Below are 56,632 nucleotides of genomic sequence, written 5' to 3'. Positions count from 1 at the left end.
CGCCGACGTCGAGCTGCCGGAGGCGGTGGAGCGGGGCCGGGTCGACGTGCCCGACGACACGAAGCTGCTGAGCATCTTCACCGACGTGGTGGACTGCTTCCTGCGGCACCTCAGCGCGGTGCTGGTCGAGGCCGGCGCACTCGCCGAGGACGACTTCTGGCGGACGGTGGCGGCCTGCGCGGCCGACTACTTCGAGCGGGTCCCGCACCTGGCCGAGAGGGTCCGGCACTACGACCTGTTCGCGCCGGAGTTCACGCTGTCCTGCCTGAACCGGCTCCAGCTGCGCGACAACCAGCAGATGGTCGACCTGGCGGACCCGTCGGCCGCGCTCCAGTTCGTCGGCACCCTGACCAATCCGCTGGCCGCCCACGCCCCGACCGCCCGGTGACAGGGCCGGCGGCAGCGGGTGCAATGGGGGTATGGGTTTCCTCCGTACCGCGAGTCTGTTCGCCGCCACCCTGACCACCGGCCTGACCGCCGGACTGTTCGCCGCGTTCGCCTACGCGGTGATGCCCGGTCTCGGTCGCACGGACGACCGGACACTGGTGCTCGCCATGCGGCGGATCAACGAGTCCATCCTCAACGGATGGTTCGCGCTCTGCTTCGGCGGCGCGCTGGCGTTCACCCTGCTGGCGGCGGCGCTGCACCTGGGTGCCGGGCGTCGGGCGGTGCTGCCGTGGATCGTGGCCGGGCTGGTGTCGTACCTGGTGGTCCTCGGTGTCACCGCGATCGTCAACGTGCCGCTGAACAACGCGCTGGCCCGGGCCGGCGACGCCGACCCGGCGGCGATGCGGGCGCGTTTCGAACGGCCGTGGGTGCGCGGCAACGTCGTGCGCGCCGTCGCCTCGACGGGGGCGTTCGGGCTGCTCGCGTGGGCTCTGGTCGAGGTCGGCCGACTGCCCCGCTGAGTCCGGGGTGTTATCGATAACATCACCTACAGAAAATCACTACCTTGAATGCCTCGGGTCTCTCGCCGTAACATGCCGGACACGATGTGAACGCTAACGTCCGCATCGCACCGTCCCGCCGAGCCCGCCTCGCCCGGCTGTGCTGCCCGTGGAGGTCCCATGTCCCCCCTGCCCATCAGTCGGCGTCGCGTGCTGCAGGCCGCCGGTGCCACCGCAGTCGTGTCCGCCACCGGCGCGACAGTCATCGGCGCGTCCGCCGCGTCCGCCGCCGTGGTCCCGCCCGCCCGTACGGACATCGGCGTCTCGGCGTACCCCTTCGACCCGGGTCAGGTGCGGCTCACCGCCGGCCGTTGGCTGGACAACCAGAGCCGCACCCTCACCTACCTGCGTTTCGTCGACGTCGACCGTCTGCTCTACAACTTCCGGGCCAACCACCGGCTGTCCACCAACGGCGCCGCCACCAACGGAGGCTGGGACGCGCCGAACTTCCCGTTCCGGACCCACATCCAGGGGCACTTCCTGAGCGCCTGGGCGTACGGATACGCGGTGCTGGGCGACACCACCTGCCGGGACAAGGCGAACTACATGGTGGCCGAGCTGGCCAAGTGCCAGGCCAACAACTCGGCCGCCGGGTTCGGCACCGGCTACCTCTCCGGCTTCCCTGAGTCCGACTTCACCGCCCTCGAGGCGCGGACGCTGTCCAACGGCAACGTGCCCTACTACTGCGTCCACAAGACCCTCGCCGGACTGCTCGACGTCTGGCGTTACACCGGCAGCACGCAGGCCCGCGACGTGCTCCTGCGGCTCGCCGGCTGGGTGGACACCCGTACGGCCCGCCTCAGCTCCAGCCAGATGCAGTCCATGCTCGGCACCGAGTTCGGTGGCATGAACGACGTGCTGACCGACATCTACCAGCAGACCGGAGACGCCCGGTGGCTCGCCACCGCGCAGCGGTTCGACCACGCCGCCGTGTTCAACCCCCTGGCGGCCAACCAGGACCAGCTCTCCGGCCTGCACGCCAACACCCAGGTGCCCAAGTGGATCGGCGCCGCCCGGGAGTTCAAGGCCACCGGGACCACCCGCTACCGGGACATCGCCAGCAATGCGTGGAACATCACCGTCGGCGCGCACACCTACGTCATCGGCGGCAACAGCCAGGCCGAGCACTTCCGCGCGCCGAACGCCATCGCCGGATACCTCAGCAACGACACCTGCGAGCAGTGCAACACCTACAACATGCTCAAGCTGACCCGGGAGCTGTGGCTGCTCGACCCGAACCGGACCGACTACTTCGACTTCTACGAGCGCGCGCTGATCAACCACCTGATCGGCGGCCAGAACCCGGCCGACAGCCACGGTCACATCACCTACTTCACCCCGCTGCGCCCGGGTGGCCGCCGGGGCGTGGGTCCGGCCTGGGGCGGGGGCACCTGGAGCACCGACTACAACTCGTTCTGGTGCTGCCAGGGCACCGGCCTGGAGATCAACACGAGGTTGATGGACTCCATCTACTTCCGCAACGGCACGACGCTGACCGTGAACCTGTTCGCGCCGTCGGTGCTGACCTGGTCGGAGCGCGGCATCACGGTCACGCAGAGCACCAGCTACCCGGTCGGCGACACCAGCACCCTCACCCTGTCCGGCACGATGAGCGGCTCCTGGAGCATCCGGGTCCGCATCCCGGCGTGGACGAGCGGCGCGACGGTGAGCGTCAACGGTGTCGCGCAGGCCGTCGCCACCACCCCGGGCAGCTACGCCACGATCACCCGGACCTGGGCGTCCGGCGACACCATCACGGTGCGCCTGCCGATGCGGGTCGTCACGCAGCCCGCCAACGACAACCCCGGCGTCGCCGCCGTCACGTACGGCCCGACGGTGCTGTGCGGCAACTACGGCAACACGTCGCTGAGCGCGCTGCCGTCGCTGAACGTCTCGTCGATCGCCCGCGCCAGCACCAGCGCGCTGGCGTTCACCGCGACGGCGAACGGCGCCACGGTCAACCTCGCGCCGTTCTACGACGCCCACGGCTACAACTACACCGTCTACTGGAGTGTCAGCGGCAGCAGCGGCGGCGCCAGTCACCGACTGGTGAACGTGGGCACCGGCCTGGTGCTCGGTGTCCAGAACATGTCCACCGCCGACGGCGGGCTGGCCGTGCAGTGGGGTGACAGTGGCACCGCCGACCACAACTGGGTGGTGGTGACCGACGGCGCGGCGGTCAGGTTCCGCAACGTCAACAGCGGGAAGGTCCTCGGGGTGGAGAACATGTCGACAGCCGACAACGCCCGCGTCCTGCAGTGGGCCGACAACGGCACCGCCGACCACCGGTGGACACTCGTGGACAACGGCGACGGCACCTACCGGATCCGCAACGTCAACAGCGGCAAGCTGCTCGGCATCCTGAACGGCTCGACCGCGTGGGGCGCGCAGGCAGTGCAGGATTCGGACAACGGCAGCGCGGACAACCGGTGGCGGCTCGTGGCCAACGTTTAGGCCGGGCGCGACCTGGCTCAGTCGGCCGTTCCGGCGTTCCGGAACGCGCGGGCCAGCTGAGCCAGGTCGAAGCCCTCGAAGTGGTCGAGGAACCGCCGGCGAATGGCGGCCAGGTGGCTGGGCCAGGACTCCTCGAGGCGGGCGAAGCCGGCGTCGGTGAGGACGGCGTTCCAGCCGCGGGCGTCCTGCTCGCACCGTTCCCGCTTCACCAGGCCCTGCGTCTCCAGCCGGATGATCGTGCGGGTCATGCCGCTGAGTGAGAGGTGGCAGAGCGCGGCGAGTTCGTTCATGCGCATCCGCCGGTCCGTCGCCTCGGAGAGGTGCATCAGGGCGATGTACTCGGTCAGCGGCAGTTGCCGGTCGCCGACCATGTCGCCGTCGATCGTGCGGGGCAGCACGTACATCACCTGACCCAGGGCGCGCACCAGCGCCTCTTCGTCCGTGGTGAGCGGTTTCGGACGCTCTGGGGGTGTGCCGGCCATGCGCCCCAGCCTAGTTGCTTGATCCGTCAAGTGCCCACCCTCGGTGTGGGGACAGCCACACGAGGGTTATTTGCTTGACCAAGCAATGAAGGCTAGCGTCGGCGCGTCCACCGGAACCACCCTCGAAAGGCGCCACCCATGACCAGGATCGGCATCATCCTCGGCAGCACCCGCCCCGGGCGGAACGGCGAGGCTGTCGCCCGCTGGGTCCTCGAGGTCGCCAAGCAGCGCTCCGACGCGGAGTACGAGCTGATCGACCTGCTGGACTACCAGCTGCCGCACCTCGACGAGGCGTACCCGCCGTCGATGGGTCAGTACACCAAGCCGCACACGCTCAAGTGGGCCGAGACGATCGCCTCGTACGACGGGTTCGTCATGGTGACCCCCGAGTACAACCACTCCACCTCGGGTGCCCTGAAGAACGCCATCGACTTCCTCTACGGCGAGTGGAACAACAAGGCCGTCGGGTTCGTCAGCTACGGCTCGGTCGGTGGGGCGCGTGCCGTCGAGCACCTGCGCCTGATCGCCGGGGAACTCCAGATGGCCGACGTGCGATCCCAGGTCGCGCTGTCGCTCTTCACCGACTTCGAGAACTTCAGCGTCTTCAAGCCCAACACGTTCCACGAGGACGCGCTGAACACCACACTCGACCAGGTGGTCGCCTGGAGCGCCGCGCTCGCGCCGCTGCGCCAGCGCTGACCCCGGACAGATCCGGAGCCGGCCACGGGACATCGTCCCGGGGCCGGCTCGGCTCGTTCCGGGCCGTGCCGTCGCCGGCGGCGTACTAACCTCGGCGGGATGAGCCGAGCAGCCAGCCCGGGCCGGGCACCACTGTGGCGCGACCGCGCCTTCGGCACGTACTGGATCGCGCAGTCGCTCTCCGCGGCCGGCGACTCGTTCGCGTACCTGGCGGTGCCGCTGCTGGTGCTCCAGGCGACCGGGTCGGTGGCGCGGATGGGTCTGCTCACCGCCGTCGCGGGCGCCGCGTCCGTCGTGGCCGGCATCTTCGGTGGGGTGCTCGTCGACCGGTACGACCGCCGCACCCTGATGATCGCCGCGGACCTGGCCCGGCTGGTGCTGTACGCCCTGGTGCCCCTGGCCTGGCTCGCCGGCCCGCAGGTCTGGCTGCTCTTCGTCGTCCTGCCGATCTGCGAGGCGGCCGGCATGGTGTTCCAGGTCGCCGCCGTGACGGCGGTGCGCAACCTCGTCGACTCCGACCGGATCACCGAGGCCAACGGCCGGTTGCAGGCGACGTACGCGGCGATGGCCGTGCTGGGGCCCCTGCTCGCCGGTGTGGTGTCGGCCCGCTTCGGTCCGGCGACCGCCATCGCCGTCAACGCGGGAAGCTTCGCGCTCTCCGCGGTCGGCCTGTGGCTGATCCGACTGCGACCCGTCGAGGCCGGTGCCGAGGCCGCGGCCCCCCGGCAGCGCCCGCTGGCCGAGTTCCTGGCGGGGGCGCGGTTCCTGTGGCGACAGCCCGTGCTCCGGGCGCTGACCGTGCTGCTGTCGGTGTTCATCTTCCTCACCTACGGCTTCACCGACGTGTTGATCTACCACGTCAGGCACGACCTCGGCGGCTCCGAGGGCACCGTCGGCACGGTGCTCGGGGTGGCGGCGCTGGGAACGGTGGCCGGCGCGCTGCTGGTGGCACCGCTGCGTCGCCGGCGCGGCTTCGGTGTCACCTGGATCAGCGCGCACACGCTCTGCGGGTTCGCGGTGGCGGGCGTGGGCGTCGCGACGAGCGTGCCGGCCGTCACCGCCCTGACCGCGGTGTACCTGTGCTGCCTCAGCATCGGCGGGATCTGCTCGATGTCGCTGCGTCAGGAGATCACTCCCGATCACCTGCTCGGTCGGGTCACCTCGGCGTTCTGGAGCACGCACTACGCCCTGGGGCCGGCCGGCGCGGCGGTGCTGACCTGGTCCGCCGGCAGGTACGGCGTCCAGGCCGTCCTGCTCGTGGCGGGCGCGGGATGCCTGCTGGTCGCCGTCGGCGGGTTGTTCACCCCGATCCGCCGCGCCGGCGCGGAGCCGGCCGGCCGCCGGCCGGTGCTCCGTCCCGCCCCGGCCGGCGGCACGACCGGTTGAGACGAGCCCGCTCAGAACTCCAGGTACATGACGTGCAGGCCGACCCGGCCGAGGGTGGGGTGGCGGAACGCCCCCGGCACCGTACCGACCACCTCGAAGCCCTCGCGCCGGTAGATGTCGACCGCCGCCCGGTTGCTCTGCGCCACGGCGTTGAACTGCATGCCCGCGTACCCCCGCGCGCGGGCCCACGCCAGCGCGTCGCGGCACAGCGCGGTGCCCACGCCCCGCCCGCGCGCGTCGGCGGCCACCATGAAACTCGCCGTGGACACGTGCGCGCCGGGCCCGGGGCGGTTGGTGCCCATCTTCGCGGTGCCGAGGATCCGCTCGCCGTCGACCGCGACGACGGTCCGACCCGGCGGGGCCTCCACCCACATGCCGTACGACTGCTCGGCGGTCATCGCGGGGTCGTAGGTGAACGTCTCCTGTGCCCGGATCACCTCCTGGATGATCGGCCACACCTGAGACCAGTCCTGGTCGACGAACTCCCGAATGAGCACCGGGCGAGGCTAGGGCCCCGCACGAGGTTCGGACAATCTGTTTACGGCAGGTGCATCCGCGGGGCGTACCCGGTGCGAAGCATGGGTCGTGACGAGACGTCACGGATCCGTCGCTTCGACGAAAGGCCCGCTGATGAAGATCGCACGACTCGCCGCCAGGATGGCGGTGGGCGCCATGGCCACCGCGCTGGCCACCACGGCCGTCGCCGTGCCGGCCGCCTCGGCGACCGGTAAGGCCAAGCCGCTCGGCACGACGTCGCTCGCCCAGGTGCTCACGAAGGACACCAGCGGCTTCGACCGCAACTCGCGTGACTTCGACGTGCTGACCGCGGCCGTGCTGGCCGTGCTGGAGGCCAAGCCGAACTCGCCGGTCAAGGTTCTGACCGACGGCACCGTCGCGCTGACCGCGTTCATCCCCACCGACGCGGCCTTCCAGCAGTTGGTACGCGAGATCACCGATTCCACGAAGCTGCCGAGTGAGAGCGCCGCGTTCGCGGCGGTCGCCGGGCTGGGCATCGACACCGTGGAGAACGTCCTGCTCTACCACGTGGTGCCGGGCGCCACGATCGACCGCAACACGGCGGTCCGCGCCGACGGCACGGACCTGACCACCGCGCTCGGCTCGACCGTCGAGGTCGACGTGCGCACCTACCTGTTCTTCTTCCGGCAGGTGCGGCTGGTCGACGCCGACACCAACGACCGCAACGCCCGCGTCGTCAGCTTCGACGTCAACAAGGGCAACCGGCAGATCGCGCACGCCGTGGACCGGGTGCTGCGCCCGATCGACCTGCCCTGAGCAGGGACGGGCGGCGTCCGGCCTCGCGCCGGGCGCCGCCCGCGTCGATCGTCAGACCGGTCCGAGCGCGGTGATCTCCTCGCCGAGCAGGGTCGCCAGCCGCTCATGCCGCCCGCGATGGCTGTCCGGAGTCATGCCCCGGCTGGGCATCTCCACGGTCATCAGCAGGTACAGGTGCAGCCGGTACAGCGCGAGACGGCGACGCGCCGAGTCGTCCAGGACCAGCGGTTCGGCGCTGGCCGCCCGGTAACCGACAAGCAGGGGATGGTCCGGCTCATCCTCCGCCCGGCGGAACAGCCGCGGCGAGACCAGGTCCAGCAGCGGGTCGCCGTAGAGGTACCGTTCGCCGTCGACCAGGCCACGCAGCCGCAACCGGCCGTCCGCGTCGGGCTCGGCCAGCACGTTGCCGTCCCAGCAGTCGAAGTGCAGCAGAGCCGGGCGGCGTACCTCGTCCAGCACCTCGGCGTGCCGCCGCACCAGCGCGTGCAGGTCGTCCCCGGTGACCGGCAGCGGGACGTCCCAGTCGACCGCGTCGGCGAGCAGCGCGTCGAGCATCCCGGTGAACGCCGCCCGCCAGGTCGCTCCGCCGGCCCGCGCACCGTCGTAGCCGAACCGGTCGCCGGTGATCCGGTGCAGCGCGGCGAGAGCCACCCCGAGGTCGTACCGCGCCGGGCCGTCGTCGACGCCGCGCCCGGACAGCTCGTGCAGGGACCGGCCGGGCAGCATCGCGGTGACCAGCCATTCGCCGTACGCCGGGTCGGTGCCGTGGTGCAGCACCGCGGGCACGGGCACCTGCGGTGCCCGATCGGCGACCAGCCGGAAGTAGCGGGCCTCGGCAGCGCAGAGCCCCCGTTCGTACCGCAGCAGCGGTGTTCCGACCGGCGGGGCCACCTTCAGCACCACCCGACGGTCGTCGTCGAGCGCCGCCCACCACACCGTGGCGTACCCGCCGCCGGTCAGCGGACCCGCCTCGCGGACCCGGGTCCGTGGGCCGAACGACGCGCGGACCAGGTACGCCACGTCGTCGGTCGTCAGGGGACGCTGTGTCGGGCCGAGCATGGTCATGACGCCGTGTCGGCCCGCCGCGCCCGGGGCGCCGGTCGGGTCGTGGACTGGGCGGCGGGGCCGGTGGTGTCCCGGCGGACCAGCTCGGCGGGCAGCATCTCGACCCGGGGCGACAGCGTGTCCGCGCCGAGCACCAGCGACATCGCCCGTACCCCCATGTCGACAAGCGGCAGCCGCACGGTGGTCAACGGCGGGGTGACGTCCCGGGCGATCGGCATGTCGTCGAAGCCGATCACGGAGATCCGCTGCGGTACGGGTAGCGACCGGGCCCGCAGGGTGGCGAGCGCGCCGATGGCCATCGAGTCGTTGAGCGCCACGATCGCGGTCAACTCCGGGTCGGCGTCGAGCAGGCGGGCGGTGGCCCCCGCGCCGCCGTCCCGGTCGAACTCGGCGTACCGGATCCGCCGGTCGGGCAGGTCCCGGCCCTGTTCGCGGAGGGCCTGGCGGAGCCCGTCCAGCCGGTCGGTGGTGGTGGTGAGGATGCGCGGGCCGGCGACCACGCCGATCGCCCGGTGCCCCAGCTCGCACAGCTCCCGGCCGGCCAGGTAGCCGCCGGTCCGGTTGTCGGGCATCACCGCGTCGCCGGAGTGCTCGTGCCGGCCGATCACCGCGACCCGCCCACCGGTCGTCTCGTACGCGGCCAGCTTCTCGTTGAGCTGCCGGGTGAACGCCTCGTCGTGGTAGCCGGAGCCGGCGAGGATCAGCGCCGCCACCTGGTGCCCGCGCAGCAGCTCCACGTACTCCAGCTCACGGTCGGGGTCGCGGTAGCTGTTGCAGATCATCAGCAGCCGGCCCCGGTCGCTGGCGACGCGTTGCAGGCCGCGGGTGATCTCGGCGAAGTACGGGTCGGAGACGTCGTGCACGATGACGCCGACCGCGCTGCGGTGCGAGCGGGCCAGCAGTTGGGCGTGCGCGTTCGGCACGTACTGCAACTCGGCGACGGCGGCCAGCACCCGTTCGCGCAGCTCGTCGGTGACCGGTTTGCTGCTGCCGTTGATCACACGGGAGGCGGTGGCGGGTGAGACACCCGCGCGTCGCGCCACGTCGGACAGGGTCGCCATGGCCGCCCCCTCGATCAGTGGACGGCGTTCCGCCGTGCCGGCCAGCGTCACGGTACCGCAGTGAAAGCCCTTTCCCGCAGGGAGGCTCCGGGGGAGCGCCGGGCGGCGGCCGGGCCGCCGCCCGGCGCGGGGGAGGGCGCAGCTCGACGCGGCGATCCCGGTCACCTGGGGGAATGCCCAGGTACGCGGTCGACGAGCCGGTCGAGCGGGACCGGTTGGCCTGCTGGACACCTGCCCGGCGGTCGGCTGACCGTCCGGTGGGGACGGTCGCGAGGGCGGCGCAAAGACATCGAGGAAAGGCCTTGCCTGGTATTCGGGCGCCGCCTACGCTCCAGGAAAGCGTTTGCCTGATTCGCCGATCGGCCGACCCCCGGGGGGTGTGCCGACCTCCGAGGAGGTTCCGTGTGAGCGGGAACGCGCCGCACACGGCGGGGTCGCCGGCCACCCCCGACACGGCGGCCACCGGCGACGCCGAGACGTCGCTCCTCCACCCGGCGGCGTAGGCCGTCACCACCGCCGGCAGCCACCCAGGACGCGGGATCGGCACGACCAGCACGACGGAAGGAACACCATGACCCGCAGGTCGATCGGCATCATCGTCAACGGCGTGACCGGAAGGATGGGTTACCGGCAGCATCTCGTCCGCTCGCTGCTGGCCATCCGCGAGTCCGGCGGCGTGACGCTGACCGACGGCACGACCATCTGGCCGGAACCGGTCCTGGTCGGGCGCAACGAGACAAAGCTCCGTGAGCTGGCCGAGCGGCACGGCCTGACCGACTGGACGACCGACCTGACCTCGGCGCTGGCCCGGGACGACGTCGAGATCTACTTCGACGCCCAGGTCACCCAGCAGCGGGAGAAGGCCATCCGGCAGGCCATCGAGGCCGGCAAGCACATCTACACGGAGAAGCCCCTCGCCGAGGACACCGCCGCCGCGCTCGACCTGGCCCGGGCCGCCGACGCGGCAGGCATCCGCACCGGCGTCGTCCAGGACAAGCTCTTCCTGCCCGGGCTGCGCAAACTCAAGCGGCTCGTCGACGGGGGCTTCTTCGGCCAGATCCTGTCGGTGCGCGGCGAGTTCGGCTACTGGGTCTTCGAGGGCGACTGGCAGCCGGCGCAACGTCCGTCGTGGAACTACCGGGCCGAGGACGGCGGCGGCATCGTGGTGGACATGTTCCCGCACTGGCACTACGTGCTGGAGGAGCTGTTCGGCCGGGTCAACGCCGTCTCCTGCGTGACCGCCACGCACGTGCCCGAGCGGGTGGACGAGACCGGCGGCACGTACGCGGCCACCGCCGACGACGCCGCGTACGCCGTCTTCGAACTCGACGGCGGGGTGATCGCGCAGATCAACTCGTCCTGGGCGGTGCGGGTGTACCGCGACGAGCTGGTGGAGTTCCAGGTCGACGGCACCGAGGGCAGCGCGGTCGCCGGCCTGCGCACCTGCCGGGTACAGCACCGGGCGGTCACCCCGAAACCGGTGTGGAATCCGGACCTGCCGGTCACCGAGAACTTCCGCGCCCAGTGGGCCGAGGTGCCCGACAACGAGGAGTTCGACAACGGCTTCAAGGTGCAGTGGGAGGCGTTCCTGCGGCACATCGTGACCGGCGAGCCGTTCCGGTGGAACTTCCTGGCCGGCGCGCGCGGCGTGCAGCTCGCCGAACTGGGGCTGCGCGCGGCCCGCGACGGCGTCCGCGTCGAGGTGCCGGAGCTGCGCTCATGACCGCCGAGGTGGTGTTGCCGGGTGGACGGCGGCACCGGCTGGCCGGGGGGAGCGGCTTCGCCCGCCCGGCCGCGCCCGCGACCAGCCGCATCGCGTACGCCGCCGCGCACGTGGTCGCCGACCCGGTCGCGGAGAACGTGCCGGGCGCCCCGGCCGCTGTGGACTGGGACACCACCCTCGCCTTCCGGCGGCACCTGTGGTCGTACGGGCTGGGGGTCGCCGAGGCGATGGACACCGCCCAGCGGGGGATGGGGCTGGACTATCCGACGACCCGTGAGCTGATCCGGCGCAGCACCGCCGAGGCCCGCGCGGTGGATGGGCGGATCGTCGCCGGAGTCGGCACCGACCAGCTGCCGGCCGGCCCGGCCACCCTCGCCGCGGTGACCGCCGCGTACACCGAACAGCTCGCCGACGTCCGCGCGGCCGGCGCCCGGCCGGTGCTGATGTGCAGCCGGCACCTGGCCGCCGCGGCGCGCGGCCCGGAGGACTACCTGCGGGTGTACGACGAGCTGCTCAGCGCCGCCGACGGCCCGGTGGTGCTGCACTGGCTGGGCGCGATGTTCGATCCGGCGCTGACCGGCTACTGGGGTGCGGCGGACCTGGACCTGGCCGCCGACACGGTCCTCGAGCTGGTCAAGGCGCACCAGTCCAAGGTGGACGGCATCAAGGTGTCGCTGCTGGACGCCGGCCGGGAGGTTGCGCTGCGCCGCAGGCTGCCCGCCGGGGTACGCCTCTACACCGGTGACGACTTCCACTACCCGGAGCTGATCCGGGGCGACGAGGTGGGCCACTCCGACGCGCTGCTCGGGGTTTTCGCCGCCATCGCACCGGCCGCCGCCGCCGCGCTCGCCGCCCTGGACCGGGGGGACCTGCCGGTGTACGACGAGATCTTCGCGCCGACGGTGCCGCTGGCCCGGCACCTGTTCGCAGCGCCCACCTGGCACTACAAGACGGGGATCGTGTTCCTGGCCTGGCTGGCCGGGCACCAGGACCACTTCACGATGGTGGGCGGCGCGCAGTCCGGCCGGTCCCCGGCGCACCTGGCCACCCTGCTCACCCTGGCCGACGCGGCCGGGCTGCTGCCCGACGCCGAACTGGCCGCCGCCCGCGCCCGGGCGCTGTTCACCGTCGCGGGAGTGGTCCAGTGAGTGCGAGGAGTGAGCCGGTTCTGCGAGCCCCGCAGTCGCGAACGGACGGTGGCTCAGTGAGTGCGAGGAGTGAGCCGGTTCTGCGAGACCCGCAGTCGGAAGGCCCGTCGGGGCGGCTGGCGCGGTTCTCGTTCAACCAGGCCACCTCCCAGCGCTGGCCTCTGCCGGACGTGGTGGCCGGCTGCGTGGAGGCCGGCGTGCCGGGTATCGGGTTGTGGCGGGAGCCGGTGGCGGCGTACGGCCTGGCCCGCTCGGCGAAGCTGGTCCGCGACGCCGGCCTCACCGTCACCTCGCTGTGCCGGGGTGGTTTCTTCTCCGCCGACGACTGGCGTGCGGAGAACCTGCGGGCCATCGAGGAGGCGGCCACGCTTGGTGCCCCGGAGTTGGTGCTGGTGTCCGGCGGACTGCCGGCCGGCAGCCGGGACGTCGACGGTGCCCGACGTCGGGTCGCCGACGCGATCGGGGAGCTGGCTCCGGACGCGGCGGCGGCCGGCGTACGGCTGGCCATCGAGCCGCTGCACCCGATGTTCGCCGCCGACCGCTGCGTCATCGCCACCCTCGGCCAGGCGTTGGACATCGCCGAGCGGTTCGACCCGGCGGTGGTCGGGGTCGTCGTGGACGCGTACCACGTCTGGTGGGACGACACGGTGTACGCGCAGATAGCCCGTGCCGGCGCGCGCATCGCCGCGTTCCAGGTCTGCGACTGGGTGACTCCGCTGCCGGAGGGTGTGCTGCTCGGTCGGGCGCTGCCCGGCGACGGGTGCATCGAGCTGCGCCGGCTGCGCGAGGCGGTCGACGCGGCTGGTTACGCCGGACCGATCGAGGTGGAGGTGTTCTCCGCCGAGGTGTGGGCGCGTCCGGGCGCGGAGGTGCTGGACGCGGCGATCGCCGGCTACCTGCGCCACGTTGTCTGAGTGACCGCCGCAGGCGGAGCGCGGGAGCGCCGGGCTGCCCGCCGGACCGCGAGGACGTCCGTCCGGTCTGCGGTTTCACCTACGACCATCGCCCGAGCTTGAAAGATTTTCGTCTTAGCTGAGGCGACCGTCCGGTCATACGTGGATGTCGAGGTGGATGGTGCGTGGGCCCGGCCGCGCGGCCCAGGTCCGCCCCCCGACCGTGTCGCTGGACCGTATCCGACGGCCGGCGATCCAGATGCCCGCGTCGATATGTCTGATCGAGAACGGCGAGGTCGGGGCGCTGTGGGCGCGGTCGAACCGACGGATTGCAGCCCGGCGATCAGTCGCGCCGGTGCTTCGCGCCGCCCCGTTCGCCCGATGACCTGCGTCGCAAGGGGTCGGGAACCGGGCCGCGCCGGGTCCGGCGGGCGCCGGAAAGCGGGGTAGCGGGGCCAGAACGATCATGCGATGCTGGCGCCCTTCCAGATCCGGATCAGGCACCGCCACACGTGGCGGCGCCTGATCCGCTGTGCGCCCGCCCGGAAAGGCTCGGACAAATCGCCATGCCAAGTCTGATCATGCAGGTCGTCGCGCACGAGGACGACGACCTGCTGTTCATGAATCCCGACGTGAGCGCGAGCATCGCGGCCGGCGTTCCCAGCGTGACCGTGTACCTGAGCGCCGGCAACCTCACCGGCACCGGCACCACCGACGCGCAGCGGACCCGCAACAGGCAGCGGGGGGTCCAGGACGCGTACGCCCGGATGGCCGGAGTGACGACTATCGCTCCGAGCCAGGCCGACTGGCAGGGTGACCTGCTCACGATCGCGGGGAGGCAGGTCGAGCGCTACCGGTTGACCGTCCGCCCGGACGTGGCGCTGGTGTTTCTCAACCTGCACGACGGCCAGTTGTCGAACATCTACGGCGGGACGACCGACACGTCGATCATTCCGGAGTCCGGGGTGGTGACCACGTCGTTCTCCTACAAGCGCGCCGACGTCGTGGCCGTCCTCACCGGACTGCTCGCCACGTACCAGCCGACGGTGCTGCGGTTCCAGGACCTCGACCCCGATGTGCGGTACGGCCCGCAGGAGCACCCCGACCACCGCGCGACGGTACGTTTCATCACCGACGCGGCCACCTCGTCGTCGAGCAGGGCGATCCAGGTCAGCTACCGCGACTACGAGATCAGCCAGTCCGTGGCCAACCTCTCGGTGGACGCGCTCGCCGACAAGACCGCGACGCTCAGCCTGTACGCGAGCTACGACGTGAAGTACGCGCCGAACAACTGGCCGGCGCGGGCGTACCGTCGGTGGGCTCGGGGGACGACCTGGGTCGGTCGCAACGCGGACGGACGGCTCCAGACGTTCGTCGTCCGCAACGGTGTCGTCCACACCCAGTGGCAGACCGTGAACGGCGTCTGGTCGGCCCCGCTCACCCTGGGTGGGGCTGGCGGTCCGCTCGCACCGACCCTCACCGTCGGCAACAACGCCGACGGCCGCCTCGAGATCTTCGCCCGTCGCCTCTCGGACCACCACATCGTCACCACCTTCCAGACCCAGCCCAACGGCGGCTGGCTCACGTCGTGGGTGGATTTCGGCAGCCCCAACGCGGGGCTGAGCAACGCCGACCAGATCGGCGTCCCGACGGCGTGCCGGAACGCGGACGGCCGGATGCAGATCTTCGTGAAGAACGGCGGCGGAGGGCTCAGCGCCAAGGCACAGACCACCGCCAACGGCAGTTGGGGCGGCTGGACCGATCTGCGCGGGTCGGACGCGCAGGACGCCATCGCCGCGATCCTCAATCCGAGCGGCCGGATCGAGGTGTTCGCCGCCACCCGGACCGGGGTCCTGCACTGGGTACAGACCCAGCCCAACGGCGCTTTCACCCTCAGCACGCTCCCGACCCCCGCTCCCGCGAGCTCACCGCAGGTGGCGATCGGGTCGAACAAGCTCCTGCAACTGGTCTACCGGCAGGAGAACAGCGCCGAGGTGTCGATCTTCCGCCAGGCGTCGTCCGGCGGCTCGTTCGACGCGACGCCGACGATCGTGCCCGGTCAGACCGGAATGGGTGAGGTCGCGGTCGTCAGAAACCCGTCCGACCCGAACGCGCCCGTCACCCTCTTCGCGCTGGGCTCGGACACGGCGGTGGGCGTGAACATGGAGTCGGCGCCCGGGGGACCGTACGACACCTGGACCCCGTTGGACGGTCCGACCATCGACTTCGCCGCCGCGGTGGACGCGGCCGGCCTGATCACCGTCTTCCGGATCGGCGCGGACGGTCTGGTCAACGCCAGCCGGCAGGACAGCGTCGGCGGGCGGACGTTCGATCCCTGGCAGCCACTTCCCGCGTAGGTCCCGCTCGCCGGCCAGCGGTGCCGGCGTCGGGCCCACTGACCGAACGAATCCCGGGGCGCCCGCTCCGGGGGATGACATCGACTGCCCGGGACACGGGCATGATCCGCACGGGGGACCGCACAATGCGTCGTCGCAGCTTCGTCATGACGTCGATGGCGACCGGTATCGGGTGGAAGATCCCGCTCCGGGAACCAACTCCTTCGCAGCCCGCCGGGCCGGCTCCCGCGACTGTCGCACCGGAATCCGCCTCGACGTCCGGCGCGTTCGGTCGGGCCGGTGTCTTCGTCCGGCGCGCCGAGATCCGGCACCCGAACGCGGACACGCAGCGGCAGGCGGCCCAGCCGATGCCACGCCTGCACGGCATCCGGCTGACCGACAACCGCAGTGCCGGCTACGTCCGGTCGGTCCTCGACTTCGCCCTGCCCGGTCCACCGGCGGCCGTCCCGGCCGCGCTGGCGTCGCTGCGTTTCTACACGGTCGTGGCCGACCCGGACCCGCAGCTGCGCCGCTCGATCGTCGACGCACCGCACACCGTGCACCTGGAGATCGGGCGCAGCGACACCATCCTTCCGCAGCGGCCTGTGCCGCAGCGGGACCGGTTGGTGCTGCACACCGCCCTCTGGCACGCCGAAGGCATGTGCTTCGTCCAGTTCGGACTCGCCAGGCCCGCGAACTTCCGCGTGACCGAGAAGGGCGATCAACTGCTGGTCGACTTCCAGGTCTGACCCGCCGTGCGGGCGGCGGCCCGCACGGTACGCACCTGGCTCCGAGGGCGCCGAGAAAAGTGGATCTAGGCGCGGCTGCCACATCGTGATCTTATGTGCACCAGCGATCCGTAACCCCGCGCAAACCGTCGATTAACCGTCGACGGCTTAGCTGGGGAGCGCTCCCACACACGGGTCGCGATCGATGAGGACAGCTCCACGAAGGAGCGGGCGGAAGGAGCCTCGTGGCTACACGCACGAGCGGGAACAGGCTGCGAAGACTGGCGTTACCGACGTTGGTCATCGCCATGGTCGCCGGCACGACCGGTGTCGCGGGACCGGCGGCGGCGGCCCCCGGAGAACGGCCGGCCACCAGCGGCGTCGACTACTTCTCCGGTGGATCGGACCGGAAGGTCACCCTGACCGACGGGGCGGATCGTCGCCCCGACAGCGAGCGCCGGCACGACCCGAAGGCCGCCGTCGACGCGAGCGGGACGGGCATGTACGTCGTCGAGTTGGCCGAGGAACCACTGAGCACGTACGCCGGTGGGGTGTCCGGGCTGGCGCGGACCCGCCCGGCTGCGGGCAACCGGCTGGACGTGACGTCGGCGCCGTCCCGGGCGTACCGGGGACATCTCGACGCCCAGCGGACCGCCGTCGCCAGCGCGGCGGGCGTGCAGGTCAAGGCCGCCTACACCACCGCCTTCAACGGCTTCTCGGCGAAGCTGACCGCCCAGCAGGCGGCCGCGTTGCGGGCGGACAAGCGCGTCCGTGCCGTCACCGCCTCACGCGTGCTGGGCACCCCGACGCCGCCGCCCACCGCGCCGCCGTCCACCCCGGACGCCGCCGCCCCGGGTGCCACCACCGCCGAGCCCGGTCAGCAGACCCCGACCGGAAAGCCGGCCAAGCCCGGCCCCGCCACCGGCGCGGGAATGGTGATCGGCGTCCTGGACACCGGCATCTGGCCGGAGAGCGCGTCCTTCGCCAAGAGGATGCCAACCCCCGCCAACTGGCGCGGCACCTGCCAGACCGGCGTGGCCTTCGTGGCCGAGCACTGCAACGGCAAGATCGTCGGTGCCCGGTACTTCGCCGACTCGTGGCTCGCCGGCGGCGGCTCCGTACCCGAGGGTGAGGTGCTGTCCCCGCGCGACATGGCCGGGCACGGCACGCACACCGCGTCCACGGCGGCCGGCCTGCCGATCCCGGACGTCACGATCGACGGCCGTCGCTTCGGTCCCGTCTCCGGGGTCGCGCCGGACGCGCAGATCGCCGTCTACAAGGTGCTCTGGGGCGGCATGGGCTACGACGCCGACATCATCGCCGGCATCGACGCCGCGGTCGCCGACGGCGTGCAGGTCCTGAACTTCTCGATCGGCTCGGATCTCGGCGACTGGGAGGCGAACACCCCGATCGGCATCGCCTTCCTCAACGCCACCCTGTCCGGGGTCTTCGTGGCGGCGTCGGCGGGCAACACCGGAATCGTGAGCGGGGCGATCAGCAACGCGGCGCCCTGGGTGACCACGGTCGGCGCGGCCGTGACGAAGCTCGACGAGGCGACCGTCAGGCTCGGCGACGGCACCAAGCTGGTCGGCGGGTCGCTGGACGCGCTGCCCGGCGGCAAGCCGTACCCGATGGTCTTCGGCGAGCAGGCCGGATCGGCGCAGCAGGGTGCCGTCTACTGCGAGCCGGGCAGCCTCGACCCCGCCAGGATCAAGGGCAAGGTCGTGGTCTGCGCGCTGTCCGACACGTACGGCGCCGCCGCCGAGGTCAAGGCCAAGGGCGGAGCGGCGATGGTGGTGTTCGACCCGGTCGGCAACTACCGGGTCAACTCGATCTACAGCTTCCCGGTGGTCTACCTGCCGACCGAGAAGCAGGCCGGCACGTTGTTCAACTACCTGATGCGCCACCCCACCGACGCGACGGTGTCGCTGCGCAGCGGCGGTGACGGCTCCAGCGTCCCCGGCGTGCCCAGCGTCGCGGACTTCTCCTCCACCGGTCCGGACAAGGTGACCTTCGGTGTCCTCAAGCCGGACCTGGTCGCACCGGGATCGGACATCATCGCCGCGGTGTCACCGGCGGGCAACTTCGGGCGGGAGTACGACGCCTACTCGGGCACCTCGATGGCGTCGCCGTACGTGGCCGGCGCGGCGGCGGTCCTGCGCGCCACGCACCCGGACTGGTCGCCGGGAGCGGTCGCCTCGGCGCTGCGGACCACGGCCACCGACACCGTCGGCACCAGCAGCCCGCTGGACCAGGGCAGCGGCTTCATCAACCTCGCCGGGGCCAAGGACCCGGGACTGGTCATCGAGCCGACGGCGGCCGAGCTGACCGAGTTCGGCGAGACGGCCGCACCCGACGGCAAGGAACTCAACCTGCCGGCCATCTCGTTGCGCGAGTACGACGGCACCCGCCCGGTGACCCTCACCCGCACCCTGACCAACGTGGGCAGGGCTCCCGAGACCTACCGTTCGACGGTGTCCGGGCTGCCCGGCATGAAGATCACCGTGTCGCCGGCGGCGGTGACACTGGCGCCGGGCCGCTCCGCCACGGTGACGATCACCCTGCGCCGGGGGAGCGCGCCCTGGGACCGGTACGTGACCGGGTCGATCACCTGGCGCGGCAGGGCCCACAGCGCCCGGATCCCGGTCGCCGCCCGCCCGTGGGGAATCACCCCCCGGCCGTACGGAGACGACGGCGAGGAGTTCGGCCGGATGACCAGCGGCTCCTTCGGTATGGTCCAGCCGGGCTTCACCGGCCCGCTCACCGGCCGCAGCACCGGATACACGCCGATGCGGCGCACGACGTACTCGATGCCGGCCGGCGTGTACGGCGGCGTGTTCGACCCGAGCGCCGCCGGAGTGAAGAAGCTCGACTTCACCGTGCCCCCGAACACGGCGGGCATCATCGTGGAGGCCGGCACCGAGGATCCGAACACCAACCTCGACCTGTACCTGTACCGGGGCGACACCCTGGTCTACAGCAGTGACAGGTTCTGGACCAGCGCCGAGCAGGCGTACGCGTTCCTGCCCGAGCCGGGGCGCTACACGGCGTACGTGTTCGCGCAGGTGCCCGGCGGCCCGGTCGTCGACTTCCAGGTGGGCCACGCCATCATCGGCCGCGACGCCAGGTATTCACCTGCCACGCTGACGTTGCCGTCCACGACCCAGCGCGGCCAGAGCCTCAACTTCACCCTGCGGCCCGACCGGCCGCTGGGCGAGGGTGACTTCTGGGCGTACACCGAGTACCGCACCAACGGCGCGATCATCCCGGGCAACCTCGTCAACACCCAACAGAGTTCCTGGCAGTAGGACGTACCGGACCCGGGGGCGGTGCCGTCGCACCGCCCCCGGTGCCGTGTCAGCGCCGCCAGGTGTCGATCGCCCGCACCCCGTCGCGCACGGTCCGGTCCAGGATCTCGGGATTGCCGCTGGAGCCCTCCCAGCCCTGGTCGTCGAACACGGTCACCACCCCGTCGACCCGGGCCACGGCGATCCCGGCCGAGGCGTCGCCGCCGGTGCGCTCGCCGTTCAGGCTGGTCTCGGCCCACTCCCGGGTCACCAGCACCGCCTCGTCACCGACACCCGGCAACGGCCTGCTCCCGACGGTGACCGGGTTGCCGCCCTGGTCGTACGAGGGACACGCCCGGACCGCGTCGCGCAGGCGCTCCAGGTACGCCACGGCACCGTCACCGTCGAACGTGAAGATGGTCTGGTGGATCATGCCCTGCGGCACGTTGGTGTCGGGCTCACCGGCCTTCTTGTAGGTGACCGTCATCGCGGCGCTCGCGGTGACCTGCCGGCCGCCGGTGCCGAACTCGTTGCCGCACAGCTTCGGCAGGGCCTCGGCGACCGGCGTCGGCCGTCGGGGAGACTTCCGCAGCTCGGTCGGCAGCTCCACGAAGGCCGACGTCGGGATGGTCGTCGGCGCGCCGGCGCTAGCGGATGGTTGGCCTGTCGGGCTCGGGGCGGCCGTCGCGGTCGTCGGCGAGGGTGTCGACGACGCCGACCCGGTCCCGTCCCCGTCCGTCGTGCAGGCGGTGCTCAGTGCGACGACGCCCAGCATCGGCAGGATCAGCCCGACCACCCGTGGCACCCGGGTCGGTGGCGGTGCGTACCGGCTCATGTCTCTCCCCCTCGCCTCTGTACGAGCAGTTCCCGGCGACGAGCCGGTGGAAACGACGAGCACCGCCCGGGCGCCGTCGACGAACATGTTCCGGCACCCGTCAGGGAGGTCGTCGTCCCCGCGTGCGGACGGCGGTCGACGACATCGCGACCGGCCGGGGCCGTCGTTCACCGGGCGAGAGTGCGGTAGCGAAGGCGTACGACGCCGTTTCGGAACCGGCGCTCGTCGAGGAGGTCGAGGTCGACGCGCATCCCGGTCGGTAGCCCCGGCTTGCCCCCGCCGACGACCACGGGCCAGACGAACAGGTGGCACTCGTCGACCAGCCCGGCCCCGAAGGCCTGCGTCGCGAGGTTCGCACCTCCGACGATGAGATCTTTGTTGGCCGCGGCCTTCAGCTCGCGTACCGCGGCGGGGTCGAAGCGGCGTTCGAGTCGGGTGTCGGCTGTCGACACCGCGGCGAGGGTCGTGGAGTAGACGACTTTGCCCGCCGCCTGCCACGCCCTCGCGAAGTCGGCCGTGAGGTCGGACTGCGCGGCAAGTGCGGCGTCGGTCTCCCAGACGGCCATCGACTCGTACAGGCGCCGCCCGTAGAGGAACGTGCCCGCCGACCGCAGGAGCTCGGTGGTGGAGGCGAACAGCTCGTCGTCGCCGGGGAGCCAGTCGAAGCCCCCGCTCGGGTCCTCGATGTAGCCGTCGAGAGACACGTTCGTCACGTAGATCAGCTTCGCCATGCCGCCGCCTCTCGATGATCAGCTGGAACAGGTGGAGAACTGGTCAGGTGGGCGTACGCCGAGTGGCACGTGTCGTTGCGCGAGCAACGCCGGCAGGTCGCCTGACACGAGGGCCCGGTCGCCCATCTCGCTGATCGGGACCCACGCGATGTCCTCGTGCTCGTCAGGGGCGTGGTTGGTGGGGGAGCCGACCCAGTCCCGGACCTGCCAGACGCTCACGTGGACGGCGTCCGCACCACTGCCGGCGTGCAGGTCGCCCAACCGTGCGGCGGACTCCGTCACGATCCGAACGCCCAGCTCCTCGTGCATCTCACGCGCGAGGGCCTGGAGGTCGGACTCACCCGGTTCGACGTGCCCGCCGGGCAGATCCCAGAGATCCGGGTACGCCCGACGGGTCGGGCTGCGGTGCACCAGCAGGACCGCGCCGTTCTCCACGAGCGCACCGCAGACGACGATATGCATGACGGGAGTAGAGCACAGGGGGAGGACGAACCCGCTCCAATCCGGGGGCGCGCCTGCACGTCATCGAGGAGACCGCTCGGCACGCCGGTCACCTGGACGTGGTGCGCGGGCTCATCGACGGGCGTACCGGGTGGGGCCACGCTGACCGGGCGGAGCCGCCGGTCTGGCGGTGCCACGTGCTGTCGTGCCACGACGGACGCGCCGGCCGGCCGGTGCCGGGTCTGCCGCGTCAACGACCGTCAGTGTGCCCGGATCTCCCAGGCCGGCTGCTGTGGTTCGTCGTTGTGCACGACGATGTCGGCGTGGTCGGTCGGGCTGACCGTGGCGAGGTAGAGCTGTTGGGAGGGGATGTAACGCTCGCGCCAGCGCCGTTCCACGTCGGCCCGGGACGACACCCGGCGCTCTCGGATCACGGCCCGGTCCACCGTCTTCTCGAGGGCGGTGGACACGAAGATGCGCAGGTCCCACCGGTCGATCAGTTCCGGTCGCAGGAGGAAGACGCCGTCGAAGACCAGCACGGCGTCGGCGGGGGCGGCCGTGACCGGCGGGGACAGCACGGTGTCCGCCGCGTGGTCGTAGACCGCGTGCCGGAAGAGCCGATCTCCGCCCGGTCCGAGTGGATCGAGCAGCACCCGGTTCAGCGCGTCATGGTCGTGGGTGTCCCGGTAGCAGCCCTCGGCCGAGTACTCGCCGCGCGGATAGCGCTGTGCCCGGGGGAAGAGGAAATCGTCGATCGTCGCGCGGATGACGTGGCGGCCCTGGTGGCGCAACACGACCGCCAGTTCGTCGGCGAGTGTGGTCTTGCCCGTCGCGGGTGGTCCGTCGACCGCGACCCGGGTCGGGTGGGCGACGGCGACGGACCGGGTCGCCTCCGCCAGGCGGCCGAGCATCTGGTCGCGGGTGCCTCGTTCCATCTTCTGACCCGCCCTGCCCCGTCCGGTCACGTCGCCGACGCCGGTTCGGCGGATCGGGGCGTGAAGAAGCGGACGATGTCCTGCGCCGCGGTGGGGGACAGCATCATCGCCTGCACCCGTGCGGACATCTCGGCGATCGGGTGGATCCTGGCGAACATCGCGTCCTCGTACGACCGGATCGCCGAGTCCGGGTCGGCGGGGTCGGCGGCGAGTTGGACGGCGAGTTCGGCGGCGTCGAGCATGGCCTGGTTGGCGCCCTCGCCGACGGGGGGCATGAGGTGCGCGGCGTCGCCGACGAGCGTGACGCCCGGCCGGGCGGACCAGCGCGTGCCGACGGGCGTCGCCTCGATCAGGCGCGGCGTCGGCGGGCTGTCGGCTGCCTCGATGAGCGCGGTGAGCCGGGGGTCCCAGCCGGCGAAGATGTCGAGCAGGGCGCGTTTGCCGCGCAGGGAGTCGATGGGGTGGTCGCCCGCGCGCAGCGAGATCCCGACCCGGAGGGCACCGTCGCCGAGGCGCTGCGCGGAGAGGATCTGGTTCACGCCGACAGCCCACAGGTTTCCGGGGCCGACCAGATCGGCGAGACCGGGGTGCCTGCGGTCCACGTCGCTGACGGTCAGCTCCACCACCGTGGACACCGGGGACAGCTCGACGTCGACGAGCAGCGGTCGGACGATCGAGCGCGCGCCGTCCGCGCCGACGAGGATGTCGCAGTCGCCTCGGTGTCCCTCCTGGAATGTCAGCTCCCAACCGCCGCCCGGTCGCGGGGCCGCCGCGACCAGCCGGCGCCGCCAGACGACCGTGTCGCCCGGGAGGGAGTCGAGCAGGAGGTCACGTAGCACGCTCCGGTCGATCTCGGGACGCCCGGCGAACGAGCCGGGTCGCGGTTCGTGGTGCACCAGGATCCGGCCGCTCGGGTCGACGATGCGGTGCTCCTCGCCCTCGGGCCGTGCCTGCGACCGGAACCCGTCGGCGAGGCCCGCCTCGGCCAGGGCCCGCTGCCCGGACTCCGGGTGCAGGTCGAGTGAGCCGCCCTGTGGCCGGGCGGACCGGTTCGCGTCGCGCTCGTACACCACCGCGTCGATGCCGTGGCGGTGCAGGACCCGCGCCAGTGTCAGCCCGCCGAGTCCGCCACCGGCTATCGCGATTCGCATACCTACCCCCTTGCCGTACACTGTATTGGTGGATACACCGTACGGTAGCGAAGCATTGCCCGTTTGGGAACGGCCCGAGCCCCAGCCGCGGGCGGTGCCCGTGCCGTTGAGCCGCGAGAAGATCGCGGCGGCGGCGATCCGGCTCGCCGACAGGCACGGCCTCGACGGGCTGTCGGTGCGCAAGATCGCGAAAGAACTCGGGGTCGGGCCGATGCGGCTGTACGACTACGTGCTCAACAAGGCCGAACTGCTCGATCTGATGGTCGACGTCGTCTACGCCCGGATCGCCGAGGTCGACAGTCACGCGGGGTGGCGGGAGACGGTGCTCGCCATCGCGCACGCGACCCGGCAGGCGGCCCTGGACCACGAGTGGTTCTCCGACCTGCTCGGCGGACGACCCCACCTGGGGCCGCACGCGCTCGCCGTGGGCGAGGCGACCGCTGCGGCGCTGAGTCGGTCACCCGGTGTGCGCGGCATCGACGATCTCCAGCGGGCGCTGGGTGCCCTCAACGCCTTCCTGATCGGCGCGATCCGCAGGGAGGTCACCGAGCGGCGCACCGCCCGGTCCACCGGCACCGAGGAGGCCGCCTGGCAGGCCAGCCTCGGCCCCTACCTCACCCGCATGCTGCGCACCGGCAGGTATCCCACGGTCGCCCGGCTCGTCGTCGACGGCGCCCACCTCGATGCCGAGGAGACCTTCAGCCACAACCTGACCACCGTCCTGGACGGCATCACCGGCGCGTGACCCACGGCGGCGGTGCGACAGTGCTCAGGCGGGCGTCACCGCCCAGGTCGGGCGCCAGGCCGTCGCGGGCAGCGGCGGCAGGGTCCGCAGGTGTGCGATGACCGCCCGCAGACCCGGGTGCGGATTCGCGCGGGGCAGGACGAGCGAGAGCGGGTAGGCCAGGGTCGGTTCCACGATGGGGATGCGGCGCAGGTCGTGGCTCGTCGGCCAGAGGTACCGGTCGCGGGAGCCGACGAGGGTCGCCACGTCGGCGGAGTCCGCGAGGACGTCCAGGAGCACCTCGTCGCCGAAGTGCGGCCCGGCGGCGTCGACGCGCAGGTCGAAGTCCGTGACCAGTTGGTCGTAGAAGTCCGCCCACTCGCTGCGCGGCGCGATGCCCGGCACCCAGATCCGGTGCCGCCGCAGCTGGACGGGCGTCAGCGTCCGTGCCGAGGCGAGCGGGTGTCGCGGGCCGACGAGGAGCTCCAGCGGGGAGTCGAACGCGTGGATCATCCGCACGTCGCGCGGCAGCGTGGCCGGGTCGGTCACCGAGCGGAACGACGCGTCGACCTCGCCGGCCCGGACCGCGGCGACCGCCGCGTGCGGGTCGTCGACGCGCAGGGTCACCACGTCGAGGGCGGTTTCCGGGTGCGCGCGCCAGAAGTCGTGCAGGACCACGGCCTGCGCCGAGCGCAGGCCCAGAACGTCGATCCGCAGGGCCCGCGAGCCCGGACTGATCGCGGCGACGGCACGGTCGACCCCGGCCACGACGACCCGGGCGTGCGCCAGGAAGGCCTGGCCGTCGAGCGTCAGCTCCACCCCTTTGGCGGTACGCGTGAACAGCCGCACGCCGAGGTCGCGTTCGAGAGCCGCGATCCGCTTCGACACGGCCTGCTGCGTCACGCCCAGCTCGTCGGCGGCGTGCCGCAGTTGCCCGAGCTCCGCCGCGCGGACGAACGACCGCACCCCCTCGGTATCCACCGACCCATTGTGCAACCGCACAACCGATGGTTGTGGCTCGCCCGGGTGGTGGTTGTTTGACCTGCGGCGGGTGCGCCCGATCTGCTGCGGGGATCGGTACATCGGTTGTCGCGGGGGAGTCGCGTGCGCGTGCGGTTGGGGCCTGACTTCGGGTGGTTGTGGTCGGCGTACGCGGTGAGCACCTACGGCACGTGGATCGCCTTCGGGGCGTTCCCGCTGATCGCCGTCCACGTCCTGGACTCGTCGGCGTTCGCCGTGTCGCTGCTGGACGCGGCGGGCCTCGCCGTCTCGGCGACTGTCGCCGTCGCGCTCGGGCCGTGGGTCGAGCACCGGGCCAAGCGGCCCGTGATGATCGCCATGGACCTGATCCGGTTCGCCGCGATGGCGAGCGTGCCTGTCGCGTACGCCCTGGGTCTGCTCTCCTACGGCCACCTGCTCGTCGTCGCGGTCGTCTCCGGGACCGCGGGCATCGCCTTCGCCGCGGCGTCCGGCGCGTACCTGAAACATCTCGTCCGCCGCGACCACCTCCTGGTGGCGAACGGACGGTTCGAGGGCACGAGCTGGGTGGCGACGGCCGCCGGTCCGCCCCTCGGTGGTGCGCTCATCGGGCTGCTCGGCCCGGTCGTCACCGTCCTGGCCGACGCCCTGAGCTACCTGCTGTCCGCGTTCGCGGTGCGGCGCGTCGGCGGAGGTGACGTCGCGACGCCGCGCGACCGGGTCACGCGACTGCGCCCGGTGGACCTCCTGGACGGTTGGCGGTTCATCCTCGACGACCGCGTCCTGCGAGGACTGTTCCTCAACTCGATCCTGGTCGGCGGCCTCATCATGGCCACCGCGCCCCTGCTCGCCGTTCTCCTGCTGGGCGAGTACCACCTCCCGCCCTGGCAGTACGGTCTGGCCTTCGGCGTTCCGGCGCTCGGTGGCTTCGTGGGCGCGCGGCTGTCCGCGCGCCTGGTGGCCCGGCACGGCCGGTACCGGGTCATGATCGTCTCCGGTTGGCTGCGGTCGCTCTTCCCGCTCGGTCTGGCGTTCGTCGGTCCCGGCATCCCCGGCCTCGTCACGGTGATCGTCGTCGAGGGCCTGCTGATCACCTGCATGGGCGTCTTCAACCCGGTCTCCGCCACCGAACGCCTGCACCGCGTTCCCGCCCACCACACCGCCCGGATCCTCAGCACGTGGAGCGCCACCGGCCGGCTGCTGCAGGCCGTCCTCATGGTGATCTGGGGCGTTCTGGCCACCGTCACCAGTCCGCTCGCGGCCATCACCATGTCCGGCGTCCTCCTGCTCGCCACCCCGCTCCTGCTGCCCGGAGGCACACAGTGGTCCGTCCCGAGCCGGCCTCGCCCGCCCAGGGCGTCCGGGTCGCCTGACCCACGGCGACGCCCCCGGGTGCCGCAGACTGGGCAGATGCCGGACGTGACAACCCGTCGGGTCGTGGCGGGGGAGGACCTCGCCGACGAACTCCAGCGGTACCCGCGCTGGCTACGGCACGCGTCGCTGCTCACGGCGGCGTCCCCACCCCCGTCGACCGAGGAGCCCACGAGTGCGCGTCAGCCTGGCGACGAGCGCCGGTAGGGCCGGCCGGCCGAACGAGGACTTCGTCGGCGCTGTACCGGGCGCTGTCGTCCTGCTGGACGGCGCCGGCATCCCGGGCGCCGAAGCGCACTGCTCCCACGGCGTCGCCTGGTACACGCGCCGCCTCGGCGGCACCCTGCTCGGCCACCTGTCCCGCGACGACGGGCGGGACCTGTCGGCCATCCTCGCCGCCGCCATCGCCGGGACCGCCGCCGAGCACGTCGACACCTGCGACATCGCTGACCCCGCGAGCCCGCAGGCCACCGTCGCGCTGGTCCGCGTCCACCGGGGACGCCTTGACCATCTCCTGCTCGCGGACTCCTTCCTCGTCCTCGACCGGGCCGGCGCCGGCCCGCTGGTGATCACCGACGAGCGCGAGGTGGCCGCCAGGCGCGACTGCGCGGCACCCCTGGACGGCATCGCGCCCGCAACGCCGGAGTACGACCGAATCCGCGCCTCCTGCGTCACCGCGCTGCGGGCGCGCCGCAACCAACCCGGCGGCTACTGGATCGCGAAGGACGACCCGCGTGCCGCGCGGGAGGCGGTGACCGGCGGATGTTCCCTCACCGACCTGAACGCTGTGGCGTTGGTCAGCAACGGGGCCAGCCGCATCGTCGACCCGTACGGCCTCACCGACTGGCCCGGCCTCCTGGAACTGCTGCGCAGCGACGGACCGGCCGGCGTCATCGCCCGCGTCCGGCAGGCCGAAGCCCAGGACCGCGACGCCCAGGTCCCGGACGACGCCACGGTCGCCTACTGCACGCGCCTGCGTCACGAGGACTGGACGATGGACGGCCCCGGACGACGCTGACGGGTCACTCCAGCGCGGCCACCCTGCGCAGCAGCACCGAGCGCTCGCACTGGTTGGCGCAGAGCCGGGCGGCCAGCTCCAGTTCGGCGCGCGCCTCCGGTCGCCGCCCGAGTCGGGCCAGCAGCTCTCCGCGTACGGTCGGCACCAGATGTGAACCGGGGAGCCGGCCCGCGGTGACCAGGTCGTCCACGATGGCCAGGGCGGGCACCGGACCCGAGGCCATCGCCACGGCGACCGCCCGGTTGAGGTCCACCACCGGCGAGGGCGCGACCCGGACGAGCGCCTCGTAGAGCGCCACGATCCGGTCCCAGTCGGTCGACTCGACCGAGCGCGCCGACGCGTGGGTGGCCGCGATGGCGGCCTGGAGGCCGTACGGGCCGAGGCCGCCGATCGACGCCCGGGCCAGCGCGGCCAGCCCACGGCGGGTCGCCGCGACGTCCCACAGTCGGCGATCCTGGTCCTCCAGCAGGACGGGTGAGCCGTCCGGTGCGGTCCGGGCCGGGAAGCGGGCGGCCGTCAGCTCGCACAACGCGAGCAGGCCGTGCACCTCCGGTTCGTCCGGCTGGAGTGCGGCAAGCGTGCGGGTCAGCCGGATCGCCTCGTACGCGAGGTCGGGGCGCAGCAGACGGTCACCGGACGTGGCAGTCGACCCCTCGGTGAAGATCACGTAGAGGACGCTGAGCACACCGCCCAGCCGTCTCCGGCGCTCGCCGCCAGCCGGCAGCTCGAACGGCACTCCGGCCGCCGCGATGGCCTTCTTGCCCCGGGTGACGCGGGCCTGCACGGTGGGCACCGGCACGAGGAACGCCCGTGCGATCTCCTCGCTGGTCAGGCCGCCGACCACGCGCAGGGTCAGCGCCACCCGGGTCTCGCGGGAGAGCACCGGGTGGCAGCTGACGAACATCAGGGCCAGGACGTCGTCGTCGATCCGGTCCGGGTCGATGTCGTCGTCGACCGTGGGGTCGGCCGCCAGCAGGGCGTACCGGTCCCGCAGGGCGGTCCGGCGGCGGATCGCGTCGATCGCCCGGCGGCGGGCCGTGGCCATCAGCCAGCCGGCCGGGTTGGCCGGAGCGGCCGCCGGCCAGGACACCAGCGCCTCGACCACCGCCTCCTGGGCCGCGTCCTCGGCCAGAGTGAAGTCGCCGGTGAACCGGGTCAGCGCGGCGACGATCCGCGCCGACTCGATCCGCCAGACGGCCTCGACGTCGGCCGCACCCATCAGGGCTGGCCGTTGCTCTCGCCGAGCTGCGGAACCTCGTCGGCCTCGGCCACCCGGCGAACCTCGATCGTCGACCCGGGGATCGCCGGGAACCGCGTGGCCCACCCGACCGCCTCCCGCTGGGAGGCGACGTCGAGCAGGAAGTACCCGCCGAAGAGTTCCCTGGTCTCCCCGTACGGCCCGTCGGTGACCACCGGGGTCTCGCCACCGAAGTCGACCACCGCGCCCCGGCCCGGGTCGTCAAGCCCTTCGGCCGCGAGGAGGACCTCGGCCTTGATCATTTCCTCGATGAACCGGCCGGTGGCGGCCATCGCCTCGTCGATGGACGCCATCATCGCCGCGTTCGTCTCGTCGGTGCCCCGCATGATCAGCATGAATCTCGGCATCGCGTTCTCCTCGTCCGGCGGGGCCGCCTCTCGGCCCTCGCACCGTACGTCGAACGGCCGGCCCGCGGATCGACATGGCGCCCGGGGAATCTCGCGTCGCGAGGCGGAGAAGCCCGGCGACCGACGGCCCGGGGCGGTCCCGTCGTCCACCCGGAGGTACTGTTGAACGTGTTCAAATAGAGCAGTCCGATGGGGAGGCACCGTGAAGATCGTCATTCCCGGCGGGACCGGTCAGGTCGGCACCATCCTGGATCGGGCGCTGACCGCCGCGGGTCACGATGTCGTGCTGGTGACGCGCTCACCCCGGGGGCCGCGTCAGGTTCCCTGGGACGGCGCCACCCTCGGGCCGTGGGTCGAGCAGATCGACGGCAGCGACGTCGTCGTCAACCTGGCCGGGCGCAGTGTCAGCTGCCGGTACACGCCGGAGAACCTCGACGCCATGATGCGCTCGCGGGTCGAGTCGACGCGGGTGGTCGGCGAGGCCATCGCCGGGGCGGCCCGGCCACCCGGAGTGTGGTTGCAGATGAGCACGGCGACGATCTACGCGCACCGCTTCGACGCGGCGAACGACGAGTACGACGGTCTGCTCGGCGGTGGCGAGGACGGTGTGCCCGGCTACTGGGGGTACAGCGTCGAGATCGCCCAGAAGTGGGAGGCCGCGCAGGAGCGGGCGTCGACTCCGCACACGCGCAGGGTCGCGCTGCGCTCGGCAATGGTGATGAGCCCCGACCGGGGTGGCGTGTTCGACGTGCTGAGCTGGCTCGCGCGACTCGGACTCGGCGGACCGGTGGCGGGCGGCCGACAGTACGTCTCGTGGATCCACGACCACGACTTCGTCCGGGCCGTGGAGTTCCTGATCGACCGCGACGACCTGAGCGGCGCGGTGAACCTCGCAGCCCCCGGCGCGTTGCCGCAGGCGGAGTTCATGCGGGAGCTGCGCTCGGCGTGGCGGGTGCCGGTCGGCCTGCCGGCCACCCGGTGGATGGCCGAGCTGGGCGCGTTCGCGCTGCGGTCGGACACCGAACTGCTGCTGAAGAGCCGGCGGATCGCCCCGGGCCGCCTCGCCGACGCCGGATTCGCCTTCGACCATCCGAGGTGGCCGGCCGCGGCGGCGGACCTGACGGCACGGCGTCGTCGAGGCTGACCGCCCGTCGATCGGTCGGACGCCCGTCAGACCAGCGGCGCCTGCGCCGACCGGCCGCCGTCGCCCGCGGGGCGCACACCCTCGGGAGCGGCGATCGGGGCGGCGACGATCCGGCTGGGCAGCACCGGCGCGTCCCGACCCGTGCCACGCCGGCCGTCGCCGCCGGATGACTGCTCGTGGTAGTCCTGCTCCACGTTCACCGACCAGACGTCGTGCGAGGCGCCGGTGGCGATGTTCTCCACGGTGAGCATGGCGGTCAGCATCGAGTGGTCCTGGTTGTTGTAGCGGTGCATGCCGTTGCGGCCCACCGGGTGCACGTTCGGCACCGCCTCGGCCAGCCAGGCGCGGATCACGTCCACGTTGTGCTGGTAGCTCTCGTCGTACACCGGGTAGGCCTTGGGCATGCGCACGACGTGGCCGGCCTCGACCACGCCGGGCCGGACCAGACCCAACCGCTCCAGCTCCGTGGTGGCCAACGCCACGAGGTCGGCATCGGGGGTACGCCACATCTCGTCGTCCTCGAACACGAAGTACTCCAGGCCCAGGCAGGTGCGGCCGTCCTTGACCAGGTACGGCGACCAGGAGCCGAAGTTCTGGATCCGGCCCACCCGTACCCCCGGGTCGTGCACGTAGATCCAGTTGTCCGGGAACGAGAACTCCGCCGGCACCACGAGCGCGACGGTCAGGAAGTCGCGGTAGCGCAGGTCGGCGGCGCAGGCCAGCACCTCCGGCGGCGCGGCCGGGCGCAGCGCGGTCACCAGCTCCGAGATCGGCATGGACGAGATCACGTGGTCGGCCGGTGCGGTGCGCTGCCCGCCGGCCCCGTCGACGGTCACGCTGATCGCCCGCCGCCGCTCCGGGTCGCGGTGCACGGCGGTCACCCAGGTGCCGGTCGACAGGCGCCCGCCACGCTTGCGGACCTGCTCGGCGCAGCGTTCCCACATCATCCCGGGCCCGTACTTCGGGTACTGGAACTCCTCGATCAGGCTCGTCACGTCCGTGCGACGGCCGCCGGGCAGCAGGGCGTTGCGGATCGCCGTGGCCAGCGACAGGTTCTTGATCCGCTGCGCGGCCCAGTCGGCCCGCAGCCGGTCCGCCGGCATGCCCCAGACCTTCTCGGTGTACGTCTTGAAGAAGATCGAGTACAGCCGCCACCCGAACCGGGCCGACACCCAGCCCTCGAAGTGCGACTGGTCCTTCGGCGGGCGCAGCCGGGCCCGCGCGTACGAGCCCAGGCAGCGGACCGCCTCCGGCAGTCCCAGGTTGCGCAGGGCGTTCACCGCGCTGAGCGGGTAGTTGAACAGCGCGCCCCGGTAGAAGATCCGACTCATCCGGGGCCGGGTCAGGAAGTCCTCGTCGGGCAGGATCTCGTGCCAGAACGCCTCAACCCGGGGCACCTTCGTGAAGAACCGGTGCCCGCCGATGTCGAAGCGCCACCCGTCGCGCTCCACGGTCCGGCTGATGCCGCCGACCACCTCGTCCGCCTCGAACACCTGCACCGGCAGACCGTGCCGCAGCAACTCGTACGCCGCCGTGAGCCCCGCCGGTCCCGCACCGATGACCACCGTGCCGTGCTGCTCGCTCATGTCGCCGTACTCCCTGCTCACCTGCGATGGTTGAGGCGCGGCGCGTACCCGTTATGCCCGGGATGTCACCTCGTGGTCGTGGTGTTTCCGCTCCGGCGGGGCGCGCGGCGGCGTACAACGGGAGGGGCGGCACCCCCACGCGGCGGGTGGGCGGGGGAGCGGGGCGGATGCGCGGGTGGCGAAGCGGCACGGCGGCGCTGGCCCCCCGGCTGGCCGGCGCCGGCCGGGCTGGCGCGCGGCTCGCCCGCCGCGTTCCGCAGCCCTGGCCGTACGCGACCGGACTGTTCGTCGGCGCGAAACTGCTGCTCACGCTGCTCGGGCTGCTGGTACTGCACGCCTGGGACGGCATCCCCGGCGCGCCGCCGCCGGACGAGGCGCTGATGTGGGCGCAGCAGCGGGAGATCTCCGGGCACCGGTGGATCTCCTTCTGGTTCGCCTGGGACGCGCTGCTCTACCTGCGGTTGAGCGAGCTGCCGCTGACCGGGCCGTGGCGGGACTTCGGCTTCCCGCTGCTGTATCCGTTCCTGGCCCGGCCGGTCGGCGCGCTGCTCGGCGGCGACAACGCCCTGGCCCTGCTGCTGATCAGCAACATCGCGTTCCTGCTGGCCCTCGTCTACGGCTACCGGCTGGCGGAGCTGCTGCTCGGCGACGCGGGCGCGGCCCGCCGGTTCACCCGCTACCTGGTGCTGCTGCCGACCGCGTTCCTGTTCCAGGCCGCGCTGACCGAGTCGCTGTTCGTCTGCCTCGCGCTGGCCGCCTTCTACCACGCCGAACGCCGGCAGTGGCTGCTGGTCGGCGTCCTGGGCTACTTCCTGGCGATGAGCCGGTCGGTCGGCCTGCTCGTCGCGCTGCCGCTGGCCCTGGTGCTGCTGCGGCAGCACGACTGGCGGCTCGGCCCGCGCGCCCTGCTCGGCTACCTGCGGACCGGCTGGCCGTTGCTGCTGCTGCCCGCCGGATGGCTCACCTTCATGGCGTACTGCCGGTGGCGGGGCGGGGACTGGTTCGCCTACCAGCACGCCCAGCAGACCGGCTGGGGCATCGAGGTGCAGAACCCGGTGCCGGTGCTGCTCGACGGCCTGGCGGGGGAGCCACGCGACGCCGCGCGGGTGTGGTTCGCCGTCGCCGTGCTGGCCGTGCTGGCCGCCGGCTTCCGCCGCCGGGAGCTGGCCTACCTGGTGTACGGCGTCCTCATGGTGCTGGTGCCGCTGTCGATGGGTCCGGCGGTCTACAAGAGCCTGCTGCGGTACCTGCTGGCGGCCTTCCCGGTGGCCCTGGTGCTGGCCCGCTGGTCCCGCCGCGCCGGCGTCGACGTGTGGCTGACCGCGGCGCTCGCCGTGACACAGGGCGCGCTGTTCGTTCTCTGGCTCAGCTACTGGACCCACATGATCATCTGATTGGGGCCGCCGCCGGGCGGGCAGGATGAGCGAATGACCGAGCCACGGGTACGCCTCGACGACCTGGGCGCCTGGCTGATCAAGGGCAACGCCGACCTCGTCGACCTGACCGGCCGGTTCGCCAGCGATCCCCTCGTGACCAGCTGGTGCGTACGCCCCGGCTACCGGGCGCGCCTGATGCGCGCCGGGCAGCCGGTGGTCTTCTGGGCCAGCGGCAGCCGGGGGCGACTGCCGTACGGGGTGTGGGGCGTCGGCCGGGTCACCGGCCAGGCCGAGCCGGGGCCACCCGGGCAGCCCTGGTCGGTGCCCCTGGACCTGCCCATCCTCGCTGAACCGGACCGGGTGCCCCGGCACCTGTTGCGCGCCGACGACCGGCTCGCCGCGCTGGAGGTGTTCCGGCAGCCGCAGGCCGCCAACCCGTCGTACCTCACCGCGGCCCAGTTCGCCGCCCTGCGTACCCACCTGCCGGCCTGAGACCGCCCCCGGCCGGCACCCGACCTCCGCCCCTGTGCGAGCCTGCTACCCGTCGTACACGCACCGTCGGGGGAGGCCCGGTGTTCACCCTGCCGCTGACCGAGGACGTCGAGCTGCGCCCGCTGGACCCGTGGCGCGCCGACGAGTTCCTCGCCAACCTGGACCGGGCCCGCGAGCACATCAGCCCGTGGGTCGCGTCCTCCTTCGTCGCCACCGACCTGCCGTCGGCCCGCGCCGTGTTGCAGCGGTACGCGGACCGTTGGGCCAGCGACAGCGGCGGCATCTGGGGGCTGTGGTGGCGCGGCACCCTCGTCGGCGGCGTCATGTTCGTGTCGTTCGACGTCACCCAGGGAGTCTGCGAGGTCGGCTGTTGGGTGGAGCCGGCGGCGCAGGGCAGGGGCATCGTCGCCCCGGCGGTGCGGCGGATCATCGACTGGGCGGTCCGCGAACGCGGCATCCAGCGCGTGGAGTGGCGTACCAACGCCGAGAACGCCCGCAGCAAGGCCCTCGCCGGCCGGCTCGGCCTGCGCCTGGACGGCACACTGCGCCAGCTGTACCCGGGCCCGCACGGGCGCATCGACCTGGAGGTCTGGTCGGTGCTGGCGGACGAATGGCTGGCCGGCTCCACCGTCCACTGACGACGACGAATTTCTGTCGTACCCGCGCGGCACCATGCATCCATGGCCGTCCCCGCGCTCACCCCCCACTCCGACCCGCCGCGTTCCGTGCCGCTGCGTGAGGCGCGCACCCGGTTCAGTCAGCTCGTCGCGCTGGCCGAGCTGACCGACGCGGTCACCGTCGTCACCCGCGACGGCGATCCCCGCCCGGTCGCCGCGATCGTCCCCGCCGCGGCCGCCCGCAGCGGCGCACAGGCCCGCGCCGACGCCGACCGCCTCGCCGCGGTCACCGCCGGGTGGGCCCGCCGCCTCGACGAGCAGCACCGCCGCAGCAGCCAGCGACACGCCGCCGAGCTGGGCGCGGTCCGCGCCGCGCTCGCCGAGGTGTGGGCCGAGCTGGACCGTCGGGTCGTTCCCGGCAGCGATCCGGCGCTGGCCCGGCTGCGCGCGGCCCACAACGACCTGCTCGCCGACTGACCCGACCTCCTGCCCCGGCGTTCAGCCGGTGGCCGGGTAGGCGTGCGTCTCGGTCGCCTTGAGCGCCACCCAGACCCGCTGACCGGGGATCAGCCGCAACTGGGCGGCGGCGGCCGGTGTCACGTCCGCGGCCACCCCGATCGGGCCGTCCAGCTGCACCCGCACGTTGTCGCCGTGCCGTTGGACGCCGGCGACCGTACCCGCCCAGGTGTTGCGAGGGCTGCCCTGCGGCCGCGCCGGGTGCAGGGCCACCGACGCCGGGCGGAACGCCACGAACGCCTCGCCCTGCAACCGGTCGGCGACGGCGAGCGTCAGGTCCGGCGCGACCCGTACCTCGTGCCCGTCGGCCCGACCCCGGTAGAGGTTCAACCCGACGAGCCGAGCCACGTAGTCGGTACGCGGACGGGCCGTGACGCTCGGGCCGTCACCCTCCTGCACCACCTGTCCCCCCTCCACGATGACCAGCCGGTCGGCCAGCGCGAGCGCGTCGAGCGGGTCGTGGGTGACCAGCACCGCCGCGCCCGCGTGCGCGGCCAGGTGCCGGTGCAGTTCCGCGCGGGTGTCCAACCGGGTGCGGGCGTCCAGGGCGGCGAGCGGCTCGTCCAACAGCAGCAGCGCCGGTGCGACGGCCAGCGCGCGCGCCAGCGCCACCCGCTGCGCCTGACCGCCGGACAGTTGCCGGGGCCGACGCTGCGCGTGCCCGCCCAGCCCCACCCGATCCAGCCAGTCCCGGGCCGTGGCCCGCGCGGCACGTCTGTCGACACCGTGCCGGCGCGGCCCGAACGCCACGTTGTCCAGGGCGCTCAGATGCGGAAACAGCAGGTAGTCCTGGAAGACCACACCGATCGAGCGGCGTTCGGTGGGCACCCACGCGCGGGCCGCCGGCCGGTCCAGGTCGGTGCCGTCGAGCGTGACGTGCCCCGCCGTGAGGGGATGCAGCCCGGCCAGCGCCCGCAGCGCGGTCGTCTTGCCGGCGCCGTTCGGGCCGAGCAGCGCGACCACCTCGCCGGGCGCGACCCGCAGCGGGACGTCGAGCCGGAACGTCCCCCGGTCGACGACGATCCGGGCGTCCAGCAGTGGGCGGCTCATCCGCTCGTCATCCAGCGGTCCCGCAGCGCCACCAGGATGCCCACCGACACGACGAGCAGCACCAGGCTGAGCACGATCGCGGATTCCAGGTCGGTCTCCAACGCCAGGTACACGGCGAGCGGCATGGTCTGCGTCCGCCCCGGATAGTTGCCGGCGAAGGTGATGGTGGCGCCGAACTCGCCGAGTGCCCGCGCCCAGCAGAGCACCGCGCCGGCGGCCAGCCCCGGCGCCACGAGCGGCAGCGTGACGTGGGTGAAGGTGGTCCACCGGCCGGCGCCGAGCGTGGCCGCCGCCTCCTCGTAGCGGTGGTCCGCCGCGCGCAGCGCACCCTCCACGGCGATGACCAGGAACGGCATGGCGACGAACGACTCGGCGAGCACCACACCGGCGGTGGTGAACGGCAGTGTGACGCCGAACGTGGCGTCCAGCCAGCCACCGAGCAGCCCACGCCTGCCGAAGACCAGCAGCAGCGCCACACCACCGACCACCGGCGGCAGCACCAACGGCACGGTGACCAGGGCGCGGACCAGCCGCCGGCCGGGGAACTCGACCCGGGCCAGCAGCCACGCCAGCGGCACCCCGAGCACCAGGCAGAACACGGTGGCCAGCGTCGCGGTCTGCACCGACAAGCGCAGCGCGGTCAGCGCGCCCGGCTCGGTGAGCCGCTGCGGCAGCGTCGTCCACGGCGCCCGGAGCACCAGACCGGCCAGCGGCAGGACGAGGAAGAGCAGCCCCAACGCCGCCGGGACGAGCAACGCCGCCGGAACCCGCCCCCGCCGCCGAGGTACGACGGTGTCGAGCGCTCGACTCACGGCGCCTGGAATCCCGCCTCGGCGAGAACCGCCTGCGCCGGCGCCGAGCGGACGTACGCGACGAACGCCCGCGCACCGGCCCGGTTCGGCGCGCCGGTCAACGCGACGATCGGATAGTCGTTGACCGCCCGCGCCGACTCGGGAAACTCGACGCCTGTCACGTCGGCGCTCGCCGCCCGCGCGTCCGTGCGGTAGACCAGGGCCGCGTCGACCTCACCGAGCTTCACCTTGGCCAGTGCGCCCTTGACGTCCTGCTCCAGGGTCACCGGGGTCACCGCGACCCCGGCCGCGTCGAGAGCCGACCGGGCCGCCGCACCGCAGGGCACCTGGTCGGCGCAGAGGGCCACCTTCACCCCCGGGCGGGTCAGGTCGGCCAGGCCGGTGACCCCCGCCGGGTTGCCCCGCGGCACCGCGATCACCAGCTGGTTGCGCGCGAAGACGCTCGGGGTGCCGTCGGCGTTGCCGGCCTCGGTCACCGTCGTCATGTTCTTCGGCGCGGCCGACGCGAAGACGTCCGCCGGCGCGCCCTGGTTGATCTGGTTGGCCAGGGCGGAACTGCCGGCCAGGTTGAGGGCGACCGTGGTGCCCGGGTTGGCGGCCTCGAAGTCCCTGCCGATGCGGGTGAACGACTCGGTCAGCGACGCGGCGGCGAACACCGTCACCGTGCCGGTGACCCGGCCGTCCGCGGCGGCGCCCCCGGACCCCGCGTCGTCGCCGCCGCAGCCGGTCGTCGCCAGCACGGCGAACGCCGCGACGGCGGCCAGCGTCGTCCGCCCGTCCCGCCGCGTCACGCGCCGGTCCCCACCCTCGCCGGGGCGGCGGGAGCGGCCCGCTCCACCACCACCGTGGTCGACTTGATGACCGCGACGGCCACCGAACCGACCCGCAGGTCCAGCTCGTCGACGGCTTCGCGGCTCATCAACGACACCACCCGGAACGGCCCGGCCTGGATGTCGACCTGGGCCATGACCGTGTCCTTGCGGACGTCCACGACGATGCCGCGCAGCCGGTTGCGCGCCGAGGAGAACTCGGCGCCCGCGTCCGGGTCGGCGGCCTGCGCCCGGGCGAAGCCGGCCAGGTCGACGCCGTCGATGATCCGGTGACCGTGGTCGTCGCGCCCGGCGGGCAGCCGTCCCGCATCCACCCAGCGGCGGATCGTGTCGGCGCTGACGCCGAGCACCTCGGCCGCCGCGCCGATCCGAAAAGTCGTCACCGGCTCACCCTAGACCTCGCATCCGCAAGGGCGAAAGGCCCTACAGGCCAGCATTCACGCAGACAACTGTATGTTCGGCCTCGCACCTGCGTCCCGCCCTCATGATCGCGCTCGATCCAGGATCGAGTGGTGACGGTGTGTCGCCGAGGCCACGGTTTCCTGGTTCGAGCATGATCATGGCTGGGGCGCGTGCGGTTCAGCGGCTGCGCGGTTTCGGAGGGCTGGTCGAGCAGTTGCTCGACACGAAGGGCCCGTCGACAGTCGGCGGGTCAGGGGCGGCGGGGGTGGCCCTTGAGGTGTCGGCCCAGTTCACGGGCGATCTCGCGGTTGGCATCGCGCTCGGCGAGGGTCTGCCGCTTGTCGTAGGAGCGCTTGCCCCTGGCCAGGGCCAGCTCCACCTTGGCGTAGCCGTTCTCGAAGTACATCGACAGCGGCACCAGCGTCACACCACCCTCGCGGACCTTGTCCAGGATCCGGTCGATCTCCGAACGGTGCAGCAGCAGCTTGCGGTTACGCCGGGGGGCGTGGTTCGTCCACGTGCCGTAGGCGTACTCGGCGATGTGCAGGCCGTACAGCACGATCTCGCCGTCGCGTTCGTGCGCGAACGCGTCCACCAGCGAGGCCCGCCCCTCGCGCAGCGACTTCACCTCGGTGCCGACCAGCACGATGCCCGCCTCGTAGGTGCGCAGCACCGTGTACTCGTGCCGGGCCTTCTTGTTCGAGGCGATCAGCCGGCGGTCGGGCTGCTTGGACGGGCTCACCCGGCGACGATATCCGCCCGGGTGTCAGCCGGTCACCGGGCGGTCGTCCGCAGCCGCGCCGTCAACTCCCGCACCGCGTCGGCGAACGCCCCCTGCGACTCGCACGGCCAGTGCCCCATGATCGGCGGTGGCACGCTGTCGCTGGGCGGCGCCACCACACTCTCCGGATCGATCAACCGACGGTCGACGGTCGCCGCCGGCCCGGTCAACCGCTCGACATCGCCCGGCCGGTGCGCCGCGAAGATCCACCCGCCGATCGGGTCGGTGTCACGCCACAGGTTGAGCCACCGCCAGCCGACCCGCTCACCGATCTCCCGCAACGCGGCGTCGTCGGCGTACGCGGGGAACAGGCGCGAGTACAGCCGACCCAGGGGAGAGCCGTAGGTCAGCAACGCGACCCGATCGGTGATCCGGGGCGGCAGTTGCAGCACCGTCGCGGCGAGCAGCACCGAGCCGTGACTGTGCCCGGCCAGCAGGACCCGTTCGCCCTGGTCCACCAGGTACGAGATCCGCTTGGCCAGCTCCGGCACGGCCCGCTCGGCGTAACAGGGCGGCGCGAAGGGGTGCGCGCCCCGGGGCCAGAACGTGCCCAGGTCCCACAGCACTCCCACGTACCTGCGGAACCCCGCCGTCCGGTACGCGAAGAGGCCACCGATCACCAGCCAGAGGAGAATCCCGGCGATCACGTAGCTGCCCGAGCCGATCAGGAAGTTGACCATGTTCTCGGGCACCCCGACGAAGCGTTGCGCCACGTCACCGGGGTAGAGCTGGAGCAGGCCGAGCACGCTCGTGGCCAGACCGAGCGCGGCCAACACGGCGTAGACCACCGAGAGCGGCTCCAGCCGTTCCGTGAACCGGGCGCGGGCCACCGCCTGTTCGACCCGGCGCAGCCGGTCCGCCGCCTCCGGAGGCGCGTGCGGGAAGTCGGCTGCCACGATCGCCCGGGCGGCCCGCCGGCGGCCCGGCGCGGTCAACACGGTGACCACGCCGGCGACCAGCAGGGCGGTCAGCACCGCGAGGAAGAACCCGAAGATCGCCCACTTGTACGGCAGCGGAGGGCTGGTGGCCACCCGGTCCGCGGTCGTCCCCTCCCGGTCGAGCAGGTCCGCGACCCGGTAGACCAGCTCGGCGGCGAAGGCCACGGCGAGTCCGGCGGCGATGGTGACGAAGACCGGCGCTCCCAGCGCGCGGATCGGCGACTTGCGCTGCCCGTCGCCGCGCCACCAGAGCACCACCGCGGCCAGGGCGGCGACCAGCACGGTCTGGCTCACGAACAGCCAGGCGACGATCGCGCCGTAGCCGGGCAGCGCCCCTCCGTCCGGCCACGGGGCCGGACTGATGACCACGTGCACGATCACCAGGATGGTGAGGCCGCAGGAGACCGTACGCAGCCCACGGGTGAGCCCGTCCACGGCGGGCGCCGGCCCTGGTTCGTCGATTCTCGGTACCACGGTCAGCAGGAGCAGGCAGGCCACCAGCACCGCCACGGTGGCCACCACCAGCACCGCCATCACCCCCGAGGTGTGCTGGCTGGCCCGGGCGGCCAGCAGGCTGCCGTTCAGCGTGGCGAACGCCGCCGCCACGTGCACCGACCGCAGCCGACCCACGAGCGGCGCGCCGTCCCACTGACCGACCGCGCTCAGCCGGTGCTTGGAGGTGGTCTGCGCCGGCGCGTTGGTCCGGAACGCGTCGAAGGAGTGGCTGGGTCGGGCGCCCAGCCACCAGACGAGCCCGATGGCGGCGACCGGCACCAGCGCCAGCACACCCAGGCGCAACCCGACCGGCTGCCCGCCGAGCCAGGACAGCGAGCTCCGCCCGGCCAGGCACGACGGCATGCCCATGCAGCGCCAGGCGATCAGGTCCAGCGCCACCCCGACGATGGAGAGCACGTAGAGCACTGTGAGGGTGAGGGCCAGCACGCGGCACAGCACCATGAAGCCGTACTTCGCGGAGGGGTTCGCCGGGCGCATCCAGAGCGCCACGTTGCAGAGCATGAACGGCAGCAGGAACACCAGCGACAGCGTCCGCGCGGCCGTCCCGGACGGCAGGTCGCTCCAGCGGTACGCCTCGAGCGTCACCCCGTCCGTCCCGGTCGAGTCGGGGTAGCCCGGACGCGGCCGGTAGAACCCGCCGCTGCGGTCACCGGCGACCTGGTGGATGTACGGCCGGTTCAGCACCTGGTCCGCCCCGGCCCCGGAGACGCCGTGCACCCGCAGCTCCACGATCCCGCCCGACGGCGTCGCCGGTCCGGTCGGCGCCGAGTCCGCCATGGGCCCCCCGAGGTGTGCGCGGCAACCAGGCGGGTCGTCGGCCGCCGGCGTGGTGCCCCGGCTTACCCCGGTTGACGCCGATCACGCGTGCGTCGCGCGCCACGCGATGGTGCGGTGGACGCGCCGCGGGTGGTTTCATGGGCGCCATGGCGAACCCGGTGATCCTGACCGTCGACGACGACCCCGTGGTGTCGCGGGCCGTGGCCCGGGACATCCGCCGCCGCTACGGCGACCGCTACCGGGTGCTGCGCGCCGCCTCCGGACCGGAGGCGCTGGACGCGCTGCGGGAGGTGAAGCTGCGCGGCGAACAGGTGGCGCTGCTGCTGGCCGACCACCGGATGCCGGAGATGACCGGCGTCGAGTTCCTGGAAGCGGCGATGGACATCTTCCCGGCCGCCCGCCGGGTGCTGCTCACCGCGTACACGGACACCGACGCCGCGATCGAGGCGATCAACGTGGTGGACCTGGACCACTACCTGCTCAAGCCCTGGCACCCGCCGGAGGAGAAGCTGTACCCGGTGGTGGACACGCTGCTGGAGGCGTGGTCGGTCACCCCGGACGCGGCGAGCGCCGAGATCCGGGTCGTCGGGCACCGCTGGTCCGCCCCGTCGTTCACGGTCCGTGACTTCCTGGCCCGCAACCTGGTGCCGTACCGGTGGCTGCTGGCCGACGACCCGGAGGGCGCCCGGCTGCTCGACGCCGCCGGCGCCACCGAGGCGGACGTGCCGCTGGTGGTGACCGCCGAGGGCAAGGCGCTTGTCGCCCCGAACGAGGCGGAGTTGGCCGCCCTGGCCGGGTTGACTGTGGTGCCGGCGTCGGACTTCTACGACCTGGTGGTGATCGGCGGCGGCCCGGCCGGTCTGGGTTCGGCGGTGTACGGGGCCTCGGAGGGGCTGCGTACGGTGCTCGTCGAGCGGCGCGCCACCGGAGGGCAGGCAGGGCAGAGCAGTCGGATCGAGAACTACCTGGGCTTTCCCGACGGCGTCTCCGGCGCGCAGCTGACCGACCGGGCCCGGCGGCAGGCGGTGAAGTTCGGCGCCGAGCTGCTCAGCGCCCGCGAGGTGGTCGGGCTCAGCGAGGCCGGCGGTGCCCGGCTGCTGCGCTTCGGCGACGGCACCGAGATCGCCGCGCACACGGTGGTGCTGGCCACCGGCGTCTCGTACCGGGTGCTCGACGCCCCCGGGCTGGCCGACTTCACCGGCCGGGGCGTGTTCTACGGCGCCGCCGCGACGGAGGCGCCGAGCTGCGTCGACCAGGACGTCTACATCGTGGGCGGGGCCAACTCGGCCGGCCAGGCGGCGGTGCACTTCTCCCGGTACGCCGCGCGCGTGCACCTGTTGATCCGGGGCGCGGACCTGAGGGCCTCGATGTCGCGGTACCTGATCGACCAGCTGGACCGGATCGACCGGATCACCGTGCATCCGCACACGGCGGTGGTCGGCGCGGCGGGGGAGGGGCACCTGCAACGCCTCACCCTCTGCGACACCCGTACCGGCCAGTCCCGCTCGGTGGACACGTCCTGGCTGTTCATCTTCATCGGGGCGGAACCCCGCACCGACTGGCTCGACGGTGTGCTGGTCCGTGACGGGCGCGGGTTCATCGTCACCGGCCCGGACCTGCTGGCCGGCGGGCGCCGACCGCCCGGCTGGTCGCTGTCACGCGACCCGTACCACCTGGAGACCAGCGTGCCGGGGGTGTTCGCCGCCGGTGACGTGCGGGCCGAGTCGGTCAAGCGGGTCGCCTCGGCCGTCGGCGAGGGCGCGATGGCGGTCTCCCTCGTGCACCGTTACCTGGAGGCCCAGTGAGCGCGAGGAGTGAGCCGGGTTTGCGAGCCCCGCAGTCGCGAGCCGAGGGCATGCGGTGAGCGCGAGGAGTGAGCCGGGTTTGCGAGCCCCGCAGTCGCGAGCCGAGGGCATGCAGTGAGCGCGAGGAGTGAGCCGGGTTTGCGAGCCCCGCAGTCGCGAACGAAGGTGGCTCAGTGAGCGCGAGGAGTGAGCCGGGTTTGCGAGCCCCGCAGTCGCGAGCGATGGAGGTCCAGTGAGCAGTCCGTCCGATCGGTTGACGCCGGCGCAGCTGCGTACCCTTTTCCTGTTCGAGGCCCTGGACGACGGCCAGCTCGACTGGCTGGCCGAGCGTGGTCGCGTCGAGCAGCGCGACGGCGGCACCCTCGTGTACGGCGAGGGCGAGCCCGCGACGTGCTTCTTCGTGTTGCTGCGCGGTGCGGTGGCGTTGAGCCGGCAGGTGCGGGGCGACGATGTGGAGGTCTCCCGGACCGACCAGCGTGGCGTGTACGGCGGTGCCGTGCAGGCGTACCTGGGGGACCAGGTCGACCAGGTGTACCGCAACAGCCTGCGGGCGGTGACCGACGCGGACTTCTTCGTCCTGCCGGCGGAGGATTTCGCGTACGCCCTGCGGACCTGGTTCCCGATGCCCATGCATCTGTTGGAGGGCCTGTTCTTCGGCATGCGGGACTCGCAGACGATCGTCGGTGAACGGGAGCGGCTGCTGGCTCTGGGTTCGCTGTCGGCGGGGCTGACCCACGAGCTGAACAATCCGGCGGCGGCTGCGGTACGGGCCACGTCGGTGCTGCGTGACCGGGTCGCCGGGATGCGCCACAAACTCGCCATGATCGCCGACGGCCGGCTCGACGGCAGCGCCCTGCACGGTCTCGTCTCGTTGCAGGAGGAGGCCGTCGCCCGGGTGGCCACGGCGCCGAAGCTGACTCCGATGGCGACCGCCGACGCCGAGGACACCCTCAGCGACTGGCTGGAGGAGCACGGTGTCGCCGACGCTTGGGACCTGGCGCCGATCCTCGTCGGGGGTGGGCTCGACACGGACTGGCTGACGCAGGTGAAGGCGGCGGTGGGCCCGGCCGATCTGGAGGCGGCGGTGCGGTGGCTCACCTACACGGTCGACACCGAGCTGCTGATGCGTGAGATCGGCGACGCGGTCACCCGGATCTCGGGCCTGGTGGGTGCGGCCAAGCAGTACTCGCAGTTGGACCGCGCGCCGCACCGGGTGGTGGATGTGCACGACCTGCTCGATGCCACCCTGGTGATGTTCAAGGGCAAGATTCCCGCCGAGGTCAAGCTGGTCCGGGAGTACGACAGGGGTCTGCCGCCGGTGCCGGCGTACGCGGCCGAGCTGAACCAGGTGTGGACGAACCTGATCGACAACGCGCTCGGCGCGATGGGGGAGAAGGGCGTGCTGACCGTCCGCACCGGACGTGTCGACGACCTGCTGACGGTGGAGATCACCGACACCGGGCCGGGCATTCCGCCGGAGGTGCGTCCGCGCATCTTCGAGCCGTTCTTCACCACCAAGCCGGTGGGGGCGGGCACCGGGCTGGGGCTGGACATCTCGTACCGGATCGTGGTGCACAAGCACCACGGCGACATCCGGGTGGAGACCGAGCCGGGGCGGACGACCTTCCGGGTGCTGCTGCCGGTCGCCGAGGGCACGCCGGACGCGACGCGCGACGCGCCGACTACCTAAAGACAGCGGTTGGTTGCTGGCAGTAGTCTCGGGGGCGGCGTTCGTGATCCCCGCCCCCGAGGAGGGTCCGTGGAGTCGATGGCCCGCCAGCGCATCCCCGTCGACGACGACAGCCCGGACGATCCGCCGGCCACGATGCTGCCGGAGTTGGAGGATCGCGAGTGGCTGCACCACGCGCAGGAGTTCGCCCACACCAGCTTCTGGGCGGTGGCCCGCCGGCTGCCCCGGCTGGTCCGGGAGGCGGTGGGGCTGGCCTGGTCCACCAACCGTCGGGACACGGTCACCTCGATCGGCCTGAACATCGCGGCCGGGGTGATGACCACGTTCGGCCTGCTCGCCACGACCAGTGTGCTGCGTGAGCTGTTCGCCGCCGGTCCCACCCCGGACCGTGTCCGTTCGGCCCTGCCGGCACTGATCGTGGCCGCGTCGGCGGTGTCGGCGCGGGGCGGCCTCACCATCGCGGCCGGCTGGGCGCAGGCCCGGCTGACCCCGCAGATCAACTACCAGGTGGAGCTGCGGTTGTTCGAGGCCACTACGGCGGTGGACCTCGCCGCCTTCGACGACGCCGGTTTCGCCGAGGAGATGGACCGCGCCCGCGACCGGGGGATGGCCGAGGCCGCGTGGATCGTCGACCACACCGTCAACCTGGTCACCGGCGTGGTCGGGATGCTCGCCACCGCCGTCGCGGTGACCGTCATCCAACCGCTGCTGCTGCCCTGCCTGCTGCTCGCGGCGGTGCCCCAGGCGGCCACCGCGGTGCGGATGGCCCGGCGGGAGTACCTGGCGATGCTGGCCCGGATCACCCGACGCCGCCGGATGTGGATGCTGGCCCACCTGATGGCCAACAGGCGTACCGCCGCCGAGGTGCGCGCCTACCAGATGCGCGACTTCCTGCTCGCCGAGTACCGCGGGGTCATGGCCGTGGAGACCCGGGCCGAGCTGCGGCTGGTCCGTTCGCAGACCGGCACCCGGGTCGTCGGGGCCACGATGGCGGGGCTGGCCACCTTCGGGGTGTACGCCGTCCTCGGCGGGCTGCTGCTGGGCGGGATGGTCGCCCTGGCCGCCGCCGCGACCGCCCTGCTCGCCCTCCAGTCCGCCCGGACCAGCATGGGCGTCGCGGTCGTCGCCACCAACTCGTTGTACGAGGACGCCCTCTACTACCAGGACTACCGGGACTTCCTGGCCCGCGCCCACGCACGGGTGCCGGTCGGCGGCGACCGGACGACCGACGGTGTCGACGTGATCGAGTTGGACGAGGTGAGCCTGCGCTACCCGGACACCGACACCCCGGCGGTGGACCGGGTCAGCCTCACCGTGCGGCGGGGCGAGGTGGTGGCGCTCGTCGGCGAGAACGGTTCCGGCAAGACCACACTGGCCAAACTGATCGCCGGGTTGTACCAGCCGACCGGCGGGGTGATCCGCTGGGACGGAGTGGACGCCGCCGAGCTGGACCCGCGTGCCCTCGGCGCGCAGGTGGCCGTGATGACCCAGGAGTGGTGGAAGTTCCCGTTCACCGCCGGGCAGAACATCCGCGTCGGCCGGCACGACCGTCCGCCGGACCGCCCCGGCCCGACCGTGCAGGAGGCGGCCGGCGCGGCAGCCGCCCACGACATGATCGTCGGTCTGCCGCACGGGTACGACACGCTGCTCGACCGGGAGTTCAAGGACGGCCACGAGCTGTCCGGTGGTCAGTGGCAACGGCTGGTCGCCGCCCGTGGCCTCTACCGCGACGCCGCCCTGCTGATCTGCGACGAGCCGTCGGCCGCCCTGGACGCCCGCGCGGAACACGCCCTGTTTAAGCACCTGCGCCGGCACCCCGACCGGGCGGTCGTACTGATCACCCACCGGCTGGCCAACGTCCGGCACGCCGACCGGATCTTCGTGCTCGACCAGGGCCGGCTCGTCCAGGAGGGCAGCCACGACGAGCTGATGGCCGCCGGTGGCCTCTACCGCGAGCTGTTCGACCTACAGGCCAGCGGCTACCGGGCCGGGACCGGCGAGGCCCTGCCCCGCTGACCCGTGGCAGGGCGCGGTCAGGCCGGGCGGTCGGGGCGCAGGAAGTCGGCCAGGACCCGGGTGTGGGTGGAGAACGCCAGGTCGGTCGGGTCGGTGAGCACCAGCCACTCGGTGGCCTCGTCGGTGGGCGTCGACGGCGGCAGGTCCTCCGCCGCCTGTTCGGGCAGCACCCCGAAGACCATCATGGTGCCGCCGGCCGGTGCGCCGTGCACCGCGAACAGGCGGGCGTCCCCGGCGGCGGCCACCAGGCCGGTCTCCTCGCGCAGTTCCCGCACGAGCGCGTCGGACCACTCCTCGCCGTACTCGATGAAGCCGCCGGGCAGCGCGAGCTGCCCGCGGGCGGGTTCGATGTCCCGGCGGACCACCACCACGCCAAGGCCGGTGGCGGTGCGGACCGGCAGCACCGCCACGGCCACGGGCAGGGGGTTGCGCCAGACCGTCTCGCCGCAGACCGCGCAGACGCGCGGCCACCCGGCCGTCGCCGGGTAGGCCGCGCCGCAGTAGGAGCAGTGCGAGTACGGCATGCCGGTCATGTCCCAGCACGTTACCCGGCCGGCGGCGGCGCCTCAGCTGGCCGGCGCGCCGGTGTAGAAGGCGGTCGTGCGTTCGGCGGCGGCCCGCGCCTCGTCGGGGTCGGTGCCGGCGGCGATGCTCGCCTCGCCCCACAGCCGGCTGCTCAGCTCCATGGCCCGCCGGCCCTCGGCGGAGGCGACCCATTCGGCGCTGTCCTCGGGTCGGACGCCGCTGCCGTCGCCGGACAGGTGGGTGGCCAGGCCGAGCAGTCCCAGGTCCCAGCCGACGCCGACGGCGCCGGGCCCGAACTGCGCCCACCGGTCCTGGTCGACGTGGGCGATGTGGTCCAGCTCGAAGCGGGTCCGCTCGTCGTCGACCGGGGTGAGCCGCACCTCGATCCAGCTCACCTCGCCGCCGAACTCCCAGGTGGCGGTGAAGCGGTGCGGCGGGTCGCAGCTCTCGACGGTGCCTCCGGCGTTGCCCTCCAACTGGTACGTGCCGTGCAGCCGCAGGTCGCCGCTGATCGGCAGGAACCAGCGCGGGATGCGCTCGGCGTTGGTGCAGGCGTCCCACAGGTCGTCGAGCGTCGCCTGGTAGGTCTGGCTGATCGTGCTCACCCGGGCCTCGCCGGCCTCCAGGGTGCGGCTGCCGACCTGCCGCTGGACGGCGTTGATCTGCTCGGTGGCGTCGAACATCAGGTGTTCCTCTCGTCGGGTGGGTCGGCCGGTCCGCGCAGCCGACGTTCGCGTCGGCCCCGGGCCAGCTCGGTGGCGAGTGCCGCAAGTGGTGGGGTCCAGAACCGGCGGAAGTGGTCCAGCCAGCCGTCGACCTCGCGCAGTGGGCGCGGGTCGACCGCGTACAGCCGCCGGGTGCCCTGCGGTCGTACGGTGGCGAACCCGTTGTCCCGCAACACCTTCAGGTGCTGGGACACGGCGGGCTGGGAGATGCCGAACTCGGCACGGATGACCGCGCTGACCGCGCCGGCGGTCTGCTCGCCGTCGGCGAGCAGTTCCAGGATGCGGCGCCGGACCGGATCGCCCAGCACGTCGAAGGCGTGCACGACGACAGTTCTATCACCAGCGAATTATTTAAGCCAACTCTGATACTCCGACGAGCTTGTCGAGTCGGATCGGCAGGTCCCGGATCCGGACGCCGGTGGCGTGGTGGACGGCGTTGGCGACGGCCGCGGCGGCGCCCACGATGCCGATCTCACCGATGCCCTTCACCCCGGCCGGGTTCAGCTCGCCGTCGTGCTCCTCCAGCCAGTACGCCTCGATGGACTCCACGTCCGCGCAGCCGGTGATGTGGTACGTGGCCAGGTCGTGGTTGACCCAGTCGCCGTAGCGCTCGTCGAGGAGGCCCTCCTCGTGCAACGCCATCGACAACCCCATCGTCATGCCGCCGATGAGCTGGCTGCGTGCCGTCGTCGGGTTGACCACCCGGCCGGCGGCGAACACCCCGAGCATCCGGTTGAGCCGTACCTCGCCGGTGGACGCGTCCACCCGCACCTCGGCGAACTGCGCCCCGTACGCGTAGCGGGGCAGGCCGGGTTGCCCACCGACCTCCTCGGAGGTGTCCGCCTCGGCGCTCACCTCGGCATCGGTCGGCATCCCGTCGCGCAGCTTGCCGCGCAGCGCCTCGCAGGCCCGGATCACCGCCCAGCTCCAACTCGCGGTGCCCATCGAACCGCCAGCCACCGGGGCGTCCGGCAGGTCGCTGTCGCCGATGGTGATCTCGACCCGCTCCGGTGGCACCCCGAGAGCGTCGGCGGCGACCTGCCACAGCGCCGTCCGGGCGCCGGTGCCGATGTCGGTGGCGTCGATCCGGACACGGAAACCGCCGTCCGGCCGCGCGGTCGCCGTCGCCGAGGACGGCCTGGCCCGGGCCGGGTAGCTCGACCCGGCGACGCCGGACCCGACCAGCCAGCGCCCGTCGCGTCGCGCCCGGGGAGCGGGGTCACGGTCGGCCCAGCCGAACCGCCGGGCGCCCTCACGCAGGCAGGCCGCCAGGTTGCGGCTGGTGAACGGGCGCCCCTGATCGGGGTCGACCTCGGTGTCGTTGCGGATGCGCAGCTCCACCGGGTCGATGCCGACGGCGACGGCCAGTTCGTCCATCGCCGACTCCAGGGCGTACGCACCGGGGCACTCGCCCGGCGCGCGCATCCAGAACGGTGTCGGCACGTCGAGTCGGACCAGCCGGTGGGTGGTGCGGCGGTGCGGCGCGGCGTACATGCTGCGGGTGTAGACGGCGGTCTGCTCGGCGAACTCCCGGATGGTCGACGTCTGGCTCATCGCGTCGTGGCAGATGGCGGTGAGCCGCCCGTCGGCGTCGGCCGCGAGACGGACACGCTGGATGGTGGGGGTGCGGTAGCCGACCGGGCCGAACAGCTGCTGGCGGGTCAGCGCCAACTTGACCGGCCGGTCCACGTGCCGGGCGGCGAGGGCGGCCAGCACCACCGCCGCCTTGGCGTACCCCTTGCTGCCGAAGCCGCCGCCGACGTGCTCGGTGACCACCCGGACCGACTCGCGGGGCAACTCGAACAACTCGGCCAGGGCGGCCCGCACCGCCGACGCGCCCTGGTTGGAGTCGTGCACCAGCAGCCGTCCGTCGTGCCACCGGGCGGTGGTGGCGTGCGGCTCCATCGGGTTGTTGTGGTACGCCGGCGTCCGGTAGGTGCCGTCCACCCGCACCGGGGCGGCCGCGTACCCGGCGTCGAAGTCGCCCTCCTCGGTGTCGGTCGGATAGCTGGGGTTGACGTGGTCCGGCTTGTAGAGGCCGGGGTGGTCGTCGGTGAGCACCGTGCTGTGCGGCCCGGCGTCGTAGTCGATCCGCACCAGCCGGGCGCCCTCCCGGGCCGCCTCCAGACTGGTGGCCACCACGACGGCGACCAGCTCCCCCCGGTAGTGCACAGTCGGTTCCTGGAGCAGCCACAGGTCCGCCTCCAGGCCGGGCGCGAGGCGGGGCGCGTTGCCGTGGTGCACCACGGCCAGCACGCCCGGCGACGCGAGCGCCTCCGCCGTGTCGATCCGGGTGATCCGGCCCCGCACCACGGCGGACGGGACCGCCCAGCCGTAGGTGACGCCCTCGACGGGGTACTCCACCGCGTACCGTGCCGTGCCGGTGACCTTCTCCCGTCCCTCCAGGCGGGGGTACGCCCGGCCGACCGCGCCGTCGCTCACGACGACGCCAGTTCGGTGAGCGCCCGCACGGTGATGGCCCGGGTCAGCGGCAGCTTGAAGCCGTTGTGCCGCAGGGGACGCGCCTCGGCCAGCTCGGCGTCGGCGGCCGCCGCGGCCAGCTCCGCGCTGAACGGTCGACCGCGCAGCGCCTCCTCGGCCCGGTAGGCCCGCCACGGCCGGTGGGCCACCGCCCCGTACGCCAGCCGTACGTCGCGGACCACCCCGCCGTCCAGGTCCAGCACGGCCGCGACCGAGCCGGCGGCGAAGGCGAACGACGCCCGGTCGCGCACCTTGAGGTACGTCGAACGGCGCGCGGCGGGCAGCGCCGGCAGCCGCACGGCCGTGATCAGCGCACCGCGGGTCAGGGTGGTCTCCCGCTCCGGGTGCGTGCCGGGTGAGCGGTGCAGGGCTGCCAGCGGGACGTCCCGTGGGCCGTCGGTGTCGTGCACCTCCACGACGGCGTCGAGCGCGGCGAGGGCGACCGCCAGGTCGGACGGGTGGGTGGCGACGCACTGCTCGGACCAGTCCAGCACCGCCAGGTCGCGATTCTGGCCGTGCAGGGCGGCGCATCCGCTGCCCGGGTCGCGTTTGTTGCACGCCTTGCCGGTGTCCTGGAAGTACACGCAACGGGTGCGCTGCAACAGGTTGCCGCCCGTGGTGGCGAGGTTGCGCAGCTGCCCGGAGGCGGCGGCGAGCAGGGCGCGGGCCAGCACCGGGTAGTCGCGGCGGACCACCGGGTGGGCCGCGAGGTCGCTGTTGCGCACCGTCGCGCCGATCCACAGTCCGCCGTCGGGCAGCTCCCGTACGGCGTCCAGCGGCAGCCGGGTCACGTCCACCAGCACGTCGGGGCGCTGCACCCCGAGCTTCATGAGGTCGACGAGGTTCGTCCCGCCGGCCAGGTACGCCGCCTGCGGCTCGGCCCCGAGCACGGCGACCGCCTCGGCGACGTCGGCCGGCCGGTGGTAGCGGAACGGTCTCACCGCGCGTCCGCCGTGGCACGGACGGCCGCGACGATGTGCGGGTACGCGGCGCAGCGGCACAGGTTCCCGGCCATCCGCTCGCGGATCTCCGCGTCGGTGAGCTCCGGTGGTGCGCCGAGGTCCTCGGTGACGGCGCTGGGCCAGCCCTGGACGACCTCGTCGAGCATTCCCCGGGCGGAGCAGAGCTGCCCGGGGGTGCAGTAGCCGCACTGGAACGCGTCGTGCGCGATGAAGGCGGCCTGCAACGGCGACAGCTCGTCCGGCCCGGCCAGGCCCTCCACGGTGACCACGGACCGGCTGTCCAGGGTGACGGCGAAGATCAGGCAGCTCTTCACCCGGCGGCCGTCGAGCAGGACGGTGCAGGAGCCGCACTGGCCGTGGTCGCAGCCCTTCTTCGCCCCGGTCAGGCCGAGGTGCTCGCGCAGCGTGTCGAGCAGCGTGGTGCGGTTGTCGAGTGTCACCTCGCGGCGGGTGCCGTTGACGTCGAACGCCACCCGGGACGAGTGCCGCTCGTCGGTGGTCGTCGCGTTCTCCGGTCCGCCCTGCACCGGCCCAGACTAGCTTTGTCGGTATATCTCGGGGCGAATACCGCAGAGCAGTCGTACGGAGGTGAGGCCGGTGACCGCCGGACTGCTGCTCGCCGCCGGCCCCGGACGGCGGTACGGCCGCCCGAAGGCCCTCGTGGAGTTCGACGGCGAGCCCCTGGTGCGCCGCGCCATCCGGCTCCTGGTCGACGGCGGTTGCGCACCCGTGCACGTGGTGCTCGGCGCGGGCGCCGACGAGGTGCCGGACCTGCCCGGCGCGGTCCCGGTGCGGCACGACGGCTGGTCCGAGGGGCTGGGCTCGTCGCTGCGCCGGGGCCTGGCCTCGCTGGCCGCCGACGTCCCGGCCGCGGTCGTGGCACTGGTCGACCAGCCGCTGCTCAGCCCGGTCGCGGTCCACCGGGTCCGGGCGGCGTACGCCGCCGGCGCGGTCGTCGCGGTCGCCACCTACGCCGGCCGGCTGGGGCACCCCGTCCTGCTCGGCCGGAACACGTGGCCGCTGCTGGACCGGTACGCCGTCGGCGACCGGGGCGCCCGCGACCTGCTGCGCCACCATTCGGAGCTGGTGCTCGAGGTGCCGTGCGACGACGTCGGCTCCCCGGTCGACGTGGACACCCCGGCGGACCTGCTGCGGCTACGGCCACTCAGCGGCGGGTGAGCCAGCGGGGCAGCCCCTCGCTGGTCACGGCGTGATACGTGATCATGATGATGACGGCGATCAGACCGAGCAGCGGGTTGACGAACCAGCCGAGCAGGCCGCCCAGCCCGTACAGCACCAGCCCGGTGATCGGTCGTAGGCGCTGCCTGCGTACGTAGTCGGGGGTGATCCGGCGGTGCAGCAGCGCCGGGTGACGGTGCAGGTAGCTGAAGAACACCAGCCAGGGGGCCGACATCAGCGCGGCGCTCAGCGCGTACAGGGCGACGGCCGCCCGCTGGTCGTCGGTGTCGCCGTGGGTGAACGCCGACGCCAGCACCGCCGTCGGGAACGGAATGATCACCGTACCGAAGAGGATGCCGAGATTGATCCAGCTCAGCGTGAGCGTGGTGCCCCGGATCAGCCGCAGCAGCGCGTGGTGGTTGAGCCAGAGCACGCCGATGTAGACGAAGGACACCACGAAGGCCAGGTACGAGGCGCCCTCACCGAGCAGACCGCTCAGCAGTTCGCCCTCGTGGTACTCCGGCACCCGCAGGTCGATGACCAGCAGCGTGATGACGATGGCGAACACGCCGTCGCTGAAGGCCGTCATCCGGCCGGTGCCTGACACGCGCGGTCCGGCGTCGGGCTGCTCGACCTCGTCGGGTGCCGCTGACATGGCCGCAGGCTAGCCACCGCGCGGACCGGTCGAGGGCGTTTTCCTCCGATCGACCCCGGCCGCCCGGGGCTGGACACCCCGGGCGGCCGCCCCCGGATCAGGCCACCGGCGTCGCGGTGCCGGTCGTACGAGCGAGCCGCTGGTGGGCGCGGATCAGCTCGGTGTAGCGCAGGCCGCTGGCCTTCAGCGTCCGGCGCTGGGTGGCGTAGTCGACGTGCACCAACCCGAAACGCTTGTCGTAGCCGTACGCCCACTCGAAGTTGTCGAGCAGCGACCAGACGAAGTACCCGTCCAGGGGTACCCCCCGGGCCACCGCCGAGGCGCACGCCGCCAGGTGCTGCTCGAGGTGGTCGGTGCGCTCCTTGTCCTCGACGGTGCCGTCGGCGGTGACCTCGTCCGGCCACGCCGAACCGCTCTCGGTGACGATGATCCGGCCGGGCCGGTACTCCTCGTGCACGTCGACCAGCAGCCGCTCCAGGCCCGCCGGGTACACCTCCCAGCCCATCGCGGTCTCCACCGAGCCGGGCACCGGCACCTGCTTCGCGTACGGCGCCGCGCCGGTCGGGTCGTCGACCACGAGCTGACGGAAGTAGTAGTTCACCCCGAGGAAGTCCGTCGGCGTGGCGATCACCGCGAGGTCGTCACCGCGTACCGGCGGCTCGACCCCGTACGTCTCGACCATGTCGGCGGGGTAGCCGCGCCCGTGGACCGGGTCCAGCCACCACCGGTTGACGTGCCCGTCGGCCCGGCGGGCCGCCGCGACGTCCTCGGGGCGGTCGGTGGCCGCCTCGATGGGGCTGAGGTTGAGCACCAGGCCCACCGACGCCGGGCGGGCGGCGTTGGCCCGGATCGCCTGGGTGGCCAGGCCGTGCCCGAGCAGTACATGGTGCGAGGTGTGCACCGCGCGGGTGAGGTCCCGCTCGCCGGGGGCCATGTTGCCCTCCAGGTGCCCGATCCAGGACACGCAGAGTGGCTCGTTGACCGTGCACCAGTCGGCCACCCGGTCACCGAGGCGACCGGCGACCACCGCCGCGTAGTCGGCGAACGCCTCGGCGGTGGCGCGCTCCGGCCAGCCGCCGGAGTCCTGGAGGATCTGCGGCAGGTCCCAGTGGTAGAGCGTGACGAACGGCCGGATCCCGTCGGCGAGCAACGTGTCGACGAGCCGGTCGTAGAAGTCCAGCCCGGCGGCGTTGACGCCCCCGACGCCGTCCGGCATCACCCGGGGCCAGGCCACCGAGAACCGGTACGCGTCCACGCCGAGCCGACGCAGCAGCGCCAGGTCCTCCGGCCACCGGTGGTAGTGGTCGCACGCCACCGCGCCGGTGTCGCCGTTGTCGACCTTGCCGGGAGTCGCCGAGAAGGTGTCCCAGATGGACGGCGACCGACCGTCGACGTCGACGGCCCCCTCGATCTGGTACGCCGCGGTGGCCACGCCCCAGAGGAAGTCGGGTGGCAGCTTGGACAGGTCGGGCACGGGACGGTTCTCCTCTGGGGTTGGATGGCTCACTTGACCGCGCCAGCGGTGAGGCCGGCGACGAAGTACCGCTGAAGGGCCAGGAAACCGGCGACGACCGGAATGCTGACCACCAGCGAGGCGGCCATGATCTGGTTCCAGTAGACGTTGAACTGGGTGGAGTAGCCCTGGAGGCCGACGGCCAGGGTGCGGCTGCCCTCGTCGGTCATCACCGAGGCGAAGAGCACCTCACCCCAGGCGGTCATGAACGCGTACACGGTGACCGCGACGACGCCGGGCACGGCGGCCGGCAGGATGACCCGGAACAGGATGCGCAGCGGCCCCGCCCCGTCGACCTGCGCCGCCTCGTCCAGCCCACGAGGGATCGAGTCGAAGTAGCCGACAAGCATCCAGATCGAGAACGGCAGCGAGAACGTCAGGTACGTGATGATCAGGCCGGTACGGCTGGCGTACAGCTCGATGCCTGTCGCGTTGCCCAGGTTGACGTAGATGAGGAACAGCGGCAGCAGGAACAGGATGCCGGGGAACATCTGGGTGGACAGCACCGTCACCGAGAAGACACCCCGGCCACGGAACCGGTACCGGCTGACCGCGAACGCGGCGAAGATGGCCACCGCGACCGAGCAGACCGCCGCGACGCTCGACACCACGAGGCTGTTCACCAGGTACCGGGCCAGTGGCACGGTGCTCCACATGTCGACGAACGGTTGCAGGGTGGGTCGGCTGGGCCACCAGGTGAAGCCGTTCTGCACGTCCTGCAACGGCTTGGCCGCCGAGGTGACCATCACGTACAGCGGGATGACGACGAAGAGGGTGAGCAGGGTCAGCACGATGCGCCGGCCCCAGCGCTCGCCGGCGGTCTCACGCATGGTCGTCCCTCCGACGGTTGGTGATCAGCAGGTACGCGGCCGAGACGACGAGCAGGAACAGCAGCAGCGCCACCGACATCGCCGAGCCGGAGCCGAAGTCCCAGGTCTTGAAGGAACTGCGGTAGATGTGGATGGAGATCAGGTCGGCCTGCTCCGGGGCGGAGCCGCCGAACAGCACGAACGGGGTGTTGAAGTCGTTGAACGTCCACAGGAACAGCACCAGCAGCAGCACCAGGTTCACCGGCCGCAGCATCGGCAGAGTGACCGAGCGCAGCCGGCGCCAGAACCCCGCGCCGTCGATCGCGGCTGCCTCGTACAGCTCACCTGGCACGTTCTGCAGGCCGGCCATCAGGCACAGGAAGGCGAACGGCCAGTTGCGCCACACCGACACCACGAGCAGCGACCAGAAGCTGTTGTCGCCGATCAGCCAGAACGGCCGCTCGTTCAGCAGGCCGAGCTGGTCGACGAGGACGTGGTTGACCAGCCCGGTGTCGCGTTGCAGCAGGAAACTCCAGGTGATCACGGCGGCGTAGACCGGCAGCGCGTACGGGGTGAGGAACAGCGCCCGCAGCAGGGCCCGTCCCCGGAACGGCCGTTGCAGCACCACCGCCGCCGAGACACCGAGCAGCCAGGCGAACCCGACCGAGAGCAGGCTGTACGCCAGGGTGATCCAGAACGAGTGCAGCAGTTCCTTGCCGGCGGCGCTGTTGATGTCGAGCGTCGCCCGGTAGTTCTCCCACCCGACGAAGGGTGCGGTGGACCAGTCGCGGATGTGGAACTGGGTCAGCTCCAGCAGGCTCATCCAGACCCCGACCACCATCGGGATCACGTGGACGGCGAGTTCCAGCACGATGGCCGGTGCGAGCAGCAGGTACGGCAGGAGTGAGCGGCGCGGGCCGCGCGGCCGGCGCGCCGGCTCCCGGGCGGGTGTCCCGGCCCGGGGTTCGCGCCGGCCGGCGTCCGGCGCGGTGGTGCTGGTTGCCATCGGGGTCCTCTCGGAGGCGGTGGCCGTGGTCGGGCTCGACGCCCCCCCCCACCCCCCCCCCCCCCCCCCGGGCAGCCCCAAAGAATAAACTCCGGCAGACCCAAATGCTCAAACAAAAGCAACAGAACCGGCAATAAC

Annotated in this window: 53 protein-coding genes and 1 pseudogene (1 of these 54 cut by a window edge); 25 read left to right on the top strand and 29 right to left on the bottom strand. The window is 72.5% G+C overall.

Annotation, left to right across the window (positions count from 1 at the left end; all coding sequences use genetic code 11):
* The 3 genes from ABZS77_RS13470 to ABZS77_RS13460 form a co-directional block, all read left to right on the top strand.
* Positions 1-388, top strand: partial view of an IucA/IucC family siderophore biosynthesis protein gene (locus ABZS77_RS13470; protein WP_354822093.1) — the end only. 1,439 nt of this gene lie to the left of the window's left edge; the window shows 388 of its 1,827 coding nt (coding positions 1,440-1,827); its start codon lies off the left edge, out of view; the stop codon is at positions 386-388.
* Positions 389-419: 31 nt separating this feature from the next.
* Complete coding sequence (locus ABZS77_RS13465) at positions 420-908, top strand: anthrone oxygenase family protein (RefSeq protein ID WP_354822090.1); 489 nt, start codon at positions 420-422, stop codon at positions 906-908.
* 159 nt (positions 909-1,067) lie between these two features.
* Complete coding sequence (locus ABZS77_RS13460) at positions 1,068-3,401, top strand: beta-L-arabinofuranosidase domain-containing protein (RefSeq protein WP_354822087.1); 2,334 nt, start codon at positions 1,068-1,070, stop codon at positions 3,399-3,401.
* Positions 3,402-3,418: 17 nt separating this feature from the next.
* Here ABZS77_RS13460 and ABZS77_RS13455 read toward each other — a convergent pair whose 3' ends face one another.
* A complete protein-coding gene (locus ABZS77_RS13455) occupies positions 3,419-3,883 on the bottom strand; it encodes a MarR family winged helix-turn-helix transcriptional regulator (protein ID WP_354822084.1) in 465 nt (154 codons plus the stop codon).
* 138 nt (positions 3,884-4,021) lie between these two features.
* Between ABZS77_RS13455 and ABZS77_RS13450 the strand changes: the two genes are divergently transcribed.
* Together ABZS77_RS13450 and ABZS77_RS13445 are read left to right on the top strand one after the other, a co-directional pair.
* Entirely contained in the window at positions 4,022-4,582 is a 561-nt protein-coding gene (locus ABZS77_RS13450; protein WP_354822081.1) for an NAD(P)H-dependent oxidoreductase, read from the top strand.
* A gap of 99 nt (positions 4,583-4,681) precedes the next feature.
* Positions 4,682-5,968 carry an MFS transporter gene (locus tag ABZS77_RS13445; RefSeq protein WP_354822078.1) on the top strand — a complete coding sequence of 429 codons (1,287 nt, stop codon included), beginning with the start codon at positions 4,682-4,684 and terminating at the stop codon, positions 5,966-5,968.
* 11 nt (positions 5,969-5,979) lie between these two features.
* Here the strand turns inward: ABZS77_RS13445 and ABZS77_RS13440 are convergent, their stop codons facing one another.
* Positions 5,980-6,465: a GNAT family N-acetyltransferase gene (locus tag ABZS77_RS13440; RefSeq protein ID WP_354822075.1), complete on the bottom strand. Its 486-nt coding sequence runs from the start codon at positions 6,463-6,465 to the stop codon at positions 5,980-5,982.
* 133 nt (positions 6,466-6,598) lie between these two features.
* Between ABZS77_RS13440 and ABZS77_RS13435 the strand changes: the two genes are divergently transcribed.
* A complete protein-coding gene (locus ABZS77_RS13435; protein WP_354822072.1) occupies positions 6,599-7,261 on the top strand; it encodes a fasciclin domain-containing protein in 663 nt (220 codons plus the stop codon).
* 51 nt (positions 7,262-7,312) lie between these two features.
* On the opposite strand, the gene ABZS77_RS13430 is transcribed toward ABZS77_RS13435, so the two are convergent.
* On the bottom strand, positions 7,313-8,320 hold the full coding sequence (locus tag ABZS77_RS13430; protein ID WP_354822069.1) for a phosphotransferase: 1,008 nt from the start codon (positions 8,318-8,320) through the stop codon (positions 7,313-7,315).
* Positions 8,321-8,322: 2 nt separating this feature from the next.
* Positions 8,323-9,387: a LacI family DNA-binding transcriptional regulator gene (locus tag ABZS77_RS13425; RefSeq protein ID WP_354822444.1), complete on the bottom strand. Its 1,065-nt coding sequence runs from the start codon at positions 9,385-9,387 to the stop codon at positions 8,323-8,325.
* A gap of 571 nt (positions 9,388-9,958) precedes the next feature.
* On the opposite strand from ABZS77_RS13425, the gene ABZS77_RS13420 reads away from it, so the two are divergent.
* From ABZS77_RS13420 to ABZS77_RS13395, 6 genes are all read left to right on the top strand, one after another.
* On the top strand, positions 9,959-11,110 hold the full coding sequence (locus ABZS77_RS13420; protein WP_354822066.1) for a Gfo/Idh/MocA family oxidoreductase: 1,152 nt from the start codon (positions 9,959-9,961) through the stop codon (positions 11,108-11,110).
* Positions 11,107-12,258, top strand: coding sequence for a dihydrodipicolinate synthase family protein (locus ABZS77_RS13415; RefSeq protein WP_354822063.1), 1,152 nt, complete (start codon positions 11,107-11,109; stop codon positions 12,256-12,258). Before ABZS77_RS13420 ends, ABZS77_RS13415 begins: the two co-directional genes overlap by 4 nt.
* Positions 12,259-12,374: 116 nt before the next feature.
* The gene (locus ABZS77_RS13410; RefSeq protein WP_354822442.1) at positions 12,375-13,172 is read left to right on the top strand and encodes a sugar phosphate isomerase/epimerase family protein; all 798 of its coding nucleotides are present in this window, start codon (positions 12,375-12,377) and stop codon (positions 13,170-13,172) included.
* A 545-nt stretch (positions 13,173-13,717) separates the two neighbouring features.
* Positions 13,718-15,508, top strand: coding sequence for a PIG-L family deacetylase (locus tag ABZS77_RS13405; protein ID WP_354822060.1), 1,791 nt, complete (start codon positions 13,718-13,720; stop codon positions 15,506-15,508).
* 125 nt (positions 15,509-15,633) lie between these two features.
* Complete coding sequence (locus tag ABZS77_RS13400; protein ID WP_354822057.1) at positions 15,634-16,236, top strand: hypothetical protein; 603 nt, start codon at positions 15,634-15,636, stop codon at positions 16,234-16,236.
* Between the two features lie 224 nt (positions 16,237-16,460).
* Positions 16,461-19,523, top strand: a complete 3,063-nt coding sequence (locus ABZS77_RS13395; protein ID WP_354822054.1) for a S8 family serine peptidase — start codon at positions 16,461-16,463, stop codon at positions 19,521-19,523.
* Positions 19,524-19,572: 49 nt separating this feature from the next.
* Here the strand turns inward: ABZS77_RS13395 and ABZS77_RS13390 are convergent, their stop codons facing one another.
* From ABZS77_RS13390 to ABZS77_RS13380, 3 genes are all read right to left on the bottom strand, one after another.
* The gene (locus tag ABZS77_RS13390) at positions 19,573-20,337 is read right to left on the bottom strand and encodes a hypothetical protein (RefSeq protein ID WP_354822051.1); all 765 of its coding nucleotides are present in this window, start codon (positions 20,335-20,337) and stop codon (positions 19,573-19,575) included.
* Between the two features lie 167 nt (positions 20,338-20,504).
* On the bottom strand, positions 20,505-21,068 hold the full coding sequence (locus tag ABZS77_RS13385) for a dihydrofolate reductase family protein (protein WP_354822048.1): 564 nt from the start codon (positions 21,066-21,068) through the stop codon (positions 20,505-20,507).
* A gap of 18 nt (positions 21,069-21,086) precedes the next feature.
* The gene (locus tag ABZS77_RS13380) at positions 21,087-21,530 is read right to left on the bottom strand and encodes an NUDIX domain-containing protein (RefSeq protein WP_354822046.1); all 444 of its coding nucleotides are present in this window, start codon (positions 21,528-21,530) and stop codon (positions 21,087-21,089) included.
* A 53-nt stretch (positions 21,531-21,583) separates the two neighbouring features.
* On the opposite strand from ABZS77_RS13380, the pseudogene ABZS77_RS13375 reads away from it, so the two are divergent.
* Positions 21,584-21,646: pseudogene (locus tag ABZS77_RS13375) on the top strand (DUF664 domain-containing protein); the annotation flags it as partial.
* A gap of 123 nt (positions 21,647-21,769) precedes the next feature.
* On the opposite strand, the gene ABZS77_RS13370 reads toward ABZS77_RS13375, so the two are convergent.
* Positions 21,770-22,444 (bottom strand): cytidylate kinase family protein, encoded by a 675-nt coding sequence (locus ABZS77_RS13370; RefSeq protein WP_354822044.1) that lies wholly within the window; start codon positions 22,442-22,444, stop codon positions 21,770-21,772.
* 26 nt (positions 22,445-22,470) lie between these two features.
* Positions 22,471-23,595, bottom strand: coding sequence for an FAD-dependent monooxygenase (locus ABZS77_RS13365; protein ID WP_354822041.1), 1,125 nt, complete (start codon positions 23,593-23,595; stop codon positions 22,471-22,473).
* 94 nt (positions 23,596-23,689) lie between these two features.
* Between ABZS77_RS13365 and ABZS77_RS13360 the strand changes: the two genes are divergently transcribed.
* Entirely contained in the window at positions 23,690-24,340 is a 651-nt protein-coding gene (locus ABZS77_RS13360; RefSeq protein WP_354822038.1) for a TetR/AcrR family transcriptional regulator, read from the top strand.
* 24 nt (positions 24,341-24,364) lie between these two features.
* Here the strand turns inward: ABZS77_RS13360 and ABZS77_RS13355 are convergent, their stop codons facing one another.
* On the bottom strand, positions 24,365-25,300 hold the full coding sequence (locus ABZS77_RS13355; RefSeq protein ID WP_354822035.1) for a LysR family transcriptional regulator: 936 nt from the start codon (positions 25,298-25,300) through the stop codon (positions 24,365-24,367).
* 129 nt (positions 25,301-25,429) lie between these two features.
* Between ABZS77_RS13355 and ABZS77_RS13350 the strand changes: the two genes are divergently transcribed.
* Together ABZS77_RS13350 and ABZS77_RS13345 are read left to right on the top strand one after the other, a co-directional pair.
* Positions 25,430-26,875 (top strand): MFS transporter, encoded by a 1,446-nt coding sequence (locus ABZS77_RS13350; protein WP_354822032.1) that lies wholly within the window; start codon positions 25,430-25,432, stop codon positions 26,873-26,875.
* Positions 26,844-27,686 (top strand): hypothetical protein, encoded by an 843-nt coding sequence (locus tag ABZS77_RS13345; protein ID WP_354822029.1) that lies wholly within the window; start codon positions 26,844-26,846, stop codon positions 27,684-27,686. Before ABZS77_RS13350 ends, ABZS77_RS13345 begins: the two co-directional genes overlap by 32 nt.
* Positions 27,687-27,690: 4 nt before the next feature.
* Here the strand turns inward: ABZS77_RS13345 and ABZS77_RS13340 are convergent, their stop codons facing one another.
* On the bottom strand, positions 27,691-28,905 hold the full coding sequence (locus ABZS77_RS13340) for a DUF6596 domain-containing protein (protein ID WP_354822026.1): 1,215 nt from the start codon (positions 28,903-28,905) through the stop codon (positions 27,691-27,693).
* Positions 28,905-29,291, bottom strand: coding sequence for a YciI family protein (locus ABZS77_RS13335; RefSeq protein WP_354822023.1), 387 nt, complete (start codon positions 29,289-29,291; stop codon positions 28,905-28,907). The genes ABZS77_RS13340 and ABZS77_RS13335 overlap by 1 nt, the downstream gene beginning before the upstream one ends.
* A 202-nt stretch (positions 29,292-29,493) precedes the next feature.
* On the opposite strand from ABZS77_RS13335, the gene ABZS77_RS13330 reads away from it, so the two are divergent.
* Positions 29,494-30,435: a DUF1731 domain-containing protein gene (locus ABZS77_RS13330; protein WP_354822020.1), complete on the top strand. Its 942-nt coding sequence runs from the start codon at positions 29,494-29,496 to the stop codon at positions 30,433-30,435.
* 26 nt (positions 30,436-30,461) lie between these two features.
* On the opposite strand, the gene ABZS77_RS13325 is transcribed toward ABZS77_RS13330, so the two are convergent.
* Positions 30,462-32,021, bottom strand: coding sequence for an NAD(P)/FAD-dependent oxidoreductase (locus ABZS77_RS13325; RefSeq protein ID WP_354822017.1), 1,560 nt, complete (start codon positions 32,019-32,021; stop codon positions 30,462-30,464).
* 167 nt (positions 32,022-32,188) lie between these two features.
* Between ABZS77_RS13325 and ABZS77_RS13320 the strand changes: the two genes are divergently transcribed.
* From ABZS77_RS13320 to ABZS77_RS13305, 4 genes are all read left to right on the top strand, one after another.
* On the top strand, positions 32,189-33,415 hold the full coding sequence (locus ABZS77_RS13320; RefSeq protein WP_354822014.1) for a hypothetical protein: 1,227 nt from the start codon (positions 32,189-32,191) through the stop codon (positions 33,413-33,415).
* Between the two features lie 33 nt (positions 33,416-33,448).
* On the top strand, positions 33,449-33,889 hold the full coding sequence (locus ABZS77_RS13315; RefSeq protein ID WP_354822011.1) for a hypothetical protein: 441 nt from the start codon (positions 33,449-33,451) through the stop codon (positions 33,887-33,889).
* Between the two features lie 80 nt (positions 33,890-33,969).
* The gene (locus tag ABZS77_RS13310) at positions 33,970-34,527 is read left to right on the top strand and encodes a GNAT family protein (protein ID WP_354822008.1); all 558 of its coding nucleotides are present in this window, start codon (positions 33,970-33,972) and stop codon (positions 34,525-34,527) included.
* Positions 34,528-34,569: 42 nt separating this feature from the next.
* The gene (locus ABZS77_RS13305) at positions 34,570-34,983 is read left to right on the top strand and encodes a type II toxin-antitoxin system Phd/YefM family antitoxin (protein ID WP_354822005.1); all 414 of its coding nucleotides are present in this window, start codon (positions 34,570-34,572) and stop codon (positions 34,981-34,983) included.
* A gap of 21 nt (positions 34,984-35,004) precedes the next feature.
* Here the strand turns inward: ABZS77_RS13305 and ABZS77_RS13300 are convergent, their stop codons facing one another.
* The 6 genes from ABZS77_RS13300 to ABZS77_RS13275 all read right to left on the bottom strand — a co-directional run bounded on the left by ABZS77_RS13300 (position 35,005) and on the right by ABZS77_RS13275 (position 41,128).
* Entirely contained in the window at positions 35,005-36,072 is a 1,068-nt protein-coding gene (locus ABZS77_RS13300; RefSeq protein WP_354822002.1) for an ABC transporter ATP-binding protein, read from the bottom strand.
* Positions 36,069-36,884 (bottom strand): ABC transporter permease, encoded by an 816-nt coding sequence (locus ABZS77_RS13295; protein ID WP_354821999.1) that lies wholly within the window; start codon positions 36,882-36,884, stop codon positions 36,069-36,071. Before ABZS77_RS13295 ends, ABZS77_RS13300 begins: the two co-directional genes overlap by 4 nt.
* On the bottom strand, positions 36,881-37,624 hold the full coding sequence (gene modA, locus ABZS77_RS13290) for a molybdate ABC transporter substrate-binding protein (protein WP_354822440.1): 744 nt from the start codon (positions 37,622-37,624) through the stop codon (positions 36,881-36,883). The genes ABZS77_RS13295 and modA overlap by 4 nt, the downstream gene beginning before the upstream one ends.
* A 47-nt stretch (positions 37,625-37,671) precedes the next feature.
* Positions 37,672-38,097 (bottom strand): TOBE domain-containing protein, encoded by a 426-nt coding sequence (locus ABZS77_RS13285; RefSeq protein WP_354821996.1) that lies wholly within the window; start codon positions 38,095-38,097, stop codon positions 37,672-37,674.
* Between the two features lie 269 nt (positions 38,098-38,366).
* Entirely contained in the window at positions 38,367-38,858 is a 492-nt protein-coding gene (gene smpB / locus ABZS77_RS13280) for an SsrA-binding protein SmpB (protein WP_354821993.1), read from the bottom strand.
* 32 nt (positions 38,859-38,890) lie between these two features.
* A complete protein-coding gene (locus ABZS77_RS13275) occupies positions 38,891-41,128 on the bottom strand; it encodes a hypothetical protein (RefSeq protein ID WP_354821990.1) in 2,238 nt (745 codons plus the stop codon).
* Between the two features lie 137 nt (positions 41,129-41,265).
* Between ABZS77_RS13275 and ABZS77_RS13270 the strand changes: the two genes are divergently transcribed.
* From ABZS77_RS13270 to ABZS77_RS13260, 3 genes are all read left to right on the top strand, one after another.
* Positions 41,266-42,933, top strand: coding sequence for an FAD-dependent oxidoreductase (locus tag ABZS77_RS13270; protein WP_354821987.1), 1,668 nt, complete (start codon positions 41,266-41,268; stop codon positions 42,931-42,933).
* A 232-nt stretch (positions 42,934-43,165) separates the two neighbouring features.
* Positions 43,166-44,623 carry an ATP-binding protein gene (locus ABZS77_RS13265; protein ID WP_354821984.1) on the top strand — a complete coding sequence of 486 codons (1,458 nt, stop codon included), beginning with the start codon at positions 43,166-43,168 and terminating at the stop codon, positions 44,621-44,623.
* Between the two features lie 78 nt (positions 44,624-44,701).
* Positions 44,702-46,639, top strand: a complete 1,938-nt coding sequence (locus ABZS77_RS13260) for an ABC transporter ATP-binding protein (RefSeq protein ID WP_354822438.1) — start codon at positions 44,702-44,704, stop codon at positions 46,637-46,639.
* Between the two features lie 17 nt (positions 46,640-46,656).
* On the opposite strand, the gene ABZS77_RS13255 is transcribed toward ABZS77_RS13260, so the two are convergent.
* The 6 genes from ABZS77_RS13255 to ABZS77_RS13230 are packed head-to-tail and all read right to left on the bottom strand — an operon-like array spanning position 46,657 to position 51,805.
* A complete protein-coding gene (locus ABZS77_RS13255; protein WP_354821980.1) occupies positions 46,657-47,172 on the bottom strand; it encodes an NUDIX domain-containing protein in 516 nt (171 codons plus the stop codon).
* Between the two features lie 33 nt (positions 47,173-47,205).
* On the bottom strand, positions 47,206-47,847 hold the full coding sequence (locus tag ABZS77_RS13250) for an SRPBCC family protein (RefSeq protein ID WP_354821977.1): 642 nt from the start codon (positions 47,845-47,847) through the stop codon (positions 47,206-47,208).
* Positions 47,847-48,212 carry a metalloregulator ArsR/SmtB family transcription factor gene (locus ABZS77_RS13245; RefSeq protein WP_354821974.1) on the bottom strand — a complete coding sequence of 122 codons (366 nt, stop codon included), beginning with the start codon at positions 48,210-48,212 and terminating at the stop codon, positions 47,847-47,849. Before ABZS77_RS13245 ends, ABZS77_RS13250 begins: the two co-directional genes overlap by 1 nt.
* Positions 48,213-48,240: 28 nt before the next feature.
* Positions 48,241-50,331, bottom strand: a complete 2,091-nt coding sequence (locus ABZS77_RS13240; protein WP_354821971.1) for a xanthine dehydrogenase family protein molybdopterin-binding subunit — start codon at positions 50,329-50,331, stop codon at positions 48,241-48,243.
* The gene (locus ABZS77_RS13235; RefSeq protein WP_354821968.1) at positions 50,328-51,311 is read right to left on the bottom strand and encodes a xanthine dehydrogenase family protein subunit M; all 984 of its coding nucleotides are present in this window, start codon (positions 51,309-51,311) and stop codon (positions 50,328-50,330) included. Before ABZS77_RS13235 ends, ABZS77_RS13240 begins: the two co-directional genes overlap by 4 nt.
* A complete protein-coding gene (locus ABZS77_RS13230) occupies positions 51,308-51,805 on the bottom strand; it encodes a 2Fe-2S iron-sulfur cluster-binding protein (protein WP_354822436.1) in 498 nt (165 codons plus the stop codon). Before ABZS77_RS13230 ends, ABZS77_RS13235 begins: the two co-directional genes overlap by 4 nt.
* 124 nt (positions 51,806-51,929) lie before the next feature.
* Here ABZS77_RS13230 and ABZS77_RS13225 point away from each other — a divergent pair, with 124 nt between their 5' ends.
* Positions 51,930-52,511 (top strand): NTP transferase domain-containing protein, encoded by a 582-nt coding sequence (locus tag ABZS77_RS13225; RefSeq protein WP_354821965.1) that lies wholly within the window; start codon positions 51,930-51,932, stop codon positions 52,509-52,511.
* Here ABZS77_RS13225 and ABZS77_RS13220 read toward each other — a convergent pair.
* The 4 genes from ABZS77_RS13220 to ABZS77_RS13205 form a co-directional block, all read right to left on the bottom strand.
* Positions 52,498-53,166, bottom strand: a complete 669-nt coding sequence (locus ABZS77_RS13220) for a TMEM175 family protein (RefSeq protein ID WP_354821962.1) — start codon at positions 53,164-53,166, stop codon at positions 52,498-52,500. The genes ABZS77_RS13225 and ABZS77_RS13220 overlap by 14 nt on opposite strands.
* A gap of 97 nt (positions 53,167-53,263) precedes the next feature.
* A complete protein-coding gene (locus ABZS77_RS13215; RefSeq protein WP_354821959.1) occupies positions 53,264-54,640 on the bottom strand; it encodes a GH1 family beta-glucosidase in 1,377 nt (458 codons plus the stop codon).
* A 29-nt stretch (positions 54,641-54,669) separates the two neighbouring features.
* The gene (locus tag ABZS77_RS13210; protein WP_354821956.1) at positions 54,670-55,509 is read right to left on the bottom strand and encodes a carbohydrate ABC transporter permease; all 840 of its coding nucleotides are present in this window, start codon (positions 55,507-55,509) and stop codon (positions 54,670-54,672) included.
* A complete protein-coding gene (locus ABZS77_RS13205) occupies positions 55,502-56,494 on the bottom strand; it encodes a sugar ABC transporter permease (RefSeq protein ID WP_354821953.1) in 993 nt (330 codons plus the stop codon). Before ABZS77_RS13205 ends, ABZS77_RS13210 begins: the two co-directional genes overlap by 8 nt.
* Positions 56,495-56,632: the final 138 nt, after the last annotated feature.

This window comes from Micromonospora sp. NPDC005298, from assembly GCF_040607375.1.
Taxonomy (GTDB): domain Bacteria; phylum Actinomycetota; class Actinomycetes; order Mycobacteriales; family Micromonosporaceae; genus Micromonospora.
The sequence above is the reverse complement of the archived record's forward strand: the minus strand, read 5'-3'. Positions and strand labels throughout refer to the sequence as shown.

Excerpts from the sequence above, each read along its gene's own strand:
- ABZS77_RS13425 (WP_354822444.1), bottom strand. The coding sequence starts at position 9,387 with ATGGCGACCCTGTCCGACGTGGCGCGACGCGCGGGTGTCTCACCCGCC.
- ABZS77_RS13255 (WP_354821980.1), bottom strand. The coding sequence starts at position 47,172 with ATGACCGGCATGCCGTACTCGCACTGCTCCTACTGCGGCGCGGCCTAC.
- ABZS77_RS13435 (WP_354822072.1), top strand. The coding sequence starts at position 6,599 with ATGAAGATCGCACGACTCGCCGCCAGGATGGCGGTGGGCGCCATGGCC.
- ABZS77_RS13220 (WP_354821962.1), bottom strand. The coding sequence starts at position 53,166 with ATGTCAGCGGCACCCGACGAGGTCGAGCAGCCCGACGCCGGACCGCGC.
- ABZS77_RS13390 (WP_354822051.1), bottom strand. The coding sequence starts at position 20,337 with ATGAGCCGGTACGCACCGCCACCGACCCGGGTGCCACGGGTGGTCGGG.
- ABZS77_RS13430 (WP_354822069.1), bottom strand. The coding sequence starts at position 8,320 with ATGCTCGGCCCGACACAGCGTCCCCTGACGACCGACGACGTGGCGTAC.
- ABZS77_RS13380 (WP_354822046.1), bottom strand. The coding sequence starts at position 21,530 with ATGCATATCGTCGTCTGCGGTGCGCTCGTGGAGAACGGCGCGGTCCTG.
- ABZS77_RS13405 (WP_354822060.1), top strand. The coding sequence starts at position 13,718 with ATGCCAAGTCTGATCATGCAGGTCGTCGCGCACGAGGACGACGACCTG.
- ABZS77_RS13420 (WP_354822066.1), top strand. The coding sequence starts at position 9,959 with ATGACCCGCAGGTCGATCGGCATCATCGTCAACGGCGTGACCGGAAGG.
- ABZS77_RS13335 (WP_354822023.1), bottom strand. The coding sequence starts at position 29,291 with ATGCCGAGATTCATGCTGATCATGCGGGGCACCGACGAGACGAACGCG.
- ABZS77_RS13385 (WP_354822048.1), bottom strand. The coding sequence starts at position 21,068 with ATGGCGAAGCTGATCTACGTGACGAACGTGTCTCTCGACGGCTACATC.
- ABZS77_RS13415 (WP_354822063.1), top strand. The coding sequence starts at position 11,107 with ATGACCGCCGAGGTGGTGTTGCCGGGTGGACGGCGGCACCGGCTGGCC.
- ABZS77_RS13205 (WP_354821953.1), bottom strand. The coding sequence starts at position 56,494 with ATGGCAACCAGCACCACCGCGCCGGACGCCGGCCGGCGCGAACCCCGG.
- ABZS77_RS13270 (WP_354821987.1), top strand. The coding sequence starts at position 41,266 with ATGGGCGCCATGGCGAACCCGGTGATCCTGACCGTCGACGACGACCCC.
- ABZS77_RS13370 (WP_354822044.1), bottom strand. The coding sequence starts at position 22,444 with ATGGAACGAGGCACCCGCGACCAGATGCTCGGCCGCCTGGCGGAGGCG.
- ABZS77_RS13465 (WP_354822090.1), top strand. The coding sequence starts at position 420 with ATGGGTTTCCTCCGTACCGCGAGTCTGTTCGCCGCCACCCTGACCACC.
- ABZS77_RS13275 (WP_354821990.1), bottom strand. The coding sequence starts at position 41,128 with ATGGCGGACTCGGCGCCGACCGGACCGGCGACGCCGTCGGGCGGGATC.
- ABZS77_RS13315 (WP_354822011.1), top strand. The coding sequence starts at position 33,449 with ATGACCGAGCCACGGGTACGCCTCGACGACCTGGGCGCCTGGCTGATC.
- ABZS77_RS13320 (WP_354822014.1), top strand. The coding sequence starts at position 32,189 with ATGCGCGGGTGGCGAAGCGGCACGGCGGCGCTGGCCCCCCGGCTGGCC.
- ABZS77_RS13300 (WP_354822002.1), bottom strand. The coding sequence starts at position 36,072 with ATGAGCCGCCCACTGCTGGACGCCCGGATCGTCGTCGACCGGGGGACG.
- ABZS77_RS13340 (WP_354822026.1), bottom strand. The coding sequence starts at position 28,905 with ATGGGTGCGGCCGACGTCGAGGCCGTCTGGCGGATCGAGTCGGCGCGG.
- ABZS77_RS13325 (WP_354822017.1), bottom strand. The coding sequence starts at position 32,021 with ATGAGCGAGCAGCACGGCACGGTGGTCATCGGTGCGGGACCGGCGGGG.
- ABZS77_RS13305 (WP_354822005.1), top strand. The coding sequence starts at position 34,570 with ATGGCCGTCCCCGCGCTCACCCCCCACTCCGACCCGCCGCGTTCCGTG.
- ABZS77_RS13260 (WP_354822438.1), top strand. The coding sequence starts at position 44,702 with ATGGCCCGCCAGCGCATCCCCGTCGACGACGACAGCCCGGACGATCCG.
- ABZS77_RS13250 (WP_354821977.1), bottom strand. The coding sequence starts at position 47,847 with ATGTTCGACGCCACCGAGCAGATCAACGCCGTCCAGCGGCAGGTCGGC.
- ABZS77_RS13450 (WP_354822081.1), top strand. The coding sequence starts at position 4,022 with ATGACCAGGATCGGCATCATCCTCGGCAGCACCCGCCCCGGGCGGAAC.
- ABZS77_RS13210 (WP_354821956.1), bottom strand. The coding sequence starts at position 55,509 with ATGCGTGAGACCGCCGGCGAGCGCTGGGGCCGGCGCATCGTGCTGACC.
- ABZS77_RS13460 (WP_354822087.1), top strand. The coding sequence starts at position 1,068 with ATGTCCCCCCTGCCCATCAGTCGGCGTCGCGTGCTGCAGGCCGCCGGT.
- ABZS77_RS13400 (WP_354822057.1), top strand. The coding sequence starts at position 15,634 with ATGCGTCGTCGCAGCTTCGTCATGACGTCGATGGCGACCGGTATCGGG.
- ABZS77_RS13365 (WP_354822041.1), bottom strand. The coding sequence starts at position 23,595 with ATGCGAATCGCGATAGCCGGTGGCGGACTCGGCGGGCTGACACTGGCG.
- ABZS77_RS13455 (WP_354822084.1), bottom strand. The coding sequence starts at position 3,883 with ATGGCCGGCACACCCCCAGAGCGTCCGAAACCGCTCACCACGGACGAA.
- ABZS77_RS13445 (WP_354822078.1), top strand. The coding sequence starts at position 4,682 with ATGAGCCGAGCAGCCAGCCCGGGCCGGGCACCACTGTGGCGCGACCGC.